General features: G+C 60.4%; 39 protein-coding genes and 1 pseudogene. 23 read left to right on the top strand and 17 right to left on the bottom strand.

Annotation, left to right across the window (positions count from 1 at the left end):
* Window positions 1–773 (bottom strand): IS110 family transposase (locus AB5Z54_RS01920; RefSeq protein ID WP_368159931.1); only part of this gene is annotated, 773 nt, incomplete at its 3' end.
* Between the two features lie 288 nt (window positions 774–1,061).
* Window positions 1,062–2,234 carry a Fic family protein gene (locus AB5Z54_RS01925; RefSeq protein WP_368159933.1) on the bottom strand — a complete coding sequence of 391 codons (1,173 nt, stop codon included), beginning with the start codon at window positions 2,232–2,234 and terminating at the stop codon, window positions 1,062–1,064.
* Window positions 2,235–2,335: 101 nt separating this feature from the next.
* Between AB5Z54_RS01925 and AB5Z54_RS09865 the strand changes: the two are divergent.
* From AB5Z54_RS09865 to AB5Z54_RS01940, 4 genes and pseudogenes are all read left to right on the top strand, one after another.
* Window positions 2,336–2,443 (top strand): annotated as a pseudogene (locus tag AB5Z54_RS09865) (integrase DNA-binding domain-containing protein); the annotation flags it as partial.
* 210 nt (window positions 2,444–2,653) lie between these two features.
* Window positions 2,654–3,436: a tyrosine-type recombinase/integrase gene (locus AB5Z54_RS01930; protein WP_438265559.1), complete on the top strand. Its 783-nt coding sequence runs from the start codon at window positions 2,654–2,656 to the stop codon at window positions 3,434–3,436.
* Window positions 3,437–4,090: 654 nt separating this feature from the next.
* On the top strand, window positions 4,091–4,627 hold the full coding sequence (locus AB5Z54_RS01935) for a PTS sugar transporter subunit IIA (RefSeq protein ID WP_035136613.1): 537 nt from the start codon (window positions 4,091–4,093) through the stop codon (window positions 4,625–4,627).
* A gap of 236 nt (window positions 4,628–4,863) precedes the next feature.
* Entirely contained in the window at window positions 4,864–5,421 is a 558-nt protein-coding gene (locus AB5Z54_RS01940) for a hypothetical protein (RefSeq protein WP_152067485.1), read from the top strand.
* Window positions 5,422–5,841: 420 nt separating this feature from the next.
* On the opposite strand, the gene AB5Z54_RS01945 is transcribed toward AB5Z54_RS01940, so the two are convergent.
* From AB5Z54_RS01945 to trxA, 8 genes are all read right to left on the bottom strand, one after another.
* Window positions 5,842–6,510 carry an HAD family hydrolase gene (locus AB5Z54_RS01945; RefSeq protein ID WP_368159936.1) on the bottom strand — a complete coding sequence of 223 codons (669 nt, stop codon included), beginning with the start codon at window positions 6,508–6,510 and terminating at the stop codon, window positions 5,842–5,844.
* A 105-nt stretch (window positions 6,511–6,615) separates the two neighbouring features.
* On the bottom strand, window positions 6,616–7,650 hold the full coding sequence (hypE, locus tag AB5Z54_RS01950; RefSeq protein WP_368159939.1) for a hydrogenase expression/formation protein HypE: 1,035 nt from the start codon (window positions 7,648–7,650) through the stop codon (window positions 6,616–6,618).
* Window positions 7,651–7,734: 84 nt separating this feature from the next.
* Complete coding sequence (gene hypD, locus AB5Z54_RS01955) at window positions 7,735–8,847, bottom strand: hydrogenase formation protein HypD (protein WP_368159941.1); 1,113 nt, start codon at window positions 8,845–8,847, stop codon at window positions 7,735–7,737.
* Window positions 8,847–9,107 carry a HypC/HybG/HupF family hydrogenase formation chaperone gene (locus AB5Z54_RS01960; protein ID WP_055310039.1) on the bottom strand — a complete coding sequence of 87 codons (261 nt, stop codon included), beginning with the start codon at window positions 9,105–9,107 and terminating at the stop codon, window positions 8,847–8,849. The genes hypD and AB5Z54_RS01960 overlap by 1 nt, the downstream gene beginning before the upstream one ends.
* Window positions 9,108–9,238: 131 nt before the next feature.
* A complete protein-coding gene (hypF, locus tag AB5Z54_RS01965; RefSeq protein ID WP_368159944.1) occupies window positions 9,239–11,710 on the bottom strand; it encodes a carbamoyltransferase HypF in 2,472 nt (823 codons plus the stop codon).
* Window positions 11,711–11,739: 29 nt separating this feature from the next.
* Window positions 11,740–12,252: a nickel-responsive transcriptional regulator NikR gene (gene nikR / locus AB5Z54_RS01970; RefSeq protein WP_238022778.1), complete on the bottom strand. Its 513-nt coding sequence runs from the start codon at window positions 12,250–12,252 to the stop codon at window positions 11,740–11,742.
* A 1-nt stretch (window position 12,253) separates the two neighbouring features.
* Window positions 12,254–12,502, bottom strand: coding sequence for a hypothetical protein (locus AB5Z54_RS01975; protein ID WP_006235225.1), 249 nt, complete (start codon window positions 12,500–12,502; stop codon window positions 12,254–12,256).
* Between the two features lie 221 nt (window positions 12,503–12,723).
* Entirely contained in the window at window positions 12,724–13,044 is a 321-nt protein-coding gene (trxA, locus tag AB5Z54_RS01980) for a thioredoxin (protein ID WP_022093990.1), read from the bottom strand.
* Window positions 13,045–13,180: 136 nt separating this feature from the next.
* On the opposite strand from trxA, the gene AB5Z54_RS01985 reads away from it, so the two are divergent.
* Window positions 13,181–13,756 carry a hypothetical protein gene (locus tag AB5Z54_RS01985; RefSeq protein ID WP_260699689.1) on the top strand — a complete coding sequence of 192 codons (576 nt, stop codon included), beginning with the start codon at window positions 13,181–13,183 and terminating at the stop codon, window positions 13,754–13,756.
* 64 nt (window positions 13,757–13,820) lie between these two features.
* On the opposite strand, the gene AB5Z54_RS01990 is transcribed toward AB5Z54_RS01985, so the two are convergent.
* Both AB5Z54_RS01990 and AB5Z54_RS01995 read right to left on the bottom strand, forming a co-directional pair.
* The gene (locus AB5Z54_RS01990; protein ID WP_368159947.1) at window positions 13,821–15,098 is read right to left on the bottom strand and encodes a GHKL domain-containing protein; all 1,278 of its coding nucleotides are present in this window, start codon (window positions 15,096–15,098) and stop codon (window positions 13,821–13,823) included.
* Window positions 15,098–15,820, bottom strand: a complete 723-nt coding sequence (locus AB5Z54_RS01995; protein ID WP_368137430.1) for a LytR/AlgR family response regulator transcription factor — start codon at window positions 15,818–15,820, stop codon at window positions 15,098–15,100. The genes AB5Z54_RS01990 and AB5Z54_RS01995 overlap by 1 nt, the downstream gene beginning before the upstream one ends.
* A gap of 293 nt (window positions 15,821–16,113) precedes the next feature.
* On the opposite strand from AB5Z54_RS01995, the gene nadA reads away from it, so the two are divergent.
* From nadA to AB5Z54_RS02015, 4 genes are read left to right on the top strand one after another with little or no spacing between them, the layout of a single operon-like run.
* A complete protein-coding gene (nadA, locus tag AB5Z54_RS02000) occupies window positions 16,114–17,139 on the top strand; it encodes a quinolinate synthase NadA (protein ID WP_368159950.1) in 1,026 nt (341 codons plus the stop codon).
* Between the two features lie 56 nt (window positions 17,140–17,195).
* Window positions 17,196–18,572 (top strand): L-aspartate oxidase, encoded by a 1,377-nt coding sequence (locus tag AB5Z54_RS02005; RefSeq protein ID WP_368159953.1) that lies wholly within the window; start codon window positions 17,196–17,198, stop codon window positions 18,570–18,572.
* A 3-nt stretch (window positions 18,573–18,575) separates the two neighbouring features.
* Window positions 18,576–19,436, top strand: a complete 861-nt coding sequence (gene nadC / locus AB5Z54_RS02010) for a carboxylating nicotinate-nucleotide diphosphorylase (RefSeq protein ID WP_148332503.1) — start codon at window positions 18,576–18,578, stop codon at window positions 19,434–19,436.
* A complete protein-coding gene (locus tag AB5Z54_RS02015; RefSeq protein ID WP_148332500.1) occupies window positions 19,436–19,981 on the top strand; it encodes a transcription repressor NadR in 546 nt (181 codons plus the stop codon). The genes nadC and AB5Z54_RS02015 overlap by 1 nt, the downstream gene beginning before the upstream one ends.
* A gap of 113 nt (window positions 19,982–20,094) precedes the next feature.
* Here AB5Z54_RS02015 and AB5Z54_RS02020 read toward each other — a convergent pair whose 3' ends face one another.
* Window positions 20,095–20,346, bottom strand: coding sequence for a ferredoxin family protein (locus AB5Z54_RS02020; RefSeq protein ID WP_158564522.1), 252 nt, complete (start codon window positions 20,344–20,346; stop codon window positions 20,095–20,097).
* A 592-nt stretch (window positions 20,347–20,938) separates the two neighbouring features.
* Between AB5Z54_RS02020 and dnaK the strand changes: the two genes are divergently transcribed.
* The 5 genes from dnaK to AB5Z54_RS02045 all read left to right on the top strand — a co-directional run bounded on the left by dnaK (window position 20,939) and on the right by AB5Z54_RS02045 (window position 27,979).
* A complete protein-coding gene (dnaK, locus tag AB5Z54_RS02025) occupies window positions 20,939–22,831 on the top strand; it encodes a molecular chaperone DnaK (protein WP_117637945.1) in 1,893 nt (630 codons plus the stop codon).
* A 2-nt stretch (window positions 22,832–22,833) separates the two neighbouring features.
* Window positions 22,834–23,676 (top strand): nucleotide exchange factor GrpE, encoded by an 843-nt coding sequence (locus tag AB5Z54_RS02030; RefSeq protein ID WP_148332498.1) that lies wholly within the window; start codon window positions 22,834–22,836, stop codon window positions 23,674–23,676.
* Between the two features lie 108 nt (window positions 23,677–23,784).
* Complete coding sequence (locus tag AB5Z54_RS02035; RefSeq protein ID WP_368137425.1) at window positions 23,785–24,750, top strand: DnaJ C-terminal domain-containing protein; 966 nt, start codon at window positions 23,785–23,787, stop codon at window positions 24,748–24,750.
* 72 nt (window positions 24,751–24,822) lie between these two features.
* Window positions 24,823–25,239 carry a heat shock protein transcriptional repressor HspR gene (locus tag AB5Z54_RS02040; RefSeq protein ID WP_343006476.1) on the top strand — a complete coding sequence of 139 codons (417 nt, stop codon included), beginning with the start codon at window positions 24,823–24,825 and terminating at the stop codon, window positions 25,237–25,239.
* Between the two features lie 439 nt (window positions 25,240–25,678).
* The gene (locus tag AB5Z54_RS02045; protein ID WP_368137423.1) at window positions 25,679–27,979 is read left to right on the top strand and encodes a hydratase; all 2,301 of its coding nucleotides are present in this window, start codon (window positions 25,679–25,681) and stop codon (window positions 27,977–27,979) included.
* A 406-nt stretch (window positions 27,980–28,385) separates the two neighbouring features.
* Here AB5Z54_RS02045 and AB5Z54_RS02050 read toward each other — a convergent pair whose 3' ends face one another.
* Window positions 28,386–29,033 (bottom strand): hypothetical protein, encoded by a 648-nt coding sequence (locus tag AB5Z54_RS02050; protein ID WP_138340855.1) that lies wholly within the window; start codon window positions 29,031–29,033, stop codon window positions 28,386–28,388.
* Between the two features lie 806 nt (window positions 29,034–29,839).
* Between AB5Z54_RS02050 and clpB the strand changes: the two genes are divergently transcribed.
* The 3 genes from clpB (at window position 29,840) to AB5Z54_RS02065 (ending at window position 34,391) form a co-directional block, all read left to right on the top strand.
* Entirely contained in the window at window positions 29,840–32,467 is a 2,628-nt protein-coding gene (clpB, locus tag AB5Z54_RS02055) for an ATP-dependent chaperone ClpB (protein WP_368137421.1), read from the top strand.
* A 132-nt stretch (window positions 32,468–32,599) separates the two neighbouring features.
* Window positions 32,600–32,794, top strand: a complete 195-nt coding sequence (locus AB5Z54_RS02060) for a hypothetical protein (RefSeq protein WP_368137419.1) — start codon at window positions 32,600–32,602, stop codon at window positions 32,792–32,794.
* A 244-nt stretch (window positions 32,795–33,038) separates the two neighbouring features.
* The gene (locus AB5Z54_RS02065; protein ID WP_368159957.1) at window positions 33,039–34,391 is read left to right on the top strand and encodes an ATP-binding protein; all 1,353 of its coding nucleotides are present in this window, start codon (window positions 33,039–33,041) and stop codon (window positions 34,389–34,391) included.
* 73 nt (window positions 34,392–34,464) lie between these two features.
* Here AB5Z54_RS02065 and AB5Z54_RS02070 read toward each other — a convergent pair whose 3' ends face one another.
* The 3 genes from AB5Z54_RS02070 to AB5Z54_RS02080 all read right to left on the bottom strand — a co-directional run bounded on the left by AB5Z54_RS02070 (window position 34,465) and on the right by AB5Z54_RS02080 (window position 37,928).
* Complete coding sequence (locus AB5Z54_RS02070) at window positions 34,465–35,961, bottom strand: hypothetical protein (RefSeq protein WP_368159959.1); 1,497 nt, start codon at window positions 35,959–35,961, stop codon at window positions 34,465–34,467.
* 233 nt (window positions 35,962–36,194) lie between these two features.
* Entirely contained in the window at window positions 36,195–37,202 is a 1,008-nt protein-coding gene (locus AB5Z54_RS02075) for a DUF5692 family protein (RefSeq protein ID WP_118205874.1), read from the bottom strand.
* Window positions 37,203–37,265: 63 nt separating this feature from the next.
* Window positions 37,266–37,928 carry a TetR/AcrR family transcriptional regulator gene (locus AB5Z54_RS02080; RefSeq protein WP_138340865.1) on the bottom strand — a complete coding sequence of 221 codons (663 nt, stop codon included), beginning with the start codon at window positions 37,926–37,928 and terminating at the stop codon, window positions 37,266–37,268.
* 188 nt (window positions 37,929–38,116) lie between these two features.
* Between AB5Z54_RS02080 and AB5Z54_RS02085 the strand changes: the two genes are divergently transcribed.
* The 6 genes from AB5Z54_RS02085 to AB5Z54_RS02110 all read left to right on the top strand — a co-directional run bounded on the left by AB5Z54_RS02085 (window position 38,117) and on the right by AB5Z54_RS02110 (window position 45,041).
* Window positions 38,117–40,894: an FAD-dependent oxidoreductase gene (locus tag AB5Z54_RS02085; RefSeq protein ID WP_368159963.1), complete on the top strand. Its 2,778-nt coding sequence runs from the start codon at window positions 38,117–38,119 to the stop codon at window positions 40,892–40,894.
* Between the two features lie 30 nt (window positions 40,895–40,924).
* Window positions 40,925–41,353: a hydrogenase maturation nickel metallochaperone HypA/HybF gene (locus tag AB5Z54_RS02090; protein WP_349091071.1), complete on the top strand. Its 429-nt coding sequence runs from the start codon at window positions 40,925–40,927 to the stop codon at window positions 41,351–41,353.
* Between the two features lie 405 nt (window positions 41,354–41,758).
* A complete protein-coding gene (locus AB5Z54_RS02095) occupies window positions 41,759–42,748 on the top strand; it encodes a PTS sugar transporter subunit IIB (RefSeq protein WP_006235196.1) in 990 nt (329 codons plus the stop codon).
* 18 nt (window positions 42,749–42,766) lie between these two features.
* Window positions 42,767–43,585, top strand: a complete 819-nt coding sequence (locus tag AB5Z54_RS02100; RefSeq protein ID WP_271739911.1) for a PTS mannose/fructose/sorbose transporter subunit IIC — start codon at window positions 42,767–42,769, stop codon at window positions 43,583–43,585.
* A 16-nt stretch (window positions 43,586–43,601) separates the two neighbouring features.
* Entirely contained in the window at window positions 43,602–44,522 is a 921-nt protein-coding gene (locus tag AB5Z54_RS02105; RefSeq protein WP_271739910.1) for a PTS system mannose/fructose/sorbose family transporter subunit IID, read from the top strand.
* 120 nt (window positions 44,523–44,642) lie between these two features.
* Entirely contained in the window at window positions 44,643–45,041 is a 399-nt protein-coding gene (locus tag AB5Z54_RS02110) for a DUF956 family protein (protein WP_006235193.1), read from the top strand.
* Window positions 45,042–45,368 lie beyond the last annotated feature (327 nt).

Genomic DNA, 45,368 nt, shown 5'->3' on the forward strand with positions numbered 1-45,368 from the left:
CTGCCGGAGCGGAACCTCGAGAAGTCGCCGACCTCGGACGCGAAGGCGGCGGCGAGCGCGAACCCGCACCCCTTGATGGACTGGAGCGCCTCGACCTCGGCCGAGAGGGGGCCCGCCGCGACGGCGGCCCTGTACTCGGCGAGGAGGGCCCCCCTCGTCTCGTCGGCCGCCTCGACCTCGTTCCTCAGCGCCGCGAGCGCCCGGATGCCGCCGTCGTCGGCGGGGTGTATGCCGTCGAGCCACCTGAGGAAGCCGTACGTCCAGTACCTCCGGGGGTTTCCCGCCGGCGTCGTGCCGCCGTAGACGTAGCCGCGGCGGGCGAGGAACGCCAGGAGCCGCTGCTTCGCCGCCGCGAGCCTCGCGGTCGCGGCGTCGTGGGCGGCGGCGAGGTCCCTGAGCCCCTCGATCTCGGGGGACGGCACCCATACCGGGGTGACGTCGTGCGACAGTATCGCCTTGGCCATCCTGGCCGCGTCGTTGCGGTCGTTCTTGGACGAGAGGTCGGCCGCCGACCTCGGGACCTTGGAGACGGCCGCGACGACGCAGTCGACGCCGAGCCCGGAGAGCTCCCTCTGCGGGGCGAAGCCGAGGTAGCCGCTCTCGTAGGCGGCGAGCGACGGGCCCGGGAAGCCCGACATCCACTCCGCGACCTCGCCCCACGGGTTGCCGCGGAACCTCCTCGCCACGGCCTCGCCCGTCTCCGCGTCGAGCGCGCAGACGGTGGTGGACCTGAGGTGTACGTCCATTCCGAAGGCGGTAGAATATCTAGGCACGGGAGCCTCCCAACCTCGTTGCGGCGCGGCTGCGCCTCTGGCACTTCAACAACATTGTCGCAGCCCCGACCCGCGGTCACGAGCGGGGGCTCCTGTCGTTTCCGTGCCCTCGGATTGGGTCATAGTGTCTGTCGTTGCCGAAACATCGGCGTTGCCGGACTAGTCATTGGGGACGTTCATAAATGACTACTCAGGAATGAGCGTGGATAATCTCCCGTTTTTGGCCTGTGTGCGGGCTCAAAGTGGGAGATTATCCACGCTCGCTTTAATTTGCCTGGGCTGCGATGCCTATCTAATCGGCTCGGCGTCTTCCCTGAGAATCGAAAGATACTCTTCATACCCGTACTGCCGGTATCTCTGTCTTGACTCGTCGAGCGGACGGAGGATACCCAATTCTTCAAATGATTTGACGAGCGAGCTCGCGGTACTCCTGCCGATATCGAGTTGGGCAGCGATGAATGCGGTGTCGACGATGGGGTGCTCTTCAAGAATGCCCAACAGCCTTTGCCCGTTTACAGCAGTCCTTCCGAGATTTTCGGTAATGGTTGCTGTGGAACGGTTATGGAGGTCAACAAGGTTTTTTAAAGACCCTACCGAGTCCTTCGCACTCTCGAGAAGACTGTTGCAGAAAAACTCTATCCATTCCTCGTAAGTGCCTCTCTCCCTTACGGATGTGAGTTGCCGGTAGTACTCGCTTCGGTTTTTCTTGAACTGGAACGATGGATAGAACAAGCAAGAATGAAGAACGCCATCATTGATGAGCATAAGTGTAATGAGAAGCCTGCCCAGGCGACCGTTTCCGTCTAGGAATGGATGGGCAGTTTCAAATTGGTAATGGACGAGCGCCGCCCGCACAATCGGATCCATTTCGACTTGAGGCTCATTGATAAAGCGTTCGAGGTCCTGGAGCGTGTTACTCAAATCTTCAATGTTTGGAGGGACAAACGATGCGGTTGCAATGGTGCAGCCTGAGGGGCCAATCCAGTTTTGTGAGGAGCGCAGCTCGCCTGGATTCTTCTCCGTTCCGCGCACTCCGTCCAGCAGGACCGCATGAACTTGCCTAAGAAGTCTCGTGCACAAGGGCATCTTTTTGAGCAGTTCTACGCCGCGGTCGACAGCACGGACGTAATTCACGACGTCTGCGACATCTTTATGATGGAGTTGTGTTTGCAATGGACTAAGTAGGTCGTCAAACGTGCACTGGGTTCCTTCAATTTGCGAAGAAAGGAGTGCTTCTTTGCGCACGTACATTGTCAGATACATGTCGGCGTTGGGAACAAAGTAGAGCATGCCTTCAAGCTCTCCAAGCTTTCGTGAGCATGCGGAAAGCGTGCGATAGGTTTCCTCGGTGAGGTTTAGCTGCCTCAATGATTGCAAGGGCGTTGGAAAAAACGAATAGTAAGCCAATTTCCCCGATAGATTATTGCGGAGCGTTCCCTGGCCGTTCTCCTCGATTTGCATCGCGCCCTCCATATCTTTAGTGCCGGAAACTCGTTATTAGGCTAATCATATCAATTCTAATAACGAGTTTAAGGATTAAATAGTTATTAGAATATGTAGACGCATTTGGAAACACAAAATATGTGTATGCTTGGAGATTGACACCCACAGACCCGACACCAAAGGGAAAACGGGAAAAACCCTCACTTCGTGAACTGGAACAGCAGATAAGACGGGATATTGAGGACGGTATCGACAGCACAGGCAAGAAAATGACGCTTTGCCAACTCTACGCCAAACAGAACGCACAGAGGGCAAACGTGAAGAAAAGCACAATAAAACAACGGGAACAACTCATGCGGTTATTGAAAGAGGATAAGTTAGGTGCTAGGAGCATTGATATGATAAAACCCTCTGACGCTAAGGAATGGGCGTTACGCATGAAAGACAAAGGCTTTTCCTACAATACCATTAACAACCATAAACGCTCGTTAAAAGCGTCATTCTATATCGCCATACAAGACGATTGTGTAAGGAAAAATCCCTTTGATTTCAAGTTAAGTGAAGTCCTAGAAAATGATACCAAAGAGAAAGTGGCATTGACAGAGGAGCAAGAACAAGCCCTACTCTCATTCATCAAGACGGACAATGTGTATCACAAGTATTATGATGATGTGCTGATACTGTTAAAGACTGGACTTCGTATCTCGGAACTGTGCGGACTGACAGTAGCCGATATTGATTTCAAGAATGAAGTTGTGATTATCGACCACCAGTTATTAAAGAGCAAGGAACAGGGCTACTATATTGAAACGCCTAAGACAAAGAGCGGAACAAGGCAAGTGCCATTAAGCAAGGAAACGATACAAGCATTTCAACGGGTTATGAAGAAACGCCCAAAGGCAGAACCATTTGTGATAGACGGACGGAGCAACTTTCTATTTGTCAATCATAAGGGCAAGCCCAAAGTTGCGATTGATTACAACGCCTTATTTGTCCGTATGGTAAAGAAATACAACAAGCACCATAAGGATAACCCCTTGCCACATATCACACCGCATACGCTACGTCATACGTTCTGCACAAGGCTGGCAAGCAAGAACATGAACCCGAAAGATTTACAGTATATCATGGGGCATTCAAATATCAGTATCACAATGAACTGGTATGCTCATGCGTCCATAGATACTGCAAAATCAGAGGTTCAGCGTCTAATTGCATAAAAAGTATTTACCACGATTTTAACCACGCTTGATAGCGAAAATATAAGAAGATAGACCTAGATATGTGAGGTTTACCACAAAAGCAAAATGCCCGTAGAGCCGATAAAATAAGGCTTTGCGGACATTTAAGAAGATATAAAAAGATAGTCAAAAAGACATATATAATTTGATGTAAACAATCTAATGATGAGAAGTCGTTATTACTTGACCATGGAGCTCGGCTTGGTACAGGGGGGGGGGTTATCCAAAATGAGAGCGGATAATCTCCCGTTTTTGGCTCGGTGACGGCCTCAAAGTGGGAGATTATCCACGTTCGTTAGTTAAGCGTCCGAAAATCCACACTCGCCAAACCTACCAAAAAGGGACGGGTTTATTTTGGCACGTTTCGGTCGGTATCAGGAAGTGTCAGGGACGGGGCGGCGGCAGGACTCGAGAGCGAAAAGAAGTATCGGGTTTGGCGCGCCCGCTTCTGCCCGTCCCGCGCGTGGGCGATACTCGGCTTATCGACCTGCGATGCAAAGGAGATGCTCATCCCACGAGCACTACCGGGAAGGGCTTGCGATTCGAGCCCTCGCCTTAGTATTTTGGCCATTTAGCACTATAATCACCATAGGCATGCGCACAACGTTGCGCTTAATCAAGAGGAGAAAACATATGGGTCTGTTTGACATGTTTAAGAAGAAGGCTGAGCCTGCCGCTGCTGCAGCTCCCGCTTCCATCTCTGCTTCTGCCGGCGCCGACGTGCTGTGCTCGCCCGTCAAGGGCAAGGTCATCAAGATGGCCGACGTGCCCGATCCCGTCTTTGGCGGCGAGGTTCTGGGCAAGGGCTGCGCCGTGTGGCCCGAGGACGATCTGGTCTACGCTCCCTGCGACGGTAAGGTGACCGTCACCATGGGTCACGCCGTGGGTCTGCAGTCCGATAGCGGCATCGAGGTTCTGGTGCACGTTGGCGTCGATACCGTCAACATGAACGGCGACGGCTTCGAGGGCTTCGTCAAGGCCGACGACGTCGTGAAGGCCGGCCAGCCCATTCTCAAGATCGACCGCGCCAAGATCGCTGCTGCCGGTTACAAGGACTGCGTCGTCGTGGCCGTGTCCAACACCGCCGAGTTTGCCGACGTCGAGCTCACCGTCGAGGCAGAGTCCGCCGTCGCCGCCGGTGACGCCATCGTTAAGGTCGTCCGCAAGTAAACTGCGGCGTTCAAAGGATGTGCAAGGGTGGTCGGGTTTTCCGGCCACCTTTTTTATTGCACCGTGGGGAAGCGTTTTATTGCGCGTTGGGCGGGCTTGCAAACCGTTCGGACGCTAAAACGAACCGACCGCGCCTTCGCGTTGCCGAGGGTGTTCATAAGTGGATAGTATGGGCTTACTTATTACAACGTGTGCCGCGTCCGGGAAGCGCGGTGCCGCTCATTGGGAGGAACAACATGAAAAAGAAGCTGCTGCTTGTGCCCCTCATGGCCGTCTTGGTTGCATGCGTGGTCGTGCTTTCCGGCTGTGGAGGTCCTTCGGTCGAGGAACTCATCACCGAGGATCTTACGACGCAGTTTGACGAGGTCAAGAACGGTGGCGACGACTTCCTCTCTGGTCTGGAGGAGGCTTCGGGCGACGAGTTCGAGCAGCTGGGTATCGATCCCAAGGAGTATGCCAAGACCTATCTCGAGGGCTTTGACTACAAGATCGGCGACGTGACGGTCGACGAGGACAAGGGTGTCGCGACCGCCGAGGTCTCTATCACCTGCAAGTCTATGAACAAGATCGTCGAGGACTTCTCCACCCAGTATCAGGAGAAGGTCGCTGCGCTTGACACGGTTCCTTCCGATGACGAGCTGTACAAGATGGCCGGTCAGGTTATGGTCGATGTGACCAAGGCCACCGAGCCCAGGAAGACCACGGTTATCTTCAAGTACACCTGCAACGACGACGGCGAGTGGTCTGCCGACGACTCCGTCAACTCCGAGATGATGGATGCAATGCTGAGCTAGGGGGTTACGCGGTTCTACGAACCGCGTAACCAGTTGACGCTGCGCGCCGCCCAGGACGACAATTTGTCATTCAAAAGGCGAGGCATGACCAGAAGGTCTATGTCTTGCCTTTTTCATGCCAACTTGTTCGTCCTGTCATTGGGGACGTTCTTAAATGACCAGGCGGCAGTTGGGGACATTCCTTGTGCCAGCGTTGCATCGAGTGCTTGGGAAACCGCGACCCGGTTTTTGCCGAATAGTGGGTCGCATTTTCCGGATGGGGTGGATTGCGGAAAGTGCGACCCGGAATATTGCTCTGAAACGGGATGCGGTTTCCCTGATGCGCCTCAAACGGAAAGCGTATCCCATTCCGGAGCTCCAAAACGGGATGCGCTTTCCGCGCGGAAGAATTGTCGCAGCTGCGTTAAGCAGTGTCGCTCGTTACTCGCCCAGGATCAGCGCCGCGAGCTCTGCCTGGGTGTCCACCACGTAGTCGGCGCCGGCGGCCTCCAGCTCTGCACGGCCGCGGAAGCCCCAGCTGACGCCCGCGCTTTTAAGGCCGGCGTTGTGACCGGTCAGGATATCGACATTGGAATCGCCCACATAGAGCGTGGTTGCCGGGTCGGCGCCCAGCTCTTCCATCACATGCAGCGTAACGGGCGCTTCAGGCTTGGGGGGAAACGCATCGACACGGCCCTGCACCAGCGCAAAGCGCTCGGAACCAAAATACTTTTCGATAAGCGGAGCCGCCGAGACGTGGTCCTTGTTAGTGAGCACGGCAAGCTGAACGCCCGCGGCGCGCAAGCGGTCGAGCATCTCGATCGTGCCGGCATAGGGAGCGGTGTAGTCTTCCTTGTGCTCGCCGTAGTAAGCCCTAAACTCGGCAAGCGTCTGCTCAAACATGCGGCCGTCGCCTGCGTACTCGGCGGGCATAAAGCGCTCAACCAGCTTGAGCATGCCGTTTCCCACCTTGTAGCGGTACTCGTCAACGGCAAACGTGGGCCAGCCGTGCGCCTCGCAGGTATGGTTGCCGGCGGCCGCCAGGTCCTCGAGCGTGTTGAGAATGGTGCCGTCCAGGTCAAAGATCACATGGGAAAAAGCTGCTGCCATGGGTGCTCCTGCCGCTTGAGTTGTAAAACGCACCCCATGATACTGGGCATGCGTGCCGGGCATGTTTGGAATCTGAATATCTTTAATAGCCCTGAGCCTTTGTCGTTAGCAAATTCTCGGCAGCTGCTCTCCTACGAGCATGTCGAGGATGCGGGTCGAGCCCCAGCCGGTACGTACGCGCACGGCGGGTCGAGCGTCCGATCCAAGTGGCAGCACGCGGCCGATAATCGCGGCGTTCTCACCGTAGTGGGCGGCGCGCATGGCGGCCAGCGCCGCATCGGCTTGTTCGGCCGGCACGACGGCAACCATCTTGCCCTCGTTTGCCACCTGCAGCACATCGTAGCCGAGCATCTCGCAGGCGGCCTGCACGTCGGGACGCACGGGCACGGCATCCTCGTCGACCTCCATGGCAACGCCGCTGGCCTGTGCAAACTCGTTGAGTGTGGACGCCAGGCCACCGCGCGTGGGGTCGCGGAAGCAACGTGTGTCGGGTGCTGCGGAAAGCACATCGGCAATCAGGTGGTTGAGCGGCGCGGCATCGCTTTCGATGGTGCTCGAAAACGCCAGACCCTCGCGCTGACTCATGATGGCGATGCCGTGGTCACCCAGTGTGCCCGACACCAGGATGACGTCGCCGGGCCGGCAGTTTGCGCCGCTGAGCGCCACGCCCGCGGGTACCTCGCCCACACCGGCGGTATTGATATAGACGCCGTCGGCCCCGCCGCGCTCGACCACCTTAGTGTCGCCCGTGATTATGGACACGCCCGCTTCGTGCGCCGTTTCGGCCATCGTCTGCACAATCTGGTGGAGCTTATCCATGGGATAGCCCTCTTCGAGGATAAAGCCGCACGATAGGTAGCGCACGTTGGCGCCCGAGGTCGCGACGTCGTTGACGGTTCCGCACACGGCGAGGCGGCCGATGTTGCCACCGGGGAAGAACTGCGGCGAGACTACAAAGCTGTCGGTCGACATGGCGATGCGCCCGCTCGCGGGCAGCGCGGCGACGCCGGCGTCGTTGCCTTCGAGCAGCTCGGGCGACCCAAAGGCATCCAAAAAGACCTCATCGATGATGCGCTTCATCATCTGTCCGCCGGAGCCGTGGCCCAGCAGGACGGTGCTATCGGTAACGCTATGGGACATATCGAAAACTCCAATCGTGGGTGGAATTATATGGGTGAGGCGCAGCGTCGACTGGTCCGCCGTTCGTTAGAACGGCGGAACCTATTAGCCTCGGTAGCGGAAATATGCTGCGCAGCTGCCCTCGGAGCTCACCATGCAGGGGCCGACGGGATGCTCGGGCGTACAAGCGTGGCCGAACAGGGGGCAGTCGCTCGGCGTAATGGCCCCGCGCAGCACGTCGCCGCAGCGGCATCCGCGTGGCTCGACCGTTGGCTCGATGGACACGCCAAAGCGCATGCTGGCATCAAAGCGCGAGAATTCGGGACGAATGGCGAGTCCCGAAGCCGCAATCGACCCCAATCCGCGCCATGTGGTATCGCACGGCTCAAATACCTGCTCGACCAGCTGGCGCGCCACGGGATTGCCGTCGGCATTGACGCCGCGACGGTAGGCGTTGTCGATCGCGGGCTGCCCCTCAACAACCATCTGGACCAGCATGCAGATGCCCTGCAGGATATCGACCGGTTCAAATCCCGTGACCACGCCCGGGGTATTGAATTCGTCGACCAAAAAGCTAAAGGGCGCCAAGCCCGTGATGGTGGCGACGTGGCCCGGCAGGATAAAGCCGTCGATGGTGGTCTCGGGGTCGTTGGCGATGGCGCGCAACGCCGGCGGCGTGGCCTTGTGGGCGCAATAGACCGAGAAGTTCAAAAGCCCGCGCACCTCGGCCTCCAAGATGGCGGCGGCGATGGTGGGCGTCGTAGTCTCAAAGCCCACGCCCATAAAAATGACCGGGCGATCAGGGTTTTGCTCGGCAATGTCGAGCGCGTCGAGCGGGGAATAGACGATACGGATATCGCGCCCCGCCGCCTTTTGCGCAGCGAGCGAGGTGGATGATCCGGGCACGCGCATCATGTCGCCAAAGGTGGTGATGATGGCGCCGTCTATGTTGGCGAGCGCGATTGCGTGGTCGATGTCGCGGTTGGCGGTGACGCAGACGGGGCAGCCCGGGCCGCTCAGCAGCTTGAGCCCGGCCGGCATAATGGAGCGAAAGCCATAGCGCCCGATGCTCACGGTATGCGTGCCGCAGACTTCCATAAGGTTGATGGTGCGGTCGCCGACAAGCTCATGAATGCGCTCGATGAGCTCGCGAGCCAGCTTGGGATCGCGGAATGCCGAGAAATCGATACCGGAGCGCGCCGGCTGCTCGGGCGCCACTAGTAAGCCTCCGCCGGGTTGGTGGTCAGCTGGTCTTCTTCGACCAGCTCGGACATGGCATTAACAAGCTCGAGCGTTTCCTGTGCTTCCTGCTCGTCGACAATCTGGATGCCAAAGCCGGCGTGTACGAGAATATAGTCGCCAACCTGCGCCGTCGGCACGAGTCGCAGCGACACGGGGCGCTCGATGCCCATCATGTCGACGGTGGCCTTGAGGTCGTCGTCGCGTTTGACTACTTTACCGGGAACGGCAAGGCACATATTGTTCCCCTTTTATACGCTTTGCGCTGGACGGGCGCTCAATAATCCATCAGTTGATGGTAGCGCTCGCGGGCGCTGCGGGCAAACGCGCTACACCTGTGAGACGGCGGCTTGCGGGCTGGCCGAACAGCCTATTGTGGCGCGACCTGTGCGAGGCGAGTGCGTGCGACTGCTGCCTGACCGTAGGCGATGCAGCCGTCATTGACGGGTACGGTGTGGGGGACAAGGACAGTAAAGCCTGCGCTTTTGAGCTCGCGGGTGAGAAGCTGAAGCAGAAGTCGGTTCATGAACACGCCGCCCGAGAGCGCGACGGTGTCGATGCCCTCGTGCACGCAGATATCGCTGGCGATGCGCGCCGAGGAGCGCGCGACGGCGACATGGAAATCGAGTGCGAGCCTGTCGGCGGGCGCTCCGGCTTCAATTCCTCCCAAAAGTGCCTCAAAGAGCGCTTTCTGGTCCAGAACATAGGGGCCGTCCAGCCACGATGGGCCAGATGCGAAATAGCCGGCGTTGTCGTCGGGAAAATGGGCGATTTCGTTGTCGAGCGCGCGCCAGGCGGCGGCTTCGAGTTCTATGGCGGGTTCGCCCTCGTAGGTTGCCTTGTCGCAGATGTCCAGAATTGCTGCCGCGGCATCAAAGAGACGCCCCATGCTGCTGGTACGCGGGCTGTTGATGCCGCGCTCGATCATGGTGGCTGTCACGCTGCGCGTTTGCTCGTCGAGGCTGTCCAAAAGCCGAGCGGCACCTGGGTGCTCGAGCAGGCCGAGCTCACTGAGCAGGGCAAAGGCGTTGCGGCGGGCGTCGCGCACGGAGGCCGCCCCACCGGGGAGCGCCCAGGTGCGCAAATGCGCGGTGCGCTCAAAGCCGCCAAGGCTGGCAACAAGAAACTCGCCGCCCCAAATGGTCCCATCGGTGCCGGCGCCGGTGCCGTCAAAGGCGATGCCAAGGACGCGCGCGTCGGTTGTAAGCTGGCCCGCGGCGATGGCCTCGGCCATTACGCTCGCGATATGCGCATGATGGTGCTGCACCTCGACGAGCGGCAGATTGCATTTTCGCGTCTGCTCGCGCGCCCACTGGCCCGATAGATAGCTGGGGTGTAAATCGCAGGCCAAGGCGGCGGGCGCCAAGTCAAAGAGATCTTCCAAGCGCGTGCGCGCGGCGTTCCAGGCATCGAAGGTCCCGCCGTTTTCAACATCGCCGATATGCTGCGACACAAAACAGGTCGCCTCGCCGTTCGTCCCTTCACGCGTGAGCGTAATCGTGGCCTTTTGTTGCGGCCCGCAGGCGAGTACGCAGGACGGAGCGCGGTCGAGCGCCGGCAACGGCAGCGGTTGGGGTGCATATCCGCGAGCGCGGCGTACGGGCATAACGGCGCCGTCAACCACGCGCACTACAGAGTCGTCGTAGCGCGAGAGAATCGCGCGATCGTTGCCGAGCAACGCGTCGGCGATGCCGGCGGCAACGAGGTGTTCCCAGGCAAGGTCGTCGTCGGTCTCGATGGGTTCTTCGCTCAGGTTTCCGCTGGTCATGACGAGCGCGTGCATACCGCAGGCTTCTGCCGCGGCGAGCAACAGATGCTGAAGCGGCGTATAGGGGAGCATGACGCCGAGCTCGGGCAGGTCGCGCGCGACGGACGGTGCGAGTACGAGGGCGTCGGAAGAATCGCCGTCGTTCCCGCAAACAGCCCGCCGGCGCAGCAGCACGATGGGGCGGATACTGCCGGCGAGCAGATCGCGTTCAGCATCGTCGATATGGCACAGGCGCCCGGCATCGGCAAGACTGCGCACCATGACGGCAAGCGGCTTATTGCTGCGACGCTTGCGACGGCGCAGCTCGGCCACCGCCTGCTCGTTGGCAGCGTCACAGGATAGATGGAATCCGCCCAGGCCCTTGATGGCGACGATGCCACCGCTGGCCAGCAGCTCAACGCAGCGCTCGATGATAGCGTCGCTGGCCTCGCGTGTGGTGCCGACGGCCGGTGTCGCGGACGAATTCCCGCACGCATCGCTGTTTACAGCCTCGCGCCACGTAATATGCGGCCCGCAATCAAAGCAGGCATCGGGTTGCGCGTGAAAACGCCGGTCGAGTGGGTCGGCATACTCCGCGGCACACTTGGGACACATGGGGAAACGGTCCATCGATGTGGCCGCTCGGTCATAAGGCAGCGATCGGATGATGGTAAAGCGTGGGCCGCAGTTGGTGCAGTTGATAAAGGGGTAGTGATAGCGTCGGTCGGCGGGATCGAACAACTCGCGCAGACAATCGTCGCAGGTGGCGATATCGGGCGAGACGAGCGTCGTGTGCGCGGTCTGGTCCTGCGACGCCACAATGTGAAAGCCCTGCTCATCGGCAGTGCTCCAGCCGCCAGGCTCCAAATCCGCAATATCGACTCGCTCAACGCGGGCCGCCGCGGGCGCATGCTCAGAAAGCGCGGCAACAAAAGCATCGAGCGCATCGGCCGGAGCGTGCGCCTCGATATGCACGCCGTCGCCCGCGTTGAGCACCCAGCCGCAAATGCCGTGCGCCATGGCCTCGCGATACACAAACGGTCGCATGCCAACGCCCTGCACAATGCCCGTTACATGGATATGCGCATGTCGCATGCGACCCTCCTTCGTTGAAATGTGTGCTGTTACAGCCCCAGGCTCTGCTTGGTGGCGGCGCACGTGAGTTCGCCGTGCTTAACGCCGCGCAGGCCCAGCAGGCGGTCGGCTAGTTCGTAGACGCGCTCGCCGCGACCCTTGAGTGCCAGGATTTCCAAGCAGTTGTGGTGATCCAAATGCACGTGCATCGTCGATACGATCTCGTCGGTGTAGTCGTGCTGCACCTCGTCCAGGCGGCGCGTCAGATCGCCGGTGTGATGGTCGTAGATCATGGTGAGCGACCCGATAACGTGCTCATCGGGCGTGCGCATCTGCTCTTTGGCGATCGAGGCGCGAATCAAATCGCGCACGGCCTCGGAGCGGTTGGCCACGTCGCCGCGGCGCCCGATCTGCTCGTCAAAACGGCGCAGCAGGTCGTCGGGTGCGGTAACCGAAAAACGGACCAGCTCGGAGCCGGAGCCACTACAGTGGCAGCCCGCGTCACCGTCCGCCCCGTGCGGATGCTCGTGCTCGTACCCGCAGCAGTGCTCGTGTTCGGCCACCTTACACCAGCTTCACGGAGCCGACGGAGTTGTGGTCGGCCTCGATGGCTTCCTCGTAGCCCTCGAGCGCGTCATGCGCCTCGTGGAGCGCGGCCATGGCGGCCTCGAGCTTGGCGCCGATGCGCTCCATGTCAAAATTCTCGGTCGCATGCAGCAGCTGATGGCTCCACTCGTGAGCGAGCTCGATGGTGTCGTCGACCTGCTTGACGCTCATGGCAAGCTGGCTCATGTTCATTCCGACGTCATGCATGGAAAATCTCCTTTTGTATGGGGCAGTTCAGTGGTTCAGATTTTACTACGCCCGCTCTGTGCGCAGCTGCATAAGAAAACGGGTGCGAGTCTGTGCGACCCGCACCCGTTCACTGGGGGCTGTTTGTGACTACCATACTATCCGTGGTTGCACTCGGTGCATCCAGAAGTCCGGCGAGCGGTGCAAAAGCGCTCATGGACGGCGGGTAAGTAACAAGCGTATTACAGATGCTTCTCCAGCAGCGCCTGCAGCCTCGCCTTGGGCAGAGCGCCAACCGAGCGGTCAATCTCCTCGCCGTTCTTAAACACAATCAGCGTGGGGATGCTCATGACGCCATACTTCATGGCCAGGTCCTGGTTGTCGTCGACGTTGCATTTGGCAACGGCAAGCTTGCCCGCCAGCTCATCGGCAACCTCGTCAACGATGGGCGAGAGGGATCGACAGGGCCCGCACCACGGTGCCCAAAAATCGACCAGCACGGGCAGGCTGTCGTTAACGATGGAATCGAAGTTCTCGGGGGTAATCTGATTAATGTCAGCCATGGTGACCTCCATAATGCGACGCGGCTTGGCCGCGTAAAACTCAGTACGACCGTGCTTATACCCAGCCGCCCGCAAAGCAACCACTCGTAGGCGGCTCTTTTATATAATGGTGGGCACGCAAACGATTGGAGAGCGCATGCCCACGTCACAAAGCCAGAAAAAAGAAGCCATCGCCCAGGCGACCGAGCAGGAGCTCGCATCGCTCGCGGGCCGTGGCGTGCGTATCGCGGGCAACGCGTGCTCGCCGATCGTGCTGGTCAAAGGCGATCTGGACGAGGCCGAGCGTTCGGGTGGCGAGCTTGCCGCCGGCCCGGATGGCGCGGCGTTGCGCAAGGCGCTTGGGGCCATCGGCTACGCGCCCGAGGATTTTTGCGTGCTGGCAAGCGTCGCCGGCGTGGGTGATGGGACGGTCGCGGTGGGCGAGACTCTGCCGTGCGAGCTGTTCCGTGAGGCGCTTGAGGCTTTGGACCCCGAGGCGGTGCTGCTGCTCGACAACAACGCGGCTGACGCCATGCGCGAGACCTACGCCGATATGCTCGTGGCGATTGATGACTTCGACACCGCCATGCTCAAGCCCGGCCTGGTCGCCCATGTGCAGGGCCGCCGCGTGCTCGCGCTCGATGGCTTTGAGGCGGCGCTGACCGACAAAGCGGCCAAGCAGCGCATGTGGGCCTACATCAAGCAGCTGACCCCGGCGGCCGCCCCGCTGTAGCGGATTGGCGCCGGCGAGCGATTGCCTGGCGGGCAAGGCGCGCCTCGAGATCGGCACCGCACTTCTACATCACGGCGCGCAGCTCAAACCGATCGCCGTTAATGCGGAACTGACAGTTGCCGTTCATGCGCTCCACGGCAAGTTTGATGCTCTTGGTGCCAAAGCCGTGGCCCGCATGCCGGGTCACGGGCATGCCGTCGACCATGCGCGGCGCGCGGTCAAACGTGTTGGAAACTAACAGCAGCAGCTGGCCGTCCTCTAATCGCAGGTCAAAGTCGACGAATCGCTTTCCCTGGGGCGCGGCGCTCGCGGCGGTGATAGCGTTTTCCAAGGCATTTGAGAGCACGCTAAACAGGTCGGCGTCACCTACGTGGATGGTTTCGGGTACGGCGGCGCGCAGGTTGGCGGCAATGCCGTTTCTATTGATATCCGAGTTAAATGACGAAAGCGCGATGTTTACGGTCTCGTTGGCGCAGAAGCGGCGTACGGCGGTGCGATCGCCGGCTTCGCAGAGTTCATCGATGCGTTTGAGCGCCTCGTCGGTGTGGCCCTCCTCAATTAAAGCGGCCAGGCCGCGTAGGAAGTGGCGCATATCGTGGCGAAGAATCGACAGCTCGCGCCCAGATTGACGCCAAGCCTCGAGCTCTTTGATGGCGGCGCTGTCGCGGGTTTCGAGCATCCAGCGCTCTCGCTCAGCGGTTTCCTTTTCTTCGTATTCGCGCAGGTAAACGGTAAGAAACATAAGATAGAAGGCGCAGAGCGCAAATGCCAAAAACTCAACCGTTACCACCGAGCCCGAGTGGAACAGCGTGGTGTAGACGTTGGTGGCATAGTCAAAGACGTAATAGACGAGCGGCAGGATTAAAAGGATGCCCAGCTCGGTGGTGCTTTTAATCGCCAAGCGCGGACCGATGTCGCCGGCCCAATGCAACAGGACGGCAAAGACGGCGAGTGTGGTCGCGATGCGCGCCAGATAGTACGCGATCTGAGAATCGGTTGCGGCAAATGCGGCGATGCCCATCCAATTGCTGAACTGGCAGCTCAGATAGGCACTCGTAATGCCGAGCACGGCAAGCAGCGGGCTCAGACGGTAGCGCGCGCACAAATAGATGACGAGCGGCAGATGCACGACGAGCGGATATACCTGGCGGGCAAAAAGCTCGCCGCCGACGGCATTGGCGAGGCCAAATGCGCATCCGGTTACGGCACCGACCAACACCAGTTCAAGCGCATGACGCCGGTTGATCTCGACACCGCACAGCGCCGCCGAGGCAAAGACGCCAAAGAGTAGCGTCGTGGCGTGGTGGATTGCCCAAAGGACCATTTCGACCGAGGAGACCATCAGTGTCTCCCACCCTCAAAGCGCGCCGCAAAGTAGGCGTCTTGGAATCCCTGCTTGCAGCTGCGCGAAAGCGGGATGCACGCGCCCGAGCGCATGACGATGTCCGTGCGGTCAAAGTGATCGATATTGCGCAGGTTGACCTGGTAGCTGCGGTGGCATTTAAAGAAGACCGCGTTTTGCTCCAAGCGGTCCTCGACGCTGCGGAACGACTCGAGTGCCTCGATATCGCGTCCGTCGCGCAGGTGGAAGACCACGTGCTTGTTGCGCGCCTCGGCATATTCGATGTCGGACAGGCGCAGGGCGTGGTAGCCAAAGGAAGTTTTGATCACGAGCTCGTCGGTTGCCGCCGGGCGCATGCTCGAAAGCTCGTCGAGTAACTGCGCCAGGCGTTCGTAAGTCACGGGCTTGAGCAGATAGTCGAAGGCGCGGACCTCGTAGGATTCAAGCGCGAACTCGGGCGACGAGGTGAGGAACACCAGGCGCACGGCGGTGTCGGCCTGGCGCAGTTCGCGTGCGGTGTCCATGCCGTTGACGAGCGGCATGATCATGTCGAGCAGAATGATGTCGGCGCGCGATGCGGCATGGCGGGCCAGCAGGTCCTCGCCGCGCGTGACGAGCGCAACATCGACCGTCGTGCCCGTCTCGGTCGACCAACGGTCGATCATCCGGTGCAGTCTATCTAGAAAAGCGACATCATCGTCGCAGGCAATAATCTTGAGCATTCTAAGCCCCCTTAGTAGTTCGATTTTGCCACATTGGGTGCGGACCGCTTGTGGGGGTGCGGACCGTTTGCGCCCCACGGCGTGCAACTCGCGCCAAGCGGTATTGCGGTGGCGAAAGATGCCTCCTGCGCCATCGAGAGCTCAGCTATCCTCAGCTTGCCAGTTCGAATATGGACCTGCCACATGATTGAATCTTTATTTCAACTTTACACCTAGGTTTACAGCTGTCTTGTCAGCTGTAAACCTAGGTGTCATACTAAAGCCCCAAGATTCGCCAAAAGAGAGGGGCCTTGATGGCACAGAGCGCGAACATGGATGCGTCGGAGCTTGCACGCGATATCGCGGCCGGCCTGGCATCGGCAACGACGGCAACGGAGCGTGCGGCACTGGTGCCCGCAGAGCTCGTCGAGGCCATTCAGCAACTAAAAACCCAACGTGACGCGGTAATCCTGGCGCACTACTACGTGGCGCCCGAGGTCCAAGCCGTTGCCGATTACGTCGGCGACAGCTTCTACCTGGCCAAGCTCGCCAAGAGCCTGCCACAGCGGACCATCGTGCTGTGCGGCGTGGAGTTTATGGGCGAGAGCGCCAAGCTGCTCAATCCCACTAAGACCGTGCTGCTGCCCGAGCCGGGCGCGGACTGCCCCATGGCTCACATGGTCAAGCGCGAGACGGTCGACGCGGCGCGCGCCGAGTACGGCGACGACCTGGCCGTGGTGTGCTACGTCAACTCCACGGTCGAGATCAAGAGCTGGAGCGACGTGTGCGTCACCAGCTCCAATGCCGTCAAGATCGTGTCCGAGCTGCCGCAGCAGCATATCCTGTTCATTCCCGACCAAAACCTGGGCCGCTTCGTAGCCGAGCAGGTGCCGCAAAAGCACATCATCCTCAACAACGGCTACTGCCCGCGCCATCACATTATCACCGTCGAGCAGATCGTCGACGCGACGGAGGCCCACCCCGACGCGCTCGTGCTGGCGCATCCTGAGTGCAAGGCCGACGTCCTGGCCGAGGCCGACTACATCGGCTCCACCGCCGGCATCATCAAGTACGCCGAGGAGTCCGACGCGAGCGAGTTCATTATCGTGACGGTCCGCGGCGTGCTCTACGAGCTCGAGCGCCGCTGCCAGGGCACCGGCAAGAAGTTCTACTTCCCCGCGGTGCAGCCCACCTGCGTCAACATGGATCTCATCACGCTCGAAAAGCTCGTGCGCTGCCTGGAGACGGGCGAGGGCGAGGTGCAGATCGGTGTGTCGGACGAGGCTGCCGACCAGGCAAAACTTACGCTCGACCGTATGCTCGAGTACGCAGCGCGCTAGAACAATGTGACATGAGGGGCAGTCCCTTATGCCACATTACAAGGGAGAGGATTCCTGTGAAAACCAAACAATACCCCGACATGGAGTGCGACGTCGTTATTGCCGGCTGCGGCGTGGCGGGCCTGTACGCAGCTCTCAACCTGCCGACGAGCACGCGCGTGATCATGCTCTCCAAGGGCTCGGTCGATGAGTGCGATTCGATGCTCGCGCAGGGCGGCATTTGCGTGCTGCCCGAAGGCTCGGACTACGATGCCTTCTTTGAGGACACCATGCACGCCGGTCATTACGAGAACCGCCGCGAGAGCGTCGACATCATGATCCGCTCGAGCCGCTCGGTCATCAACGACCTGCTGGCCATGGGCGTGGATTTTGAGCGCAAGGCCGACGGCAGCCTCAACTTTACCCGCGAGGGCGCGCACAGCCGTCCGCGCATCGCCTTCCATGCCGATATTACCGGCAAGGAGATCACGACCAAGCTGCTCCAGGCCGTTCGCAAGCTGGATAACGTGCAGATTTTGGAGCACGTGGCCATGACCGACATCCTAACGGGCGAGCGTGACGGTGCCACGGTGTGCACCGGCGTCGTCGCCGTTCCCGTGGACGAGAACAACTCGGTTCGTCCCGCCGACGAGCTGGTAAATACCGCCGAGGGCGCGCATGCCGGCGAGCCGTTTAAGATCCATGCCCGCCACACGCTGTGGGCAACGGGCGGCATCGGCGGCGTATACGACCATTCGACCAACTACCCGCAGCTCACGGGCGATGCCTGCTACATCGCTCAGGAGCATGGCATTAAGATGGAGCATCTGGACTACGTGCAGATTCACCCCACGGGACTGTTCTCGCCGCAGCCGGGTCGCACCTTCCTGATCAGCGAGAGTTGCCGCGGCGAGGGCGCGATTTTGCTCAACGCCGCCGGCGAGCGCTTTACCGATGAGCTTCAGCCGCGCGATGTGGTCGCCGCCGCTATTCGCGAGCAGATGAAGCAGGACGGTGCCGAGCACGAGTGGCTGAGTTTTGCCCCCGTCGAGCGCGATGTGGTGACCGGGCACTTTGCCAACATTCGCGCGCGCTGCCTGGAGGACGGTCGCGACATCTTGGACGAGCCCATTCCCGTTACGCCCACGCAGCACTACTTTATGGGCGGCGTATGGGTCGATAAGGACGGCCGCACTTCGATGCCAGAGCTCTACGCCGCGGGCGAGACGGCTTGCAATGGCGTTCACGGCAAGAATCGCCTTGCATCAAACAGCCTGCTCGAGGCGCTGGTCTGGGGTCGTCGCGCCGCGTGGTGCATGCGTACCGGCGAGTCGCTGGCCGTGGAGCAGGCGGGCGATCCCGCGCTCGATGGCCGTCATCGCGCTCTGAGCGCCGACACCCTGGCAATCGATGATTTGGCCCGTGCTGCCGGCACGCAGGCCGTGGAGGAGTAGACCATGAATCCCATTACCATGAAGCTCGTCGCCGATGATCTGATTCTGCAGGCCCTGCGCGAGGACATCACGTTCGAGGACGTGAGCACGGCGAGCGTGTGTCCCACGGCGCGCCCCGCCACGGTGGAGCTTATCGCCAAGGCCGACGGCATCATCGCCGGCTTGGATGTGTTTGCCCGCACCTTTGAGTTGCTGGATCCGCAGAGCTCGGTGCTGCTCGACGTTGCCGATGGCGACGAGGTGCACGCCGGCGACCATGTGGGTCAGGTGCGCGGCGACGCGCGCGTGCTGCTTTCGGGCGAGCGTGTGGCGCTCAACTACCTGCAGCGCATGAGCGGCATCGCTACCTATACGCACCAGATGGCTGCAGCGCTCGAGGGCACCAAGACTGTGCTCGTCGACACGCGCAAGACCACGCCGGGTATGCGCGTGTTTGAGAAGGCGGCGGTCGAGATCGGCGGCGGCAGCAACCACCGCTACAACCTGTCGACGGCCGTCATGCTCAAGGACAACCACATCGATGCCGCCGGTGGCGTGGCGCGCGCGATCGAGATGGCGCGCGCCCATGCGTCGTTTACCACGACGGTCGAGATTGAGTGCGAGAACCTGGACATGGTGCGCGAGGCTGTGGAGGCCGGCGCCGACATCATCATGTTCGACAACATGACCCACGACGATATGGCTGCCGCGATTGAGCTTATCGCCGGCCGCGCCAAGACCGAGTGCTCGGGCAACGTGGACGCCAGCAATATCCGCGCGCTCGCCGACCTGGGCGTTGACTTTATTAGCTCGGGGGCGCTGACTCACTCTGCGCCGATTCTCGACCTCTCGCTCAAGCACCTGCGTCTGTTGGACGGTAAATAATGGACGCCCGCGAGCGTCGCCGTGCCATCATGGCCGTGCTCGAGGGAGCCAAGGGACCCGTTTCGGGCAGCGCACTTGCCCGCGAGGTGGGTGTGAGCCGCCAGATTGTCGTGCAAGACATCGCTCTGCTGCGCGCCGACGGGCACGATATCGTGGCGACCAACCGTGGTTATGTGCTGCAGGAGGCCCCCAGCAGCCCCGCTGTGCCCACGCGCTTGGTCAAGGTTCGCCACAGCGTGGAGCAGGCGGGCGATGAGCTCACGAGTATCGTCGACGCCGGCGGCTCCGTGCTCAATGTGATCGTCAATCACCGCGTATACGGTAAGATCACGGCTGATCTGGACATCCGCAATCGCCGCGATGTCGAGCGCTATCTGCGCGATATCGAGAGCGGCAAGAGCTTTCCGCTGCTAACGGTGACCAGCGGCTACCACTTCCATCGCATCGCCGCGGAGGATGAGCAAACCCTCGACGAGATCGAGGCCATGCTCAAAGAGAAAGGCTACCTAGCCGATTTAATGCCCTACGAGGATGATTTGTCCTAGCCCGACACCGTCCCCAATTAGCTGCCCACATATGCAAAAGGAGGCCTCCGCGGCGATGCGGAGGCCTCCTTTTTGTGCACGGTGTACTTGTGAGTGTGCAAATGGGGGAGTTGTTACTCCTCGACGATCTCGGTGATCGCGCCGGCGGGGCAAGCGTCCTGGCAAGCGCCACAGGCGACGCAGGAGTCCTCGTCAGCGACGGTAGCGACGTCCTGGAGCTCCAGAACGCCAGCGGGGCAGGAGTCGACGCAAACGCCACAAGCGATGCACTCGTCGGCATCAATTACGGGATGAGCCATGGTAGTTTCCTCTCTGTTGACCGACGCTACAGGCGATGCGCGCCGGTTTGATTCGGGCAAAAACATACCACGGGAGCGACCGTTTGCAATACCCTCTGGCCGGCATCTTCATACCGTTCGCCGAGTATGCCAAGGTTTACTAAAAAATGCGCAGGTGGGGCCGTTGAGCTGCGCAAATGTTAGCTAAAGGTGACTTGAAATATTGAGCTATTGAGCGCGTCTGCGGAAAGGGCATCCCGTTATTTGGCCGAAAACCGGGTCGCAGTTTCCGGTTAGGCCCGCTAGCGGAAAATGCGAGCCGGTATCAGCTCTCAAAACGGGATACGGTTTTCGGTTGAGCCTTCAGACGGAAACTGCGACCCGGAATCCACGCTCAAACTGGGATGAGCTTTCCGCAAGACGGCCCCCAGGCACCCCCGGACGCAAACCTCAGCCATCTCTACATAGATCTCGATAGATTTGCCGAGAACTCAATCAGCGCATCTACCTGCGCATTTAAGAACCTAAACTCTCAGCAATAAGAAATCTTATATGAATTGACTTAGATTTTGTATATTCCGGCCCATAAGGGGATACACTACATCCTGAAAGACAAGCCGAAACACCGCTCGGCAGACCGCCGAGTCGGTGCAAACGCACAAGAGAGAGGGAATTTCTAATGGGCAAGATTCTTGGTATCGACCTTGGTACTACTAACTCCGCAATGGCCGTTCTCGAGGGCGGTTCTCCGACCATTATCGTGAACGCCGAGGGCGACCGCACCACCCCGTCCGTCGTGGGCTTCCGTGCCGACGGCGACCGCGTCGTGGGTAAGGCCGCTAAGAACCAGGCTGTCACCAACCCCAAGAACACCGTGTTCTCCATCAAGCGCTTCATGGGCCGCAAGTACTCCGAGTGCACCTCCGAGATCAAGACCGTGCCGTACGAGGTCAAGGAGGGCCAGGGTGGCCGTGCCGTCGTCGACATCGAGGGCAAGGACTACACCGCCGAGCAGGTGAGCGCCATGACGCTCGCGAAGATGAAGGCTGACGCCGAGAAGTATCTGGGCGAGACCGTCACCGACGCCGTCATCACCGTCCCGGCCTACTTCAACGACGCCCAGCGTCAGGCCACCAAGGACGCCGGTAAGATCGCCGGCCTCAACGTCAAGCGTATCGTCAACGAGCCGACCGCTGCTGCTCTTGCCTATGGCCTGGACAAGCAGGGCACCGACCAGCGCATCCTGGTCTTCGACCTGGGCGGCGGCACCTTCGACGTCTCCATTCTCGACCTCGCCGACGGCGTGTTTGAGGTTCTGTCCACCTCGGGCGACAACCACCTGGGCGGCGACGACTGGGATCAGCGCGTCATCGACTGGATGGCCGATAAGTTCCAGCAGGAGAACGGTGTCGACCTGCGTCAGGACCCCATGGCCCTGCAGCGTCTGAAGGAGGCCGCCGAGAACGCCAAGAAGGAGCTCTCCGCGGCGCAGCAGTCCACCATTAACCTGCCGTTCATTACCATGAACCAGTCCGGCCCGCTGCACCTCAACTACACGCTGACCCGCGCCGAGTTCGAGAAGATCACCCGCGACCTGCTCGAGCGCTGCAAGCAGCCTGTCACCAACGCCCTGCGCGACGCCAAGCTTAAGCTCTCCGATCTGACCGAGGTCATCCTCGTCGGCGGCTCCACCCGTATGCCCGCCGTCCAGGAGCTCGTCAAGACTATGACCGGCAAGCAGCCCAACATGTCCGTGAACCCCGACGAGGTCGTTGCCGACGGCGCTGCCGTCCAGGGCGGCGTGCTCACCGGCGACGTCGAGGGCATCCTGCTGCTCGACGTTACCCCGCTGTCGCTGGGCGTCGAGACCATGGGCGGCATCATGACCAAGATGATCGACCGCAACACCACGATCCCGACCTCCAAGACCGAGGTCTACTCCACCGCTGCCGACAACCAGACCAGCGTCGAGATCAACGTGCTCCAGGGCGAGCGTGAGCTTGCCCGCGACAACAAGTCGCTCGGTAAGTTCCAGCTGACCGGTATCCCGGCTGCCCGCCGCGGCGTGCCGCAGATCGAGGTCACCTTCGACATCGACGCCAACGGTATCGTCAAGGTCTCCGCTAAGGACAAGGGCACCGGCAAGGAGCAGCAGATCACCATCTCCGGCTCCACCGCTCTGTCCGACGACGAAGTCGATCGTATGGTCAAGGACGCCGAGGCTCATGCCGAGGAGGACAAGAAGCAGAAGGAAGAGGTCGAGGTCCGCAACCAGACCGACAGCCTGTGCTACTCCACCGAGCAGACCCTCAACGAGCTGGGCGACAAGGTTTCCGCTGACGTGAAGTCCAAGGCCGAGGCCGCTATCGCCGACGCCAAGAAGGCGCTCGAGGGCTCTGACGTCGAGGCCATCAAGGCCGCCGGCGAGTCCCTGCAGTCCGTGGCCTATGAGCTGGCCCAGGTTGTCTACGCCGACGCTCAGCAGCAGACCGACGGTGCCGCCGGCGCCCAGCCTGCCGACGATGACGTCGTCGATGCCGACTACGAGGTTGTGGACGACGAGGACAAGTAATCATGTCCGCCCGTAAAGCTCGCACGGAGGCGGCTGCCGCTGGCGCCGCCCCCGTTGACTCTGAGGAGAAGGACGTGAAGATTCCCGTAGAGGCCGTCGACGATACCGAGGCCAACGAGGCCGCGGCCGCCGAGGCTGCCGAGAACCAGGTAGAGGATTCCAACAAGGAGGCGACGATGACCGAGGACGAGATGGTGGAAGCTGCTATCCGCGCCGGTGAGGAAGCCGCCGACAACGACTTTAAGCTCAAGTTCGAGCAGGCCCAAAAGGAGCTCGCCGACGTGCGCAGCGAGCTCGATGCTGCGGCAGAGGCTCAGAAGGCCGCAGAGGACAAGGCAAAGGACGCCACCGAGCGCACCGCCCGTCTGCAGGCCGACTGGGAGAACTTCCGTCGCCGCACCGCCAATGAGCGTATCGCCGAGCGCGAGCGCGCGACCGAGAAGCTTGTCACCGCGCTGTTGCCGGTGATCGACGATATCGAGCGCGCGATTGACCATGCCCGCAGTCAAGAGCTTTCCGACGACTTTAAGCAGTTCGTCGATGGCGTTGACGCGGTACATGCCAAGCTGCTCGACGTGTTCGCGCACGAGGGCGTTGAGCCAATCGACCCCAAGGGCGAGGCGTTCGATCCGCTCGAGCACCAGGCCGTGGGTCGCGTCGAGGACGCGTCGCAGTACGACGAGACCGTCAACGATGTGTACCAGAAGGGCTACCGCATGGCGGATCGCATCCTGCGTTCCGCGATGGTGACGGTGACCTACGGTGGCGAGAAGCGCCCCGCACCGGAGCCCGAAGCGGCGCCCGAGGATGCTACGGCCGATACGGCCGAGAGCACCGAGGAGTAATTGAGAGGGGCCCCGGGGCAACACCCGGGGCCCTTTCTGGCCTAGTGCCATATGAAAGCATGGGCCGTCGTCTGCATGGGCGGCGGACGTAACAGGAGAGGAGCTACGATGGCTGCAGGCAAAACCTTCTATGACATCCTGGGCGTATCCAAGAGCGCCTCCGACAAAGAGATCAAGAGCGCGTTTCGCAAGCTCGCGCAAAAATATCACCCCGATGCCGGCGGCGATGAGGCCAAGTTCAAGGAGATCAGCGAGGCCTACGAGACGCTTTCGGACGAGAAGAAGCGCAAAGAGTACGACCAGATGCTCATGTTTGGCGGCATGCCGGGCGCGGGCGGCGCGTATAGCGGTGGCTACGGAGCCAGTGCCGGCGCGAGCGGCTGGGGCGATATCTTTGACAGCATCTTTAGCGGCAACGGCGCCTGGGGCAGCGATTGGGGCTCGGGCTTTGCCGGGGCCGCGGGCGCTGCCGGTGCCGGTGCGGGCCGCAACCGCGCGCGCAAGGGCGGCGACCTGTCGCTGACTGTCGACGTGACGGCCGAGGACGCGTTTCGCGGCGTGACGCACAAGGTCACCTACCGCATTCCCTCGACGGGCGAGCAGCAGACCATTACGGTCTCGGTCCCTGCGGGCGCGGTCGATGGCGGCAAGCTGCGCTACAAGCGTCGCGGCGAGTATGGCGTTGCCGGCGGCGAGCGCGGCGACCTGGTCGTGACCACGCACGTGGAGGAGCATCCGCTGTTTAAGCGTAAAGGTGCCGACGTGACCATGGAGGTACCGGTCTCGGTCTATGAGGCGGCGCTCGGCTGCACGGTGGACGTGCCGACGCCCGGCGGTGCGACGGTTCGTTTGAAGGTGCCCGCGGGTACCCAGACGGGCAAGAAGTTCCGCTTTAAGGAAATGGGGGCGCCCGACGTTAAGCACCGTGGCCGCACGGGCGCGCTGCTCGTCGAGATCAAGGTGCAGGTCCCCACGAACCTATCCGATGACGAGCGCGATGCCATGACCAAGCTGCGCGAGGCCGACACGCGCGATTATCGCGAGAAGGTCAACCGTTACAAGGCGACGTACTAGGGCGGTCGTGGCGCACACCCGCGCCCGCGGGCTTATGATGGACGATAACGAGACGGAAAGGGGTCAGGTAGCATGGCCGAGGACAATAGGAATAAACCGCTGTACATGATCAGCGTGGCGGCCGAGTTGACCGGCATGCATCCGCAGACTCTGCGCGTCTACGAGTCCAAGGGCTTGGTGAACCCCCAGCGCTCGGGCGGCAACACGCGCCTGTATTCGCGTGCCGATATCGAGCGCCTAGAGCTCATCAACCAGCTGACCGACGAGGGTATCAACCTCGCCGGCGTGGTGCGCATTCTCGATATGAAGGAGCGTGCCGAGGAGCGCGAGCACGAGAACGAGAAGCTCCGCGCCCGCGTACGCCAGCTCGAAGATGAGCTGCACGAGTACAAGATGCAGAAGAAGATCACCGCCCTGGCCCCGCGCGACGGCTCAGTCAACCCCGAGCAAGTCATGCGCAAGCTGCTGGGCGCCGGCGGGGATTTGTAGTTACGCGGGTTTACCAACCCGCGTAACGGGCCGACGCTGCGCGCCGCCCAGAGCGACAATTTGTCATTCAAAAGGCAAGGCATGACCAGAAGGTCTATGCCTTGCCTTTTTCATGCCAACTTGTTTGCTCTGGGCGGCGCTCGCTGTCCGTCCTCTACCTGCGGCGTTGCCTTGCTCCGGATGCGGTGGTCATTGGGGACGTTCTTAAATGACTAGTTAAAGGGGACATTCTTGCGGCACTTGGCACTTGGGGACGTTCCTTTTGTGCCGGCACTTTGGGACACTCCTTGTCCAGAGAGTGATGCAAGGGGCTCGTCCTTTGCTTTACCGAGATAAAGTGAACGTGTAGATTCGTAACCCACTCGCAACCGTTCTATGGCACGATATTGAACGAATGTATGCTATGCGCCCAAATCTTTTGGGCAGAGTGGGAGACAGTATGGTCAAGCTGTACGAGGACGGCATCTACCTGCGTAACGGCAGTGAGGTTGTGCCTGTGGCCGAGGCTGCCGAGCGCGGTATTACGCAGACGCCCGAGGATGCCAAGCGCGGCACCATCGCGTATTCGATCCTTCAAGCACACAATACGTCCGGCGACCCCGAGGCGCTCAAGATTCGCTTCGACGCCATGGCGAGCCACGACATCACCTTTGTCGGCATCATCCAGACGGCGCGCGCCTCGGGCATGGAGCAGTTCCCGCTGCCTTACGTGCTTACCAACTGCCATAACTCGCTGTGCGCCGTGGGCGGCACCATCAACGAGGACGACCACGTCTTTGGCCTTTCCGCGGCCAAGAAGTACGGCGGCATCTTCGTCCCGCCGCACATCGCCGTCATCCACTCCTTTATGCGTGAGAACTTCGCTGGTTGCGGCAAGATGATCCTGGGTTCCGACTCGCACACCCGCTACGGCGCCCTGGGAACCATGGCCGTGGGCGAGGGCGGCGGCGAGCTGGCAAAGCAGCTGCTACACGACACCTACGATGTTGCCTATCCCGGCGTTGTCGCCATCTACCTCACGGGCGCCCCGCGCCCCGGCGTTGGCCCGCACGACGTGGCGCTCGCCATCATTCGTGCCGTCTTTGCCAAGGGTTACGTTAAGAACAAGGTTATGGAGTTCGTGGGCCCCGGTATCGCGAGCATGACGACCGACTACCGCAACGGCGTCGACGTCATGACCACCGAGACCACCTGCCTGTCGAGCATCTGGGCCACCGACGAGGACACGCACGCGTTTTTGACCATGCACGGTCGCGGCGAGGACTACCGCGAGCTCAAGCCCGCCGATGTTGCCTACTACGACGGCTGCGTCGAAGTCGATCTGTCGAGTATCAAGCCCATGATCGCGCTGCCGTTCCATCCTTCTAACGGCTTTGAGATCGACGAGCTCAACGAGAACCTCGAGGACATCCTGCATGAGGTGGAGCTCGAGGCCGTCAAGATCGGCGAGGGCAAGACGCACTTTAGCCTGCTCGACAAGATCGTCGACGGCAAGTTGCACGTGCAGCAGGGCGTTATCGCCGGCTGCTCGGGCGGCAACTACGACTCCGTGGTCCAGGCTGCTCGCGTGCTCAAGGGCGCCAACACCGGCTGCGGCGAGTTCTCGCTGTCGGTCTATCCCACGAGCCAGCCCGTGGCACTCGAGCTTACACGCCGCGGCTACATCTACGACCTTATGGAGGCCGGCGCGATTGTGCGCACGGCGTTCTGCGGCCCGTGCTTCGGCGCCGGCGACACGCCTGCCAACAACGGTCTGTCCATCCGCCACACCACGCGCAACTTCCCCAACCGCGAGGGTTCCAAGCCGGGCAATGGCCAGCTGAGCGCCGTGGCCCTGATGGACGCTCGCTCCATTGCGGCGACGGCTGCCAACGGCGGCGTCCTGATGCCGGCGACCGACCTGCCCGAGGAGACTTGGGACGAGGCCTGCGAGTACACCTTTGACGACGCGCCGTACAAAAAGCGCGTGTATTGGGGCTTTGGCAAGGCGGAGCCTGCCGACGAACTGGTCGAGGGTCCCAACATCAAGCCGTGGCCCGCGATGGAGCCCCTCGGCGACGATATCCTGCTCAAGGTGTGCTCTAAGATCATGGACCCGGTCACCACGACTGACGAGCTCATTCCTTCGGGCGAGACGAGCTCCTTCCGCTCCAACCCGCTGGGCCTGGCAGAGTTTACGCTGAGCCGCCGCGACCCGGCCTACGTGGGCCGTTCCAAGGAGGTCGACGCCGTGGAGAAGCGCCGCGTGGCTGGCGAGTCCGCGGGTGACCTGGCAGCACTCGATGCCGAGCTTGCCAGCGTGTTTGAGGCGTTGGCCGGCGCGGGTGTCGCGGCAGATGCCAAGGCGACCGAGTACGGCTCCATGCTCTACGCCAAGAAGCCCGGTGACGGTTCTGCCCGCGAGCAGGCTGCGAGCTGCCAGCGCGTAATTGGCGGCCTGGCCAACATCGTCCACGAGTACGCCACCAAGCGCTATCGCTCCAACGTGATGAACTGGGGCATGGTGCCCTTCCAGATGGAGGCCGAGCCCAACTTTGAGGTGGGCGACTACGTCTTCGTGCCGGGTATCCGCGCCGCGCTCGACGGCGACCTAAAGGGGATCACCGCCTACGTGGTGCGCGCCGACAGTGCGGTCGAGCAGATCGAGCTCTACATTGCCGATATGACGGCAGAGGAGCGTGCCATCGTCAAGGCCGGCTGCCTGATCAACTACAACAAGTTCAAGGCCGCTGCCGAGTAACGTTGCTGTACGCCCCGGACACACCTTTCCCTCGTGCTCACGCGCTTCGCGAGGGTCGCCCGAGGGAAAGGTGTGTCCGGGGCTACCGCGACGTTCTCGTTGGGTCTTGAGGGACGCTGATAAATAGACTTGTTTGATGCCGCCTCCTTTTATTGGGGCGGCTTCTTTTTGTCGAAAACCACCACGAAGGGGTAGGCGCCTTTGCGGTGGTTCCGTTTGTCTCGACCTGTAACATCTGGGCCCCTATTTGACGAGCGGCTGTTACAGATTGAGACAAACGATCGCCGCCGATCATTTCATCTCAATCTGTAACATCTAGGATCGAAAAGGGCCGCTAGATGTTACAGATCGAGACAGTGGAACATCGGAACCGAAACCACCACAAAGGTGCCTGCCTGGCGGGTCCTTATTTCGATGGGGCCCAGGTTATTTCATCGTCAAATAGCCAAGTGCGTGCTGAGCCACTGTCGCGCGCTGTCTGTGGATCGGGCTCGCAAGTTTGTTCGTAGGCATCCTCGGTACACCGATCCATAAAATCGACGACTGCCGTCTGGTCGCCCTCCATGACGTAGATTACGTCGCCATCCGAGATATAGACCCCCGGTCCTTCATTGTCCACGCAGCCGGGGTCGTATGAGACGTTGCACAATTTGCTCCCGTTTGCCGCATCGAGCTCAAGGGTCGAATGATACCCGCCAACCATTTGGCCGTTCTTGGCTCGATATGTTGCGGCGCCGTACCACCGCTTAAACGTCTTGCCTTTGAGTAAACTGGTTGCCTTGCCGATAAGCTGCTCATCTTGGGTATAGCGCGTGGCTCCAAGTTCGATTCGGGGATAGTTACTGACCCCAAGCGCTGCGGGCGTACCGTCGAAATCGACGGTGATCGAATCGGGTTTGACGATATCGGTGAGGATTTCGATGGGGTAGCTTACGGTTTCAACCGCCGCCTGCGTTGCCGAGGCAGGGAGAAATGCGAGATAGATAATTCCTACGCCGACTGCGGTAATCGCAAACGCTAAGACGAGCAGGCCGATATAGGTGGAGCGTTTCACGGCGGGTACCTCGCAAACAGTATGCATTCATTAAGATAAGTGATACCAGCTTACGACAATATTCAAAAGAAAGCGATCGGTCGAAATGACGGGGCGAAAAGGCCCTATTGGGCTTCGATTTGACCTCTAATAGGAATATTTGCCTCCCCTCATTCTGGGCGAGGGGTCAAAATTGAGTTCACGAGTTTTGCGCAATACTATTCTCACTAAACCCGCTATTTTTACTATAAGCACTATAAAAACGACAGGGACGATGACGAGAGTATTGTGGCGTACGATAACCAAGCCGTTTAAGCCGGCACCCTTGTCTTGAATCGCCATCTATATCTGCGCGAACGGGCTATCGGTGGCTCTCGATTTTGTCGCTGTGCTCTCGTTGGATCTTGGGATCGCCAAACGTAGACTGGGCTTGATGTCGCCTCTTTTAATCGGGGCTGATTCTTCTCTGGACCACCACAAAGGGGACGGGCATCTTTGTGGTGGTTCTTGGTTTGTCTCGATCTGTAACAGTTAGACCCTAATTTGCCGAGTAGATGTTACAGATTGAGACAAACGGGCGCCGTTGGTCATTTCGTCTTGATTTGTAACATCTGGAGCCATAAACAGTCGCTAGATGTTACAGATTGAGATAGTAAGGGGACGAGGCCGCAGTGGGTGAGCGTGCCTGCCCCTATCTCTCAATCACTCAGAAAATCTTATATATAGAGACTTAGATTTGTGTATAAGATCGCGCAAAGCTGGCAACAATACTTCTCGAACAACGTGAAGCCGCCCCGTAGGGCGGCCGCCCCAAGAGAGGTGATTCCATGAGAATCGATAAGCTAGCAATGACGTCGCGCGAGGCGTTGCAGACCGCCATGAGCACGGCTGCCGACGCGCAGGCCGGCGCGGTGGAGCCGATTCACCTGCTGTCCGCCCTGCTCGGTGCCGGCGAGCGCAATATCTCCGTGATCATCGAGCGCATCGGTGCCGACCCGGCTCAGCTTGCACGCTCCACGCAGGATGCCATTGACCACGCGCCCAAGGTTTCCGGCGAGGGTCAGCAGATGGGTCTTTCCAACGAGCTCGTCCGCGTTATCGAGAAGGCCGAGAAGAAGGCCACCAAGATGGGCGACAGCTTTGTGGTGACCGAGCATTTGCTGATGGCGCTTGCCGAGGACAAGGGCGAGGCCGGTCGTGTACTGCGCGACGCCGGCGTCACCAAGGAGCGCATCGAGCAGGTCTACGAGGAGCTGCGCGGCGATGACCGCGTGACGTCCGCCGAGGACAAGACACAGTTTGAGGCGCTGGAGCAGTACGGCCGCAATATCTGCGACCTTGCCCGCGCCGGTAAGCTCGACCCGGTCATCGGCCGTACCGACGAGATTCGCCGTACCATCCAGGTCCTGTCCCGTCGCACCAAGAACAACCCCGTGCTCATCGGCGAGCCGGGCGTCGGCAAGACGGCCATCGTCGAGGGCATCGCCCAACGTATCGTGGCCGGCGACGTGCCGAGCACCCTGCGCGACCGCGACCTCATCGAACTCGACATGAGCGCGTTGGTCGCCGGCGCCAAGTACCGTGGTGAGTTCGAGGACCGCTTGAAGGCTGTGCTCAAGGAGGTACAGAAGTCCGAAGGCAAGGTCATCCTGTTCATCGATGAGCTCCACACCATCGTGGGCGCTGGTGCCACCGAGGGCTCCATGGACGCCGGCAACATCCTCAAGCCGGCGCTTGCCCGTGGCGACTTGCACGCGATCGGCGCGACCACGCTCGACGAGTATCGCAAGTACATCGAGAAGGACGCGGCGCTCGCCCGTCGTTTCCAGACCGTTATGGTGAGCGAGCCTACCGTCGAGGACACCATCTCGATCCTGCGTGGCCTCAAGGAGAAGTACGAGATCTTCCACGGCGTGCATATCACCGATGGCGCGCTCGTGGCTGCCGCCGACCTCTCCGATCGCTATATCGCCGACCGCTTCCTGCCCGACAAGGCCATCGACCTGGTCGATGAGGCCGCAAGCCGCCTGCGCATGGAGCTCGACAGCATGCCGGTCGAGATCGACGCCACCACGCGTCAGCTCACCCAGCTGCAAATCGAGGAGCAGGCGCTCATGAAGGAGACCGACGACGCCTCCAAGGAGCGTCTGGAGGCCCTGCGCCAAGAGATTGCCGAGGTCCAAGAAAAGCTCAACGTGCAAAAGGCCGGCTGGCTCAACCAGAAGAACGCCATCGACCACGTGCAGGAGCTCAAGGGCCAGCTCGACGAGGCCAAGAGCGAAGAGGAGCGCGCGACGCGCAATGGCGACCTGGGCCGTGCGTCCGAGCTGCGCTACTCCGTGATCCCGGGCTTGCAGCAGCAGATTCAGGATTCCGAGGCCGCGCTCGAGGCGCAAAAGCAGCAGGACGGCGAGGGCCTGAACGAGCAGGTGACCTCCGATGAGATCGCCGAGGTCGTGAGCGCTTGGACCGGTGTGCCCGTCTCCAAGATGATGCAGGGCGAGCTCGACAAGCTGAAGGGCCTGGAGGGCGAGCTGCATAAGCGCGTCATCGGCCAGGACGAGGCGGTCTCCGCTGTCGCCGCGGCCGTGCGCCGCAGCCGTGCGGGTCTCTCCGATCCGGACAAGCCCATCGGCAGCTTCTTCTTCCTGGGCCCCACCGGCGTGGGCAAGACCGAGCTCGCCAAGGCGCTGGCCGAGTGCCTGTTCGATGACGAGCGCGCGCTCGTGCGTATCGACATGTCCGAGTATATGGAGAAGTTCAGCGTCCAGCGTCTGATTGGTGCGCCCCCGGGATACGTGGGCTACGACGAGGGCGGTCAGCTCACCGAGGCCGTGCGCCGTCGTCCGTACTCTGTGATCTTGCTCGACGAGATGGAGAAGGCTCATCCGGATGTCTTTAACGTGCTGCTGCAGGTACTTGATGACGGTCGTCTGACCGATGGCCAGGGTCGCCAGGTGTCCTTCAAGAACACGATTATCATCATGACGTCCAACGTGGGCTCCAAGGCCATCGCCGATCTGTCCGGTAAGGACGAGGAGGAGATGCGCCATCAGGTCGACGCTGCCATGGCTCAGACCTTCCGCCCCGAGTTCCTCAACCGTATCGACGATATCGTGGTGTTCCATCCGCTCGGTATGGCGCAGATCGAGAAGATCGTCGACATCCAGCTTGCCGACGTTCGCGCGCGTCTGGCCAAGGAGCGCATGACGCTTGCCATCACCCCGGCGGCCAAGCAGATGCTCGCCGTGGGCGGCCTGGACCCGGTCTTTGGCGCCCGTCCGCTCAAGCGTCTGGTTCAGCGCGAGGTCGTGGATGCCATCGCCGCCGCTATCATCGACGGCACGGTGCGCGAGGGCGATCAGGTGACGGTCGATGCCGACAAGGACGGCGGCTTTACCGTCGTGTGCGACAATACGCCGGCGGCCACCTACGAGGTCCCCGACGCCGAGTAGATTTATGGGACATGCCTTAAAATCTGCCAGCCGTCTCTAAACGCCAAGGGCGGCGGATCCAATTGGGTCCGCCGCCCTTTTTCGTGCGACAATCGATAATGTTGAACGGATGCGATGCAAGGAGCTATGCAGATGAAAGACGAGATCAAGACAAGTGCGCCGGCGACCGATGCCGCACTCGCCGCACCCAAGCCTGTGCCTAAGCCGGCACCCAAGCCGCGCGACCCCTACATCCGTGCCGAGAACGAGGACGACGACGGCTACGATCCCTACAGCGATCGCCGCCCCGAGCGCGAGCCGCTGTTCGAAGCCGACCCCTGGCGCTAGTTGCATCAAGTAGCTAATTTGGCGATGATTTTCTGGGACGGGTAGTCAAAAAAGTCCCGTCCCAAATCGACTGTCCAGGGAGTCGCATTCGAGCTTGGTTGTCCTCTCAGCCACTCGGCATCCTTCGAGCAGTAATAGTGAAAAAAACTTGCCTAAGTGTTAATCAAGTCAGACATAATCTTGCTCTCTAATTAATCAAGAATCGCTATAATTTTGATTAGCTAGAGAGCAAGATTGGAGAATCATGGCATTCAACGACTTGATCGCCCAGAAAATAAAGGACTTTGAACAGCAGGGGGTTCCGCAGGTCTTTGAGCGAGACCTTGATCTAGGAAACCCACAGGAGCCAAAGCGCGACAACATCGTAAATGTGATTGTGGGGGCCCGCCGTTGTGGAAAGACGTATCGCCTGTATCAGGAGATGCGGCGGCTTCAGAGCCGGGGCGTCGAGCTTGACCGGATGCTTTACTTTAATTTTGAGGATGAGCGCTTGCGCCCGTATGAGCCATCGCTGCTGGCGGACGTGCTCGACACGTTCTATGCGCTGTATCCTGTTGCTCGAACCGAGGGCGCTTACATTTTCTTTGACGAGATCCAGGAAATCCCCGAATGGGGTGCGTTTCTGCGGCGTGTAGTCGATACGGAGAAAGCGACCGTCTATGTGACGGGATCTTCTTCTAAGATGCTGTCCTCAGAACTTAAGAGCGAGTTCAGGGGTCGTTCCCTTGTGCGAGAGCTTTTTCCGTTGAGTTTTTCGGAATACGTTCGATATAAGACGGGGAGCGTTCCCGAGCCAGATGCGACCTTTTCCCCGAGCGATGCAGCGCTGCTTCGACATCATCTGATCGGGTATCTTGAACAAGGGGGATTCATCGCGACACTTGAGCAGACGCCTGCAGACGCGATTCAGCTGCTACAGGAATATGCTTCGCGAACGGTCGCCATGGACGTCGTTGAACGTTACGACGTCAAGAACCCTCGCCTGGCATCGCTGTTCTTGACGCGGTGTATGGCATCTTCGGGACGAGAGCTGTCAGTGAACAAAGTGTACAACGAGTTCAAGAGCAGACGGATACCCGTCAGTCGTAATTCGCTCAGCGATTTACTTGAGTATTATGAGGACGCCTACCTGTTATTTTCTGTGCCGGAGTTCACGCGTTCACTGGCAAATAACATGCGGTCTGCGTCTAAGGTCTACGCTGTCGACCCTGCGATGTTTGGAGCATTCTCTCCCGCATCGGCATTGGACCAGGGCCAGAGGCTCGAGACCGCAGTGTTCAATGCGCTAAGAAGAAGGACTCCCGCGGTGAGGACCGGCTCGGTCTGCCGCCTGCTAATCAAAGAGAAGAGCAAAAGCCATGAGGTGGACTTTGTGGCTGGGGACGCGCTTCTCATGCGGGCTTATAGCCTGATTCAGGTGAGTGCGGATATGGCAAGTGAGAAAACGCGCGAGCGCGAAATTGCCGCGCTTGATGCCTCGATGGCCCAGTTTGATCTTGGCGAGTCGGCAATCGTTACCATGGATGAACAGACCGATATTCCATGCGAGCACGGTGTGGTACACGTTATGCCCGCATGGAAGTGGCTCCTTGCCTAATCATCTATGGACCTGTGGGGTCAGGACCTCCTGGCTCCTTCATCACGGTTGGGGAGCACCTTGCTGCGCCAGGCTAGTCTTGGGCCTTGACGCTCGGCATCAGAATCTGGGCGAGGTAGTCGGTCTCGAGTTTGGTCGCGGCGTCTGCCTTGCCGTCTTTACCGACCAGGTCGTTTTTGATCTGGCTGTATGTGTAGCGGTTGCCGGTCGTGAGCTCGACAAGCTCAATCGCCGTATCCATGGGGTAGGTCGACACGGGGTTCTGCGTCCGCCCGTTGATGGTCTGGGGCACCACGTACGGATAGACGGGGCCGCTGGGGTAGACGGTATAACCGTTGCCTAGATTGGCCGCACCCAAAACCGTATCGCCTTCATCGGGCGTAAAGCTCTCGCCCTCGCGCACCGCGACGAGCGTCACGAGCGGCGTATTGGCGTCGTCGCCCAGATAGATGCATAGCGTGCTTCCGTTTTGCCAAGTTGCGACCTTGCCGTACCACTCGACGGGAATATCGAGCTGGTAGAGGTCGGTTGCCTTGTGGCGAGCGTCAGCATCACGGGACGCCTGTGCCTTTTGCGCGCTCACGGCATTGACGGCGGCGTCGCGCCGCGCGGTTGCTGCCTGCTGGAGCACTTTGGCAGCCGCGGCGGAGCTCGCACCGCCCTCCTCGGCATACTTGGCGGCGGCATCGATCTGGTCGTCAGTCACCGTGTCGGCCGAAGGCACCTTGAGCTTAAAGGTGGCCTGGGCACTTAAATCCTGTCCATCGCTCTTAACGGTGACCTGCGTCTTGGTGGTCGGGACGGTATAGATGGTGCCGTCGGCCGCGATGGGGGAGGCAGCGATGGAGAGCGTGTAATCGCCGGGCAGCAGTTTGATGCCGCGGCCGTGCTCGTCAACATAGAGCGTTTCGCTCACGGAGGAGCCGTCAGAATCCTGACCGCTCACCTGTACGGGAATCTTGGAGCCAGTGGAACAGTCGAGGCCCGCGGCATGCATGCCAATCTGCACCGACATCATCGTGTGGGCATTGGCGGCGACAGCGGCAGCCTGCTCTTGCTGATATCCGTTCCAGGCAGCATAGCCTGCACCGCCGGCGACGAGCGCGACGGCCACGACACCGGCGACCATCAGATTGCGGCGCTTGGGCGACATCTTGCGATGGCGGACCTCGGCCTCGCGTGCCGAGGGAACGGACGGCAGGGGTATATCGCCCATGGCGATGGTCTCGTCCACGGCTGGTGCGGAACCCAGGCCAGGAAGCTCGCGAGTCAGCGAATCCTCGGCCGGCAAGCTGTCGAGCAAGACGGTTTCCTCGCTCGTGTCGGATTCGGGCTGGTTGCCGGCCTCGCTTTCGGTGCCTTCGTGATCTGCCTCATCCTCGGCAGGCTCAACGTCGCCTGCATCCTGATTATCGGATTGCGCCTCGGTTTCCGGCTCATCCTGCACATCAACGCCCGAATCGTCAAACGCAATCTCATCGAGTGAAATCCGGTCTAAGCTCTCCAAGGCCTCAGCGCAAGCTTCTGCATCTTGGGCCGCATCCTCTTGGCCCATCGTCTCATCATTCATACATCCCCCAAGCTCAATATCGGGACAACACTGTACCCAAAAATGGAGCCATATAAAGCGCGTGCGAAATATAAGATCCGATTTAACCTGAGCGCATCGTTCGGCCGCATCCTCGCGGCGGCAAAAGGTCCCCGGAACGCGAACGAATCACATTCCGGGGGCTCTACAATGCGTTGAGTTGCGCGGAGCCGGCTATGCTGCTTCGTGCTCAAGCGATGTCTGCGCCGGGCGCGTTACTCGGCGTGTGCGTAATCCACCTTGGCGCGGCGAGCGGTAGCCTTCTCCCAATCGCTGGTGCCCTCAAAGACATCCTGCTTGTAGGGATTGCGGCCGAGCTTCTTGGCGCGGTAGGCGATGTAGATGATCGCGGCGACGTTGGCGACCAGTGCGGCGATCGAGACCGCGGTAGCGGCGCCGGGGTCGAGCGTGGAGTGGGTCACAAAGATGGACTCCTCCTGGAAGTAGGGGAATACCTGGGCAAACATGCACCAAATAGCCAGCGTAAAGGCGCGGTTCTGGATCCAGCCGCCCTTGTTCCAGATAAAGGCGGCGACGGTGGGCGCCAGCAGCAGCGCAAAGCCGCAGAACCAGGAGTGGGTGGGCAGGCAGTTGTAGGTGTAGCAGAAGTTCCAGATATCGTAGGCGATGATGTAGACCCAGGTCATGTCGGGCCACAGCATATCGGTCTGATCCTCGGAGGCGTAGACGCTCCACCAACCGGTCATGCAGAAGATGTTGATGATGCCCGCGATGCCGTTGAACACGTTGTTCCAGCCGGCCAGCTGCGTGGCGCCCTCGGAGGTGACCCAGGTGGACTCGCCCAGGACAAAGAAGTGATAGGCGCTCTCGAAGTCGGACACGACGGCGATCATGATGTTGATGGCGACGATCACAAACGGCCACGCGCGGAACCAATGCGCCTTGCCGATCTTTCCCCACTGGTACTTAATGGCAATGAAGCCCCAGCAGCCGGCGAGCGCCGCGTATACCTTGGCGTAGTGGAACCAGCTGTTCTGGTACACATGGGTGGGGTTGGTGAGCGCCCACTCGGCACCCTGCGAAACGCCCACGGCGATGGCGACGCAGTAGATGGTCATGGCCAGCGGAGCCACGCCAAAGATGATGGCCGCGCCGAGCTTGGTGCGGCGGCCGACCTCGTTGAGCACGATCAGGCCGATAAAGACCATGGCCCAGCCGGCCCAGTGGATAAGGGTGTCGCTACCCCAAACATCGAACAGCATGCTGCTCTCCTTTCACACGCCCGCGGCCCCTCTTCTGATCGCGGGCAGTTTGGCCAAATGTCGTCAGTTCTGGGGCTTGCGCTCCGGATACTTGGCGGTATAGCCCTCGATGTGGAGTGTCGAGGCGATGATTTCCTTGACCGTTTCGTCGGGCACATCGGGGTGCGTGCGGATATACATCAAAAGGCCCATGATGAGGGTGTAGAACGTCTCGTAGACATGGTCGATGCGTAGCTCATGATGGGCGACAAAATCCACTACGGTGGTGTCGCAGATATACTGCGCCACGCGCTGGACCACGTTGTGCAAAAAGCCGCCGTAGAGCGCGCCGCTGCTCGAGGTAAGCGTGCTCGGCAGCTCGTGGCCGCTGGCGACCAGGCGCTTAAAGAGCGGGGCGACGGTGTCGAGCGCGCCCTCGATATCACCGACGGTGCGGTCGGCGTTCCACCGCTCGAGTTCGGAGATAAAGCCGTCGATCGCCTCGTCCATAACAGCGGTGACGGCGGCGTCCATGTCGGCGAAGTAGTGGTAGAACAATGAACGCGTGCAGCCGGCTCGCTTGGTCACGGCCGATACCGATAGGTGGGACACGCCCAGCTCGGAGCTTACGGTGCGCACGGCATCGAGGATCTCGCGACGGCGTTCGTCGCCCGTCAGGCGCTTTGCCGCGCTATCGGATGCGGGGACGGCATCGACCACAGAGGTACCTGCTGTGTTGTTGCCCATGTTTTGCCGCCTTTCATCCTCTTTTGCCTGACCGTTCGCCTAACAGTCTTGAATATTGTTGACGGTTCGTCAATACTATTTTTGACACAATGTCAACAATGGCGGGTGAACGGCATGGGGCATGCCCGGCCTGCAAAAAAAGAGGGGCGCTGCGGCTTCGTCGGGCTGTGGCAAGAGAAGGGACAACCATGATTCTCAACGGACCGGGGATTAGCTACACCGAGCCCGACATCGGTTCGGAGTTCGTGCCGCCGCTGCCGGAGCATCCGCGCGAGGCCATCGTCAAGCTGTGCGAGCACTGCACCAACCGTCTGCTGCATCGCGACGAGCTGTTGGGCTACGAGTACTGGTCGTTTGCCGAGGCCGCGACCGACGAGCAGGCCGAAGTGCTCTGCAAGATGAAGATGCGCCGTCCCTATACGCTGCCCGAGATGGCCAAGCTCACCGGCATGCCCGAGACCCAGATCGAGAAGATGCTCGACGACATGAGCTACACGGGTCTGCTCGAGTACAACTGGGAAAACCCCGAGCGCGCCAAGCAATGGGTGTTGCCCATGCTGGTGCCGGGTTCTGCCGAGTTCCTCAACATGCGCGTGAGCCAGCTCGAGGAGCACCCGGTCTATGCCAAGTTCTTTGAGCAGGCGTCCAAGGGACCGCTGTCCAAGGCCACGCCGATGGTGCCGCCCGGAGGCGCCGGCATCGGCATGCACGTCATTCCGGTCGAGAAGGCCATCGACGCCGCGAGCACCTCGGTGCCGATCGAGCATATCGAGCATTGGCTCGACAAATACGATGGCAAATATGCCGCCAGCACCTGCAGCTGCCGCGCGAGCCGTCGCGTGATGGGTGAGGGCTGCGCCGACGACCCGGCCGATTGGTGCATCGCCGTGGGCGATATGGCCGACTACGTGGTTGAGACCGATCGTGGCCATTACGTGACCCGCGACGAGGTTTACGACATCTTGCGCCAGGCCGAGGACAACGGCTTTGTGCACCAGATCACTAATATCGACGGCGAGAACAAGATCTTCGCCATCTGCAACTGCAACGTCAACGTGTGCTACGCTCTGCGCACCTCGCAGCTGTTCAACACGCCCAACCTGTCGCGCTCGGCCTATGTCGCCAAGGTCGAGAAGGACAAGTGCGTGGCCTGCGGTCGCTGCGTTGAGGTATGTCCGGCCGGCGCCGCCAAGCTGGGCCAGAAGCTCTGCAGCAAAAAGGCCGGCGGACAGGTGCCCGAGTATCCGCGCCAGGAGCTGCCCGATGCCACCAAGTGGGATCATACCAAGTGGTCGCCCAACTACCGCAACGACAACCGCATCGAGACGCACGAGTCCGGCACCGCGCCCTGCAAGACGGCCTGCCCCGCTCACGTTGCCGTTCAGGGCTACTTGAAGCTCGCAGCGCAGGGCCGCTATGACGAGGCGCTGGCGCTCATCAAGCGCGAGAACCCGCTGCCCGCTATCTGCGGCCGTGTGTGCAATCGCTGCTGCGAGGATGCCTGCACCCGCGGCCGCGTGGACGAGGCCGTGGCCATCGACGAGGTCAAGAAGTTTATCGCCCAGCGCGATCTGGACGCCGCAACCCGCTACGTCCCGCCTGTGGTGACGCCGACGCGTGCTGGCGGCTTCGATCAGAAGATCGCCATCATCGGTGCCGGCCCGGCCGGTCTGTCCTGTGCCTTCTATCTGGCCGAGAAGGGCTACAAGCCCGTCGTGTTCGAGAAGAACGAGCGCCCGGGCGGCATGCTCACCTACGGCATTCCCAGCTTTAAGCTGCAGAAGGACGTCATTGAGGCCGAGGTCGAGATCATTCGCCTGATGGGTGTCGAGTTTCGCTATGGCGTGGAGGTCGGTCGTGACGTGACGCTCGACGAGCTGCGCGCGCAGGGCTTTAAGGCCTTCTACGTTGCCATTGGCTGCCAGGGCGGCCGCCTTGCCGGCATTCCGGGCGAGGATGCCGAGGACGTGACCGTGGCCGTCGACTTCCTTCGCGAGGTTAACAGCGGCAAGATCGATACCCTGTCCGGCAGCACCATTGTGGTGGGCGGCGGCAACGTGGCCATCGACGTTGCCCGCAACGCCTGCCGTCTGGGCTCTGAGCACGTTGAGATGTTCTGCCTGGAGAGCGAGGCCCAGATGCCCGCCAGCGAGGAAGAACGTCGCGAGGCCGTTGAGGACGGCGCGCACATCAGCTGCGGCTGGGGCCCCAAGGAGATTCACCTGGACGAGGCCGGTCGTGTGTGCGGTGTCACCTTCAAGCGCTGCACGCGTGTCTTTGACGACGAGGGCCGTTTTGCGCCCGAGTACGACGAGAACGACCTGCGCCGTGTCGATGCCGACCGTGTCGTCATGTCGATTGGCCAGTCCATTGTGTGGGGCGACCTGCTGGCTGGCTCCAAAGTGGAGCTCGGCCGCGGCCAGGGTGCCCTTGCCGATCCCCAGACCTACCAGACCGCCGAGCCAGACATCTTTGTGGGCGGCGACGTCTACACCGGCCCCAGCTTTGCCATCGACGCTATCGCCGCCGGCCACGAGGCCGCCGTGTCCATCCATCGCTTTGTGCAGCCGGGATCCACGCTCACTATCGGCCGCAATCAGCGCCGCTACACCGCGCTCGACCGCGACGACGTTGTGCTCGAGAGCTACGACAACGCGAGCCGCGAGGTTGCGCATGTGGACCGCGAACGCGAGAAGGCTGCGCCGTTTAGCGAGTATGTTGAGACCTTTACCGAGGAGCAGGTGCGCGCCGAGACCGCCCGCTGCCTGGGCTGCGGCGCCTCGATCGTCGACCCCAACAAGTGCATCGGCTGCGGCCTGTGCACCACCAAGTGCGCGTTTGACGCTATCCATCTGGATCGCGACCGCCCCGAGTGCTCAACGATGGTCAAATACGAGCAAAAGCTCCCAAGCCTGGGCAAGTATGCTTTAAAGCGCGCCATCAAGATCAAATTTGGTCGCAAGTAAGTAGCCATAACGGGAACGGCGGAAGAAAAAGTGCATGAATTGGGGATCGTTTACCACATCATTCGCGATGTTGAGAACGTGGCGCGCGCCAATGGCGTGAGTCGCGTTTCGAGCGTGACGTTGCTGTTGGGCGAGGTCTCGGGCGTCGTTCCCGACTTGCTGCTCGACGCTTGGCGCTGGGCTGCAGATAAAAAGCCCATCACCGAGGGCGCGGAGCTTATCGTGGAGCCCGTCGAGGCCGTGACGCATTGCGAGGTATGCGGCCGCGACTACGCGACGGTCGAGCATGGCAAGACCTGCCCCCATTGCGGTAGCGGCGAGACATACCTGCTGCAGGGCCAAGAGGTCATGATCAAGCAGATCGAGACCCCCGACGAGGATCCGGCAGACGCTGCTCCTGACGGCCTCTCCGACGCCCCCGACGCCGTCGACGCCGCCAACCCCCTCCACATCGTCTAGGATCCCCTATAAGTTGCGGTGAAATAGTTCCTAAATCCAGCCTTCTGGCTCTTAAACAAGAACTATTCCACCGCAACTATTTTGAGTGGTTTCGTAGACCATAAGTCACGAAAATAGTCAAGCCATGTCTGTTTAAACAAAATAGCGGCAGTACAAGCGCATTCGCGCTTGCCTAAAATCGTTATTAATGAACAGCCTGCTTGTATCTGTAAAATACATAGCTTGATGAGTGACGCTTTATCAGGTAATGAGTCGAAAAACAGTAATGTAATCAATTTGTAACAAACATAGACGTTTAAACAAATAAACCAACCTTTTGCGAATTTAGCTATAATTCCACAAACCAAACAGGTATACTTCCTTAATGTCGTGTAGGAAATACGTAGACAAAAAGGAGGTTATGTGATGGTAAGTATTGTTCTTGCTAGCCACGGGGACTTGGCAGCTGGAATCAAGCAGACGGGCTCGATGGTCTTTGGCGATCAGCCGTCTGTAGCCGTGGTCTCGCTCGAGCCGAGCATGGGCCCCGACGACTTCCGTGCCAAGGTCGAGGAAGCAATCGCTTCCTTCGAGGACCAGGAGCAGGTGCTCTTCCTCGTTGATCTGTGGGGCGGCACGCCGTTCAACCAGATCAGCGGGCTCATCGAGGGCCACGATTCCTGGGCTATCGTCACCGGTGTCAACCTGCCTATGCTCATCGAGGCATATTCGCAGCGCTTTGACGCAAAGAACACTGCACATGCGATCGCAAAACATCTCGTGACTGAGGCTAAGGCTGGCGTGCGCGTCAAGCCCGAGTCTCTGGAGCCCGAGGAGAAGAAGCCGGCTGCGGCCGCTGCTGCTCCTGCAGGCGCCATCCCTCCGGGAACGGTCATCGGCGACGGGCACATCAAGATTGCCCACGTTCGTATCGACACCCGTCTGCTGCATGGTCAGGTGGCCACCACGTGGACCAAGCAGATCAACCCCAACCGCATCATTGTGGTTTCCGACGGCGTTGCTCACGACGAGCTCCGCAAGACCATGATCGAGCAGGCTGCCCCTCCGGGAGTCCATGCCAACGTCGTGCCCATCAAGAAGATGGCCGAGGTCGTCAAGGACACGCGCTTTGGTGACACCAAGGCCATGCTGCTCTTTGAGAACCCGCAGGATCTGCTCAAGGCCATCGAGGCCGGCGTCGACATCAAGGAAGTCAACATCGGCTCCATGGCTCACTCCAAGGGCAAGGTCGTCGTCACCAACGCCGTCGCTATGGGCGATGACGATGTCAAGACTCTCGAGGCCCTCAAGGCCAAGGGCGTCAAGTTCGAGGTCCGCAAGGTTCCTTCGGATTCCTCCGAGGATCTCGACGCCATGTTGAAGAAAGCTAAGGCCGAACTGGCCGCTCAAGCATAGTAAAGGAGGGTCCGATACATGTCTGCAATCACTATTCTGCTTGTTGCGATTGTCGCGTTGCTTGCCGGTATGGAAGGCATTCTGGATGAGTTCCAGTTCCATCAGCCGCTCGTGGCATGCACGCTTATCGGTCTCGTAACCGGTCATCTTCAGGAGGGCATCCTCCTGGGCGGTTCGCTCCAGATGATGGCCCTTGGCTGGGCTAACGTCGGCGCCGCCGTCGCGCCTGACGCCGCTCTGGCCTCGGTCGCCTCTTCGATCATCATGGTGCTCGCCCTCAACGGCGGCGCTACCGATCCGTCGAAGGCCGTTACCGCCGCTATCGCCGTCGCTGTCCCGCTGTCGGTCGCTGGTCTGTTCCTGACCATGATCTGCCGTACCCTGGCTACCGCTATCGCTCACGCCATGGACGGTTGCGCCGAGAAGGGCGACTTCGCCGGCATCGAGCGTTGGCAGTACATTGCCATCCTTATGCAGGGCCTTCGTATCGCCATCCCGGCAGTGCTTCTGTGCATCATCCCGGCCGAGGCAGTTACCAACGCGCTTAACGCTATGCCCGACTGGCTGTCCGGCGGCATGGCTGTCGGCGGCGGCATGGTCGCTTCCGTCGGTTACGCCATGGTCATTAACATGATGGCCACCAAGGAGACCTGGCCGTTCTTCATCCTCGGCTTTGTCCTTGCTGCCATCCCTCAGCTCACGCTGATCGCCCTTGGCCTCATCGGCATCTCCCTTGCCCTCATCTACCTTGGCCTTAAGGATCTGGCCAAGCAGGGTGGCGGCATGGGCGGTGGCTCCGGCGACCCGCTCGGCGATATTCTGAACGATTACGAGTAGGAGGGGAGTGATACATATGGCAGAGAACAAGATTCAGCTCACCAAGGCTGACCGCAAGAAGGTTTGCTTCCGTCATCAGTTCCTTCAGGGCTCGTGGAACTACGAGCGTATGCAGAACGGCGGCTGGTGCTTCGCAATGATCCCTGCGATCAAGAAGCTCTACACCAGCAAGGATGACCAGATTGCCGCTCTTAAGCGCCACCTGGAGTTCTATAACACCCACCCCTATGTTTCCGCCCCCGTCATTGGCGTTACCCTCGCCCTCGAGGAGGAGCGCGCCAACGGTGCTCCGATCGACGACGTCGCCATCCAGGGCGTCAAGGTCGGTATGATGGGCCCGCTCGCCGGCGTCGGCGACCCTGCCTTCTGGTTCACCCTTCGCCCGATTCTGGGCGCTCTGGGCGCTTCCATGGCCCTGTCCGGCAGCATCGCCGGTCCGCTGCTGTTCTTCTTCGCGTGGAACATCATCCGTTACGCCTTCCTGTGGTACACGCAGGAGTTTGGCTACAAGGTCGGCTCCTCCATCGCCAAGGACCTCTCCGGCGGTCTGATGGGCAAGGTCACCGAGGGTGCTTCCATCCTGGGTATGTTCATCATCGGCGCCCTGGTCGAGCGCTGGGTGTCCATCTCCTTCACCCCGGTCGTCTCCAAGGTCACGCAGTCTGCTGGCGCCTTTATCGACTGGGCTAGCCTGCCCTCCGGCTCCGAGGGCGTCAAGGAAGCGCTGACGATGTACAACTCCATCGGTGCTACCGCCCTTGATCAGGTTAAGGTCACCACGCTTCAGGCTAACCTCGATCAGCTCATCCCCGGCCTTGCCGCTGTGTGCCTGACCCTGCTGGTCTGCAAGCTCCTCAAGAAGAAGGTCAGCCCGATCGTCATCATCCTGGCTCTCTTCGCCGTCGGCATAATCGGTCGCGTCTGCGGCTTCATGTAGGCACGCTTCGGCTTAAGACCGAGAGTTGCTAGGCAAGGGCTTTTGAGCCATTGAAACGGACCGCACCCGGTGGGTACACTGGATGCGGTCCGATTGTTTTATTTGGAGGGCGAGGCGCGTATGGCGCAATCTCAGAACAGCACGGTCGATCTGGCAACGCCGGCAACCTGCCTGATGGGGCTTACCAGTCACGGTAACGTAATGGTGGGCAATAAGGCGTTTGAGTACTATAACGAGCGCAATCCCGAGGATTATATTCAAATCCCGTGGGACGAGGTCGACTATATTGCCGCCGAGGTTTTGCGCGGTACCAAGAAGATCACGCGTTTTGCCATCTTTACCAAGGATAACGGTCACTTTACGTTTTCGACGCGCGACGACAAAGAGACGCTTCGTGCGGTCCGTAAGTACGTCGACGAGGATAAGCTTGTGCGTTCGCCCGATTTTATCGATGTGACGGCCAAGGGCGCCAAGAGCATCCCCTCCGTTATCAAAAACCTCTTCCACAAAGGCAACTAGTCATTAAAGAGCGCCCCCCAAGTGGGACGCAGTTTCCCATGGGGCTCGATCGGGAAAGTGCATCCCAGTTCGAGCGCCGATTCCGGGATGTAGTTTCCGGAACGGGGTCGTTTGGGAAACTGTGTCCCGTTTCGAGCCGAAATTCTGGGACACAGTTTCCAGCGAGATCCCATTGGGAAAGTTTGACCCAGAATTTGCCTGGATAGTGGGACACACTTTCCGGAGGGCTGTTCCACCGCAACTTCGAAGAGTGGCTATACGCTGTATTACAACGGCGTAAATCTGCTACACTAGTACAACATGCCTCCGTAGCTCAGGGGATAGAGC

It is taken from the genome of Collinsella aerofaciens, from assembly GCF_040910185.1.
Lineage (GTDB): Bacteria > Actinomycetota > Coriobacteriia > Coriobacteriales > Coriobacteriaceae > Collinsella > Collinsella aerofaciens_BF.

Coding starts and splice junctions, on each gene's coding strand:
- AB5Z54_RS01925 (WP_368159933.1), bottom strand. CDS start 2,234: ATGCAAATCGAGGAGAACGGCCAGGGAACGCTCCGCAATAATCTATCG.
- AB5Z54_RS01930 (WP_438265559.1), top strand. CDS start 2,654: ATGAAAGACAAAGGCTTTTCCTACAATACCATTAACAACCATAAACGC.
- AB5Z54_RS01935 (WP_035136613.1), top strand. CDS start 4,091: ATGGGTCTGTTTGACATGTTTAAGAAGAAGGCTGAGCCTGCCGCTGCT.
- AB5Z54_RS01940 (WP_152067485.1), top strand. CDS start 4,864: ATGAAAAAGAAGCTGCTGCTTGTGCCCCTCATGGCCGTCTTGGTTGCA.
- AB5Z54_RS01945 (WP_368159936.1), bottom strand. CDS start 6,510: ATGGCAGCAGCTTTTTCCCATGTGATCTTTGACCTGGACGGCACCATT.
- hypE (WP_368159939.1), bottom strand. CDS start 7,650: ATGTCCCATAGCGTTACCGATAGCACCGTCCTGCTGGGCCACGGCTCC.
- AB5Z54_RS01960 (WP_055310039.1), bottom strand. CDS start 9,107: ATGTGCCTTGCCGTTCCCGGTAAAGTAGTCAAACGCGACGACGACCTC.
- hypF (WP_368159944.1), bottom strand. CDS start 11,710: ATGCGACATGCGCATATCCATGTAACGGGCATTGTGCAGGGCGTTGGC.
- AB5Z54_RS01975 (WP_006235225.1), bottom strand. CDS start 12,502: ATGCATGACGTCGGAATGAACATGAGCCAGCTTGCCATGAGCGTCAAG.
- trxA (WP_022093990.1), bottom strand. CDS start 13,044: ATGGCTGACATTAATCAGATTACCCCCGAGAACTTCGATTCCATCGTT.
- AB5Z54_RS01985 (WP_260699689.1), top strand. CDS start 13,181: ATGCCCACGTCACAAAGCCAGAAAAAAGAAGCCATCGCCCAGGCGACC.
- AB5Z54_RS01990 (WP_368159947.1), bottom strand. CDS start 15,098: ATGGTCTCCTCGGTCGAAATGGTCCTTTGGGCAATCCACCACGCCACG.
- AB5Z54_RS01995 (WP_368137430.1), bottom strand. CDS start 15,820: ATGCTCAAGATTATTGCCTGCGACGATGATGTCGCTTTTCTAGATAGA.
- nadA (WP_368159950.1), top strand. CDS start 16,114: ATGGCACAGAGCGCGAACATGGATGCGTCGGAGCTTGCACGCGATATC.
- nadC (WP_148332503.1), top strand. CDS start 18,576: ATGAATCCCATTACCATGAAGCTCGTCGCCGATGATCTGATTCTGCAG.
- AB5Z54_RS02015 (WP_148332500.1), top strand. CDS start 19,436: ATGGACGCCCGCGAGCGTCGCCGTGCCATCATGGCCGTGCTCGAGGGA.
- AB5Z54_RS02020 (WP_158564522.1), bottom strand. CDS start 20,346: ATGTTTTTGCCCGAATCAAACCGGCGCGCATCGCCTGTAGCGTCGGTC.
- dnaK (WP_117637945.1), top strand. CDS start 20,939: ATGGGCAAGATTCTTGGTATCGACCTTGGTACTACTAACTCCGCAATG.
- AB5Z54_RS02030 (WP_148332498.1), top strand. CDS start 22,834: ATGTCCGCCCGTAAAGCTCGCACGGAGGCGGCTGCCGCTGGCGCCGCC.
- AB5Z54_RS02035 (WP_368137425.1), top strand. CDS start 23,785: ATGGCTGCAGGCAAAACCTTCTATGACATCCTGGGCGTATCCAAGAGC.
- AB5Z54_RS02040 (WP_343006476.1), top strand. CDS start 24,823: ATGGCCGAGGACAATAGGAATAAACCGCTGTACATGATCAGCGTGGCG.
- AB5Z54_RS02045 (WP_368137423.1), top strand. CDS start 25,679: ATGGTCAAGCTGTACGAGGACGGCATCTACCTGCGTAACGGCAGTGAG.
- clpB (WP_368137421.1), top strand. CDS start 29,840: ATGAGAATCGATAAGCTAGCAATGACGTCGCGCGAGGCGTTGCAGACC.
- AB5Z54_RS02060 (WP_368137419.1), top strand. CDS start 32,600: ATGAAAGACGAGATCAAGACAAGTGCGCCGGCGACCGATGCCGCACTC.
- AB5Z54_RS02065 (WP_368159957.1), top strand. CDS start 33,039: ATGGCATTCAACGACTTGATCGCCCAGAAAATAAAGGACTTTGAACAG.
- AB5Z54_RS02070 (WP_368159959.1), bottom strand. CDS start 35,961: ATGAATGATGAGACGATGGGCCAAGAGGATGCGGCCCAAGATGCAGAA.
- AB5Z54_RS02075 (WP_118205874.1), bottom strand. CDS start 37,202: ATGCTGTTCGATGTTTGGGGTAGCGACACCCTTATCCACTGGGCCGGC.
- AB5Z54_RS02080 (WP_138340865.1), bottom strand. CDS start 37,928: ATGGGCAACAACACAGCAGGTACCTCTGTGGTCGATGCCGTCCCCGCA.
- AB5Z54_RS02085 (WP_368159963.1), top strand. CDS start 38,117: ATGATTCTCAACGGACCGGGGATTAGCTACACCGAGCCCGACATCGGT.
- AB5Z54_RS02095 (WP_006235196.1), top strand. CDS start 41,759: ATGGTAAGTATTGTTCTTGCTAGCCACGGGGACTTGGCAGCTGGAATC.
- AB5Z54_RS02100 (WP_271739911.1), top strand. CDS start 42,767: ATGTCTGCAATCACTATTCTGCTTGTTGCGATTGTCGCGTTGCTTGCC.
- AB5Z54_RS02105 (WP_271739910.1), top strand. CDS start 43,602: ATGGCAGAGAACAAGATTCAGCTCACCAAGGCTGACCGCAAGAAGGTT.
- AB5Z54_RS02110 (WP_006235193.1), top strand. CDS start 44,643: ATGGCGCAATCTCAGAACAGCACGGTCGATCTGGCAACGCCGGCAACC.